The sequence below is a fragment of the Myxococcales bacterium genome (assembly GCA_012517325.1).
GTDB lineage: Bacteria > Lernaellota > Lernaellaia > Lernaellales > Lernaellaceae > JAAYVF01.
Map to the genome: position 1 here is coordinate 1 of JAAYVF010000083.1, position 57,671 is coordinate 57,671.

Sequence of the window (57,671 nt, forward strand, 5' to 3'; positions counted from 1 at the left end):
CGGCGGAACAACCAGCAAACCCCGGCGGCCTGAGAAAAAAGACCCCCAAAAGTCTTTTTTCTCCGCCGCCGTATCCTATTGACAACTGGTGGGGAGTCCCCCCCTATTCTGAATGTCAAGAAAAAAATTGTCATTATAAAGTGTTACAAATGGATACAATCGGTGATTTATTAAAAATTGGAAACCATAGATAAATAAGCGAAAATTATTCGTTCCGGCAAATCCGGCGGAGGATTCGGCGGAAAGGTGAAATCGCGGCTGCTAAGCCGCTCTTACAGTCGCCGGCTAGTCACCGGGGCTTCCGTTGTGGTTACCGGCTGGCGCACGGAAAGACGGCGAGGATTTTTATCGCGGCTGCTAAGCCGCTCTTACATTAGTTAAGTCGCTGGCGCTCCCAGTTTGGGTTCCGGCTGGCGAACGGAAAGACGGCGTAGGGTTTTTATCGCGGCTGCTAAGCCGCTCTTACAGTGGACGCAGTCGGTGATACCGATGTGGGATCCGATGTACCAGATAAGGCCGGGATAAAGCGGGAAATAAAAAAACAAGGGCGCCTCGCGGGAGGCGCCCTTGGACATCGTCAATCGAGTGAATCAGCAGCCGCAGCCGCTGTCGTCGTCATTGTCATCGTCGTCCGAAGCGTCGTCATCAGCCGCGTCGTCGTCCGCCGAATCATCGTCGGTCGAATCGTCGTCGGCCGCGTCGTCATCGGCCGCGTCGTCATCGGCCGCGTCGTCGTCGGTCGCGTCGTCGTCGGTCGCGTCGTCGTCGGCGGCGTCGTCGTCGGTCGAATCGTTGTCGTCGTTGTCGTCGTTATCGTCGTTGTCGTCGTCGTCATCGTCCGAGGTGGTGGTGATGGAGAGCGGGCCGAAGTCGGCGTCGTTGGTGCCCCAGCTTTCGAAGTGCAATTTGTAATAGTAGGTGGTGTCCGGATCGAGCCCTTCGTCGACGTACGTGTACGGGCTCGCGTTGCCGGGCAGATAGCCGTCATTGACCGCCGCGTAGGTGCCGTTTTCCTCGAGCGACCGCATCACCTGCCAGCCGTGCGGCGAATTCTCGGCCACGGAACCCCAAGCGACCGTCACGGCGGTGGGAGCCGTCAACTCGAGTTCGAACTTCCACAGCGTGGTGGACAAAACCTGCGAGGGATCGTCGGCGAAGCCGATCAGGATCTTGATCGCTTCCCAGTTGTCGGTGCAGGCGGGCTCGATGAAGCTGGCGGGCGGATAAAAATCGTAGAAGCCGATGCTGCTGGGCGACATTTCGAAGGTGAAGCTGATGATGCCGTGCTCGCCGTAAGCCCAGTCAAGCGTGTCGCCGTTGGTGATGTACAAATCGGACGACTGCTCCGGCGTGTAGCCGTTTTCAGCCGCCATCGCCTGCGCCATACGCTGGTGCGTTTGATAATCGAGCGTGTTGGCAAGCGCGTCGTAGGTGTAGCCCCACGGATAAAGAATCAGCTCGGCGTAGGTGTGCAGCGAAACCAGCGAGGTGATGTTTTCGTGGTCTTCGACGAAATCGCGGAACGCCTGGGTTTCGAGTTCCGAAAACGCCGCCGTGCCCCGGTAGGTCTCGTCGCATTCGTCGGGCGAGGAACCCGAACCGCCCCACATGTAGCCGTAGTTGCGGTTGAGATCGACGCCCATGCAGCTCGGGTTGGAATTCGGGTTGCGGTTCTTGCGCCAGTAGTCAAAACCCTGCGAACGGTCGTATTCGGCGCCGTCGGGGTTGGCATTGGGTAGCACGAAGATCTCGTGATTGTTCACGTAAACCGTCGTCTGCTCGTCGATGCCGTAACCTTCCACCAACTCCTGTGCGACGTAGAGAGCCACCTCGGGCGTCAGGATTTCGCGGGCGTGGTGGTTGGCCACGACCACCGCGGCGCTTTCCGAAAGCTCGTCGACCAGCGGGTTGTCGCTGATCTTCAGGCACCAGATGTCACGGCCTTCGAGCGTCTGGCCGATGGAATAAAGATTCGTGATTTGGGGTCTTTCCAGCGCCAGCGCCTGCAAGGCGGCGACCTGTTCGCCGTAATCATGGTAGGCTTCGTAACCCGCCGGCATTTCCTTCGGCCCGGGCAGAACGTCGTAGCTGAAGCCGAGCTCGCGCAGCTTCGAAAACAGCCGGGTCGGCACCCAGGCTTCCATGTAGCCGGCCTTGAGGTCGACGTTGTCAATCGCAAAGCCCAATTGGCTGACCACCGTGCGGTCGAACTTGTCCATCGTATAGATGCGCAGGAATTGCCGTTCGGCGCGGAAATCCTCCGCGAAAGCCGGCAAAGCGCCCAATAACAGGATTAGAACGACGAGCGAAATTATTCTGGTCTTCACGTTTTTTCTCCTCGAAAAAAACAACGGCCACAGCGCTTCGACGCACTGCAGCCTCCCCGTGGCGCAAAGTCTACACCCGCTTAATGGAATTGCAATGCCTGCCGCAACAGTGCTTGCGCCGCCTCGTCGGCGGGATGGCGAGCCGTATAATCCTTCAATATTTCAGCCGCTTCGGCGTAATGCGCCACGCTCAGATGAGCGACGGCCAGCGTCAGCAGCAAGCGATCGGGAAACGCCGGATTTTTCCGCTGCGCTGCCAATTCGGCGATCGCGTCCGCCGCATTCCCCAATTCGACGGTCAGCCGGTAATAAAGGTCGGCCGCGCCGACATCGGCGGGGTTCATTTCCAGGTAGCGCAGGATCGCCTCGTAAGCTTCGGATTTGCGGTCCAGTTGGCGGTAGCATAGCGCCAGATTGCGCACGGGGATCTGGAATTTGGCGTCGAGTTTCATCGCCGTGAGGAAATTCGGGATGGCGGCCGCGTAATCGCCTTTTTCCATCCAGCCGATGCCGACGTTGTTCCAGGCGCCGGCCTGGAGCGGATCGCGGGCGGCGGTGCGCGTCCACAAGGTCAGATCGTCGGCGAAAGCGTTGGTGTAGGCGCTGGTCTGCTGGAACAAAATCGCCAGGTAGCAGGCGCCGACGAGGATCGCGACAACCCGGCCGCGCCGCCGAAGCCGCCGCCACAGGTAATCGGCGAGCAGGCCGAGAAAAATCGCGAATCCGCCCAGCGGTAGATAGGCATAGCGTTCCTGAAAGGCCGGGTAGTTGGGTAGGATTTGCGAAAATGGCAGCAGCATCACAAAAAACCAGGCGATGCCGATCGTGGCCCAAGGCCGGCGGCGAAACCAGACCAGGGCGGCCAGCAAAAGCGTCAGCAACGCGCCGAAGCAAAGCCAGCCGGTCAGGCTATTCGCGGTGACGACCGGCGCGCGATGAAAGTAATTCGTCTGCCACGGCAGCAAAAAGAGCTTGAGATAATGCGCGTGGAACGTGCTGACGGTCAGCAGGTTGTCGAGAAATCCTTCCGCCGGCCGCGGAAAACCGCGATCCACGTGCCCCAACACCAGCGCGCGGACCGCCAGGTAACCCGCGACCAGAGCAACCGCCGCGAGCAGCGGCGCCAGCCGTGGCCGGGCGAATAATTCGCGCCAATTCCGGGCGCGGACGGCCTCGAGGCAAATCACCAATGGCAGAAAAACCGCGCCCATTTCCGAGGACAGAACCGAAGCCAGCAGCACCGGCACCCAAAGCCAGTAGGTCCGTGCGTCGCGCCGGCGAAAGTAAAGAAACAACGCCCACAACAAGAGGGCGTCGCCCAACAGGTCGTAGCTCGCGGTGATGCCGGCGACGCGCTCGACGTGGATCGGGTGCGCGGCGAAAACCGTGGCGGCCGCCAGCGCGGCGACGTCCGGGCACTTCAGCGCCCGCAGCAGCAAAAAGAAAAACAGGGCGCAGGCGGCCTGTAGCAGCAAGCCGACGATTTCGTAGCCGAGCGGTCGCGTGCCGAAACCGAGGGTGTCGTAGCTGACGGCGTAAAGCGCCATACGCAGCGGGCGATAAAGCCCGTCCTGCCCCATGCGGAAAAATTGCGGCAGGTTGCCGAGCGAGTGGATCGGTTCGGCTTCGTGAATGAAGCGCTTGTCGTCCCAGAGCAAGAACCCGTTGTGAAGCTTGCCGAGGTAAGGCACGACCGCCCAGAGCAGCACCCAGGCGATCGCCAACGCCACCTGCCGCTTCGTCCAACCGGTCATCGGGGTTTCGCGCTTTCCCGAAAAGAATGAGGGACAGACCACGTTTCCCATTTGGAGAACCGATCCGTCTGTCCCTGTCCGACCAATGTCTACGGCCTGCAAGGCCGATTCAGATCAACAGCCGCAAGAGCCGTTGTCGTCATCGTTGTCGTCGTCGCCCGCGACCCCATGAGAGTCGTCGTCGGCCGCATCGTCGTCGGCCGCATCATCGTCGGCGGCGTCGTCGTCGGCCGCGTCGTCGTCAACGGCTTCCTCGACGGTGATCGCCACGTCATCCACGCCGCTTTCCTGGCCGTCGCTGACGGTCAACCGGATCGTCACCTCGCCGACCGCCGTCGCGACGAACGAGGGCGTCGCGCCGTCCGCGCCGGTCAGGTCCACGGCCGGGCCGGACGCTTGCGCCCACGCGAAGGTGATCGGGTCGCCGTCGGGATCGTAGGATTCGCTGCCGTCGAGCGCCACCGCGTCGCCGACGGTCACCGTCTGGTCGTCGCCCGCCCGCGCGACCGGCGGCACGTTGTCCTGCGTGTAGCGGTAGGCGCTCATGTCCCAACCGGCCTGGTAAGCCAGCTTATCGCCTTGCCAATCGAAGGAAATGAGCGGATGCCCCCAGTCCTGGATCGATTTGTCGATCTGCCAGGTTTCGCCGCGATCGATCGAGTAGAAGATCAGCGAGGTGTAGGCCGGCCCGCGCTGGCCGCCGCCGCCGAAGAAACCGGTCGTGCCCGACGGGTTGAACGACAGCACGGTCAGGCCCCACCACGACAGGTAGCTGAGTTGGTCGAGCGGGATGTGATCGGTGTAATCCACCCAGGTGTCGCCGCCGTCGGTGGTGCGGTAAATGCTGAAGTCGGGGTAGAGGCCTTCCACCGGCGAACCGAGCAGCCAGCCTTCATCCTCGTTCAGCATCTGGATGGTGCTGTAGGCCTCGTCGGTCTGCTTCATCAGCAGTTCCCAGGTCGCGCCGCCGTCGGTGGTGCGGAACACCTTGCCGTTGATGCCCTTCGGCGCCCCTTGTTCGGAATTGCGCCGCCGCGTCTCCATCTGGAAAATCGGATCGTGCAGGAAGCGATAGCTGTTGACGTGGTGTTGGTACATCAGCCGCGCCTGCTCGTCGACCGGCCGGCCTTTCGTTTCGGGTTCGGGTTCGGATTCGCCGACGATGACGTAGCCGAGCTCCGGCGTCAGAAAATCGACGTCGGAATAGGTCAGTTCCGGGGCGGGCATGGCGGCCACGCTTTCCCACGACTGGCCGTGATCGGTGCTGACCAGGATCAAATCCGGGCCGCCGACGGCGTAGACGATGTCGTCATCCACCTTGTCCATGGCGGTGACGGATTTGCCGAAGCCGAACGGCAATTTGGCCTCCTGGAGAGACATCCCGCCGTCCTCGGTGTAATAGATGGCGTTCGAAAACGTGAAGATGCAGGCGAACATGCAGAACGGGAGCTCGAACATCTGCAGGCAGTCGTCGTTGATGGCCATGCCGCCGTAAAGCGCGGTTTGCGCGTCGATCGCTTCCACGGCCATGAAGAAGGACATCATTTTCATGATGTCGCAGGGGTTGGCGCCGAAGGAAACGCTGAGCACCGACGACCAGGAACTGCCGGCGGTGTTGCTGACCCAACCATAATCGATGACGCTTTCGCTGGGTTGCGCCATACCGACGGTATACAGATTGCTTTCATCGGCCAGGCTCAAACCCAGAAAGGCCGCGTTGGAATAGCCCGGCGGTTCCAAGCCGTACAAAAATTCCCAGGATCCGTATTCCGCCAGGGCCGAGCCGGCCGACGCCAGAAGCGCCGACAGCAGTACAATCGCCAACATCGCGCGTTTCATCCGTTCCTCCGAGGTTGTATTCGCCGCAAGTGTCCGCTTGAAAGTCCCTTCGTAATGCAGGACCACGACTTCGTCAAGGTTACGGAATTTTCGAAAAACAGTCATTTTTTCGCTTGGCGAAAGCCGCCCGATCGGCGAATGTTTAAGCTTGTGAAAACAACGGACGGCCGGCGGTCGGGCGAACCGATCGCGCCGAGGTGAACGTGGAGCAAAACCGTCACCCCTCATTGGCCGATGTGCACCGCTCGGTCGCGGTTCCCGGGAATCGCGGGCTCTTGGTGCGCATTCTTTCCATTTCCGGGCCGGCCTTTCTCGTCAGCGTCGGGTACATGGACCCCGGCAACTGGGCCACGGATCTGGCGGCCGGATCGAGTTATGGTTATACGCTGATCTGGGTTTTGCTGATGTCCAACCTGATGGCCGTGCTGTTGCAAAGCCTGGCCTTCCGGTTGGGGATCGTCCGGCGGCTCGACCTCGCCCAACTTTCCCGCGCCCGTTATCCGCGCTGGATTTCGCTCTCGCTATACGCACTGGCGGAAATCGCGATCACCGCCACGGACATGGCGGAAGTGCTCGGGTCGGCCATCGCCCTGCAACTGCTCTTCGGGCTGCCGCTGGTCATCGGCGTTCTGCTGACCGCGGCCGACACGTTCGCGTTGCTGTTTTTGAATCACCTGGGCATCCGTAAAATCGAGGCGCTGACCCTGGGCCTGATCACGATCATCGGCGCGGGTCTCCTGGTGGAACTGTTCCTTTCGCGGCCGGATTGGGTCGGCGTGGCACACGGTTTCGTTCCTTCCCTCCCCGATTCGGCGGCGCTGTTCATCGCGATCGGCATGCTGGGCGCCACGGTGATGCCGCACAATCTGTACCTGCATTCGTCCCTCGTGCAGACCCGGGCGATCGGCGACAGCGACGAGCAGAAACGGCAAGCCATCCGCTACAACACCTTCGATTCGGTGCTGGCCTTGAACACGGCCTTTTTCGTCAACGCCGCGATCCTGGTGGCGGCCGCGGCGACGTTCCACCGGTCGGGCTATTTCGAGGTGGCCGACATCCAAGACGCCCATCGCCTCCTGGCGCCCATTCTGGGCTCGACTTTCGCGCCGATCGCCTTCGCCGTCGCCCTGTTGGCCGCCGGGCAAAGCTCGACGATCACCGGCACCCTCGCCGGCCAGATCGTCATGGAAGGCTACTTGAACCTCCGCATCCCGCCGTGGGTGCGGCGCCTGATCACCCGCTTGGCGGCGATCATTCCGGCCGTGGCGGCGATCCTCTACTTCGGCGACGCCGGCACCGGCCCGCTGCTGATCCTGTCGCAGGTCATTCTTTCCCTGCAGTTGCCGTTCGCGGTGATTCCGATGATCCATTTCGCCGCCGACCGCCGGGCCATGGGAAAGTTCGCGATCGGCCGGGTCGTCAAGGCGCTGGCGTGGGTGATCGCGATCGTGATCGTCGGCTTGAACGTGATGCTGGTCGCCGGCACGGTGCGCGAGTGGTTGGCGGGCGGGGTATTTTTACCGTGGCGCGTCATGCTAATCTTGCTGCTGACCTTTGTCGCGCTCCTGTTGGTCTACGTGACCGTTGAACCCTGGCTGCCGCGTCTGCTCGGCCGGCGCCGCCTGGCCGTCGGCGCGGACATTCACGAGACGGTGATGGGCGAAATCCGTCAAATCGAGGCCCTGACCGAAAGCAAACCCTTCTCGCGGGTGGCGATCGCGCTCGATTTTTCGGGCCAACTGGCCGCGATTCTCGCCGAAACCCTGCGCGTGCTAGGCGAACGGCGGCCGCCGCTGGCGTTGATGCACGTGGTCGAAAGCGCCTCGGCGCGGTTCCTGGGCAAGGACGCGGCGGACATCGAAATGCAAAAGGACGTGGAACGCCTGGAGCAGTACGCGGCGGAGCTGCGCCGGCTCGGCTTCGCGGTTTCGACGATGATCGGCACCGGCAAACCGGTCCCCGAGCTGACGCGGATGATCGCGGAATTCGGCGCCGACCTGGTGGTCGTCGGCGCGCACGGGCACCGCTTCCTGTCGGATCTGTTCTTCGGGTCGACGGTGGATCAATTGCGCCACCGGATCAAGGCGACGGTGTTGGTGGTGGGCAAGCGGTCGTAGGCGCGGCCGGCCGAAAAATTCCGGCTATTCCTTTTTCCCGAACAGGCGTTTGAGCAAGCCCGGCTTTTTTTCCGGCGCAGTGACGGCTTCCTGAACGATCGTCACCTTGCCCGCGCCTTCCGGCATTTCGACCCCCAGATTCTGAATCAGCTTTTTCACTTCATCGGGAAGCTGGACTTCGCCCGCGCCCGACCGGGTCACGGTCGTGGTGAAGGATGTTTTGACGGTCTGCTGGTTGACGACTCCCTTGATGCCGGCGCCCGGGTTGGCGGAAGCGGCGCTTTTTTCGAAAGTCTGCCGGACCTGGGCAAGCAGATCGTTGATTTCGGCATTATCCGGCGCGCCGGCCGCGGCGGTGGATTTGGTTTCCGTGACCTTCACCTTGCGTTGCATCCGCGCCTTGCCGTCCTGCGAATGTTCCTCGATTTCGGTCACTTTTTGGGTGGTCTGATCGTCGGGCAGATCGACGACTTTGCCGCAATACGGACACTTGGCGATTTTGTCGCCCGGCTTGAACTCGCCCAGTTGCATCGGACCGCCGCAGGAAGGGCACTTGAGCAGTTCGGTCATTCGCCTCGCCCCCGTTGCTTTTCTTCTTCCTATCCTATCGTGAAAACCGCCGCCGGACCTAACGGAAATTGCGCGGCGCGCAAAAAACTCCGGCGATCGATGCCTTGCTTTCCCGTTACCGGCTGATTATTTGTTTTAATGGAAAATCGAGAGGGGAAAAATGGCCGAACAAACACCGAAAAGTCTCCGTTCCCATGACCGGCGACACGGCGTGACCGTCGCGCTGGCCTTCTTCATCTGGTTGCTGCCGCTGTTGGCCGCGGCCGATATCGTCGAACCCCAACCGAAGGATTCGAACATGGCGAACACCGTCTACGAATTCACCGCGAAAACCATTGCCGGCGAGGAAAAAAGCCTCGCCGATTACCGGGGCAAGGTCCTGTTAATCGTCAACACCGCCAGCAAATGCGGGTTTACGCCGCAGTACGCCGGGCTCGAAAAACTCTATGAAAAATACAAGGATCGCGGCCTGGTCATTCTAGGGTTTCCCTGCAATCAGTTCCTCAGCCAGGAACCGGGCACGAACGAGGAAATCGCCAAATTCTGCTCGGTGAACTACGGCGTCACCTTTCCGATGTTCGCCAAAATCGACGTCAACGGCGAGGGGGCGCATCCACTGTACAAATTCCTGACCCGGGAACATCCGGGGCTCTTCGGCTCGGAAGCCATCAAGTGGAATTTCACCAAGTTCCTGATCGACCGCCAGGGCAAGCCGATCAAGCGCTACGCCCCCAGCACCAAGCCCGAGGAACTCGAAAAAGACATCGAGGCGCAACTGAACGCGGCGCAGTAACAGAAAAACGCTGCAATATGCTCGGCCGGACGGGTTGCGGTGCCTTATTAAAACGCGGCTTTCATTCTCGCAACCGCGCCAACAACAGCTTCAACGTATCCTCGATCAACGGCACCGCGCCGCCGCCGACGGACATCGAGCGTTCGTACCAGTAATTCGGATCGTTCCAGGCGGCGACCGGCAGCAGATAGCCCAATTCGTCGCAAGCCAGGTTGAGCACCCACGGATGCGGAGCCGCGAGCAACCGCTTGACGGCGAACCCGACCTCCGGCAACGCCTCGCCGGGCACGGTCGCCAAGGCGATCGGGCCCAGCCGACCGACGTTGACCTCGGTCGTCACGGTGCGCCGTTTGGCGTCGATCATCCAACGCGGCAGAATATTGAGCCGGCTCGCCAGGTAAAAGACCTTATTTTCCACCTGCACATCGAAGCTCTGATGGGCCGTCCGGATTTCGTCGACCGCCGTTTCCCGGCCGTTGTCATTCAGCCCCGCGACCACCAGGTCGGCGATCCGTCGCCCGAGCTGGGCGACGAACGGCTGACCGATCACGGGATCGAACGAACCGTCGTCGCGGCTTACCGCCCCGGTGACCATGCCGCCCAGCGCGTTTTGCACCAGCAGGGCGACGCCGCCGAAACGGCTTTCCAGCAGCGAGTTGGTCACACCCGGCCATTCGGCGCTGATCAGCCGGTTGGTATGGCCGAGAAATTCGGGGTGGCAGGCATAGTGATAACACAGCGCGATCGGTTTGCCACCCGGTTCCTCGAACCGCATGATCTGGATTTCGTTGTCCTTCAGCCCTGCCAACCGGACGTTGCGCGTCAGGCCCATCGCGGGCGCGCGAACCGCGGCGGCGATCAGCCGGGCCGGGCGCAAAGCGGCGATCGCCTCGCGAACGGCCGCCGCCGTGCGATCCACCACGTATTCCTGGTATTCCTCATCGAGGCCGCTACGCAGCGGGAGGCCGGCGATCATCGGGCCGAAAAAGCCCAGCGTGTCGGGACTGTCGTGCGTGTGGGTGGAGCAGACCCAAATCCGCCGCGGATCGGCCGCGGGCACGCGGTCGCGAATCCGCTGGACATAGCCGCGCATCAGCCCTACCAGATCCAAGGCCGCGATGACCAGCGGCGCGCTGCCGTCGGAGATCGCCACGACGCGCGCCAGCAACGGATCGCGCACACCGACCGCGCACCGGTTGACGCCGTGCCCGCCCAGGCGCAGGCCCAGGCGCAACGGCGTGATGTCCAGTTTCGCAGCGCCCGCCAGCAATCGGTTCATGAGATTCCCCCCGAACGGGTGATTGGCCAAGTCATCGGAAAAATACTAAAGTGAGCCCGATTCCGTGTAAAGTTTGCAGATGGTTCGACTTGGTTGACAGATCTTCCGGCGCACGGATACAAAAACATCCGGAGGCTTCCGTGGAAATTAAAACTTCTTCGCTGCTCGTTCTCGCCGATCTGGAAAGCGGCGTCCGCGAAATCAAATCCTTACGCCTGGCCGATACCCGATTCGGACCGGTGACGGCCGCGGCGCGTTTCCGCTTCGGCGACGGACAGGCGCCGGCCGGCCGGATCCAGCCGACCACCCTCCTCGAGGAATCGGGCGCCATCCGGCTCAACCTCGGTTGGCACGGACACAACATCACCGATCGGGTCACCATGCAAGTGCGGTGGCAACCGACGGAAGCGCCGGACGAGCCGTCCGGGCTGCTGATCACCGCGCAACTGACCAACGAGTCGGCCGCCCCGATCCAGTTGGATTCGCTGTCTCCGTTGTTGTACGAGGCCGGCCCGGAGGCTGAATTCCGGCTGGGTTATTCGCCGCTGGAGTGGAGCATTCTGCGCAACGGCTGGCAGAGCTGGTCGGCGACGCGCATGTTCCGCGCCACCGAAAAAAACGTGCCGCCGGTCTTCGATTGGCTGGCGGCCATGGAAGAGAACGTCGCCAACCTCAGCCCGAACAAGAAAGGCGTTTTCCTCGGCGAACAAGTGCTGCTCGTGCGCAACGTCAGCGGCGGCCAGAACCTGGTGCTGGGTTTTCTGACGGCCAAGCGCGCGTTCAGCGATTTGCGGCTGGAGATCAAACCCCGTCAGGCCAAGGTGGCGAAGCTCGAAGCCTGCTGCCGGTTCGACGGCATCCGCGTGGCGCCCGGCGAAACGATCGCCGCCGAACCCTTGTGGCTCTGCTACGGCGGGCACAACGAAGATCCGCTGGACGCGTGGGCGGCGCGCAGCGGCCGCGCCATGGAAGCGCGCGTGCCCCGGCGTTCGCCGGTCGGCTGGTGCAGTTGGTACTACTTTTACACCAAGGTTTCCCAGGACACGTTTCTGGCCAACCTCGAAAAGCTGGCGGGCCTGCGCGAGGCGATGCAACTGGACGTGTTTCAACTGGACGACGGCTACCAGACCGCGATCGGCGACTGGCTGGACGTCAACGAAAAATTTCCGGACGGCTTGGCCTACCTGGTCGAACGGATTCGCGCGGCGGGCTTCAGCCCCGGCATCTGGACGGCGCCGTTCCTGGCCCATCCGAAAAGCCGGCTGGCCCGGGAGCATCCGGACTGGCTGCTCCGCAACCGGCGCGGCAAGCCGCTGTACGCGAATTACAACCCGATCTGGGATCCATGGACGAAAATTCGGGCGGTCGACCCGACGCATCCCGAAGTCCAGGAATGGCTGACCGACACCTTTGCGACGTTACGCGGGATGGGCTGGGAATTTTTCAAAATCGATTTTCTGTACGCCGTGTCCCTGCCCGCCGAACGGCACGACCCGAGCCTGACGCGCGCCGGCGCCCTGCGCGCCGGACTGGAAGCGATCCGGCGCGGCGTGGGCCCGGAGCCGGTCATTTTGGGTTGCGGCTGTCCGCTGGGCCCGGCTGTCGGCATCGCCGATCTGATGCGCATCGGCCCCGACGTGACGCCGCGCTGGACCAATCCGATGCGCTGGGTGCTGCGCGATCACAACTGCCTGAGCACGCGGCACGCCGTCCGCAACACCATCCAACGGAATTTCCTACACCGCCGCTGGTGGATCAACGATCCCGACTGCGTGCTGGCGCGCGAAAATAAAAACAAGCTCACGCTGGACGAGGTGCGGACCTTCGCCTCCCTGGCGGCGATTTCCGGCGGCATGTTCCTGCTCAGCGACGACATGACCGAATATCCGGAGGCGCGGCTGCAACTGGTGCGAACCGCCCTCGCCCACCGCACGCAAGGCATGCGCGTGCTCGACCCCGAGCGCGGCGAATTCCCCAGCCAGATGTTCGCCGCCACCGACCGGGGCTACCTGTTCCTGTACATCAATCACGACTCCGCCGAGATCAACCCGATTTTCGACTTGAAAGACGTGCTGCCGATCGAACAGCTCGCGCGGATCAGGCACGTCCGTGAAATCTGGCAGGACCGGCAACTCATTCACCAGGACGGCCTCATGCGTTTGGGACCGATTCCCAAGCACGGCTGCCGGTTCCTGGAAATTTTAACCGCCGAAAACGGAATGGAACCGCATGGCTGATTTCGACGACTATCGCACCCGCAAAGCCGGCCAGGACCACCTGGTGCGCAATATCGTGGTCGTCGCGGTGGTGATGGCCGCCGCGTTCATCGGCGCGCTGCTGCTGGTCTCCGGCGAACAAACCGCGCCGACCGCCGACGAGAATGCCGCCGCGGCCTCGCCGCCGCCGGCGGAGGAATCGCCCACGCCCGCGCCGAGTCCGACGCCCGCCGCGACGCCGGCCGGATCGCACGCTTTTTTCACCGACGGCAATCTGCAGGTCCTGGCTTTCCGGCTCAGCGGCTCGCTGGACGCGTCGCTGAAGGAAGCGCTGCCCGACGAATTGAAAGACCTCGCCACGCCGCTCGCCGGCCGCTTGTCGGAAGCCCTACGCTGGAAACTCGACCCGCGCCGGGAATTGCGCCCGGGCGACGAGGCGAAAATCATCTTCAATCCGCAGGCGCGGACGGAACGCGCGCCGCTTTACGGTTTTCGTTACCGGAGCGGCCGCCTGGGCAAGGAATTGTTCTACGTCTACTTCCCCGACGCCAAGGGCAGCACGTCGTTCTACTTCGACAAGGAAGGCAACAGCATCGCTGAAACCATCCAGCGACCGCCGCTCCGCAACGAGGACATGCAACTGGCCACCGTGCGCAACCTGGCCGACCGGGGCATGTTCTTCCAGACCGAGCCCGGCACCAAGGTGATCATGCCCTTCCCAGCCCGCGTTTTACGCCTCAACTGGGACCAGGAAAAACTGGGGCGTAGCGTGGAAGTGCGTTACATGGACAGCGGCGTCGTCGCCTGGTTCTGCCACCTGGAAGCGATCAGCGACGTCGTGCAGGAAGGCGCGATCATCAGCAGCGACACCGTCTTCGCCTCGACCGGCTCGACCGGCGACACCGCCAATCCCGGCTTGCTGTATCGTACGTTTCGCCAACCGGAAGGTGAAACGGCGCAGCCGATCAACCCGCTCGAGGTGCACGAAAAACAGAAATACCAATTGCCGGCCGCCGACCGCGTGCAATTCCTGGCGCTACGCACCAAGGTCGAACAACTGCTCGAAAAGGTCGCCGTGCCGCCGGCGGCGGCAAGCAAGGATTGACGAATCGGGCGGAATGACCGATCATTTGGTGAAAATTTATCCTGTGACAACAACGTAATTCCCTTGTGGGTGGAAGAGAAGCCAAGTGATGAAATCGCCGCTTTTTCGCTTGAGCCTGTTCGCCATCCTGTTCGCCATCCTGGCGGTCGGCGGCTGCGTCGATCCCGTCTCGGTGGATGAAGCCGGACCCTGCGACAACAATCGGGCGCCGCACGTGCGCAACCTCTCCCTCGTGGTGGATTCCTTCGCCGACGGCGACCTCAGCGGTCTGAACATCATCGAACCCAACGCCACCAACGGCCTCTACTATTTCAGCAAAAAAGACCGCGTCGTGGTCTGGTTCGAATTCAAAGACGCCGATTGCAATCTCGACGGCGGGGAAATCTATTGGGCGATGGACGCCGACAACTTCGTTCCCGTGGAAGACGTCACGCTGGCCGACAGCGATTCGTGCTCCGGTCTGCAGTTCTGGCAATTCCTCCACGAAAACGTCGATCTCGAGCTGCCGCGCGGCTACGGCTACGAGATCCCCGTGACCAAGCTGAGCACGCTGGGCTGCGGCCAGCACACGTTCACCATCGGCATCAAGGACGCTTGCGATCAGGCCAGTCAGGAAGCGCTGACGGCGGGGTTCTTCATTCCTTATTCCGACTGCACCCCGGATTGATCGTCGGGGCGTCCATTCTCACTCATCGGCAACAGCTCGGTTCCGGCTTTTCCCGGCGGACAGGCGGCGAATCCGGTTTGTTGCAGCCGCGCGAAAATCGCCTCGGCGATGCGCCGGTGGCCCAACGCGTTGGGATGGCCGCCGTCCTCGCCGAACAACGCTTCGCCCTTCTCCTGATCGACCTTCAGCGCCGAGAATAGATCCAGCAGCGGAATCTGGTCTTTCGACGCCGCGTAGCGGATGTACAGGTTAGCCAGCGGCTCGTCCTGGAACTGGTGCGGCAGCGTCAGCAGCAAACCGCAGAAACCTTTTTCTTTTCCCAGGCGATCGATCGCCTCGAGGTTGCGGATGAATTCGGGAGAGGGAACACGAAACGGATGTTTGCCCCTCCCGTCGACCTCGGTTCCGATTGCCATGCGGTTGGGAAACAGCCTTTTTTTAATGCCGGCGATCTCGAAATTGAGCCACTGATAGGAACGCAGGCCGTCCAGCGCGGATTGCGCGATCCAGACGAAGCGGTTGACGGCGGCCCGCTCGGCGTCGGTGACGCCGTTGGCGGCCGGCACGAAATCGTTGAAGCCGACGTAGACGACGACCCAATCGGGTTGCCACCGCCACAACTCGCGTTCGAGGTAGCGGCGCACCTGAAAAGACGTGTAACCCGGCACGCCGGCGTTGATGACCTGAACCGGCCGGCCGGGCAGCGCCTGGCGCAACCGGTTTTCCAGCACATTGGCGTAGGTTTCCGCTCCCGCCACCCCGTCGCCGAACGTGCAGGAATCGCCGACCGCGATGACGCGGAATTCGCCCGGCCGCTTTTCCCGCGCCGCCGGATCGTCGCGGAAGCCGTCGCCGTTGATCAGTTGGGTGATCTGGCCGGTCGGTTCGTCGGCGTCGCGGTTGGCGAACGGGCGCAGGCGCCAGAACCGCGCCGGGTCTTTTTCGTAGATCGGATTGATGGCGGAGCGGTTCCACCAGTAATCGCGCCCGAGAAACGACTCGTAAGAAAAGCCGGCCAGGCGCAAGCCGATTTCCGCGAGCATCAGGCCGACCAACAGGGGAACGAACGAATAAAGATAACGGCGGCGGCGCGGGCTCACGTGCCTTCCTTCCGCACCAGATAATCGCCGATCGCCAGCGCGTCGATTCCGGTGGACGCAAAACAGCGCAGCGCGTCGGCGGGCGTGCAGACGATCGGTTCGCCCATCACATTGAAGCTCGTGTTGAGCACCGCCGGCACGCCGGTCAACGCGGCGAATTCCGCGATCAGCCGGTGATAGCGCGGCTGCCGGGCCGCCGCCACCGTTTGGAGGCGGCTCGAGCCGTCGACGTGCACCACCGCGCCCAACCGATCGCGCCATGCCGCGCGAACGGGAAAGGCCAGCAACATATCGGGGCTGGGGCGGCCGCCGGTTTCGAACAGCTCGGCGGCACGCTCCTCCAGGATGCTCGGGCCAAACGGCCGATAGGGTTCGCGGTGTTTGACGCGTGCATTCAGCCGGTCTTTCGTTTCCGCCCGGCGCGGATCGGCCAGGATGCTGCGGTTGCCCAGCGCGCGCGGGCCGCTCTCCAACCGGTCCTGAAACCAGCCGACGATTTGATCCGCCGCCAGCAAAGCGGCCGCGCGCCGTTCGATGTCCGGCGTTTTTTCGTAGCGCAGCCCCGCCGCCTGGAGGGCCGCCTCGATTTCCGCCGCCGAATATTCCGGGCCCAGAAACGGCGCCGGCATGATTTCGCGGCCGGTACCGCCGAAGCCGGCGCGTTCGGCCCACAGCGCCGCGCCGGCGGCAGCTCCGGCGTCGTAGGCGGCGGGCGGGATGTAGAGGTCGTCGAGCAATCCCGAGGCGACGATCCGACCGTTGGCCACGCAGTTGAGCGCGACGCCGCCGGACATCGCCAGCCGGCGGATGCCGTGGCGGCTCGTCATCTCCGCGATCAGTTGCAGCAGAACTTCCTCGGTCACCGCCTGCAGGGCGTGGGCCACGGCGCGGTGCCGGTCGTCGAGCGGTTCATCCGGACGGCGCGGCGGCCCGAACGTCTTTTCCCAGCGCTTGCCGAACCAGCGCCGGCGGGCGCGATGGTAATCGAAATAGTCCATATCGGCGCGCAGGACGCCGTCACCGACGTAACGGATCACGCGCCGCATCGCCGGGACGAAGACCGGCTCGCCGTAAGGCGCCAGCCCCATCACCTTGCCTTCGTCCGAATTCTGGCGGTAACCGAGCCACTCGGTCGCCGTGCACCAGAGCAGCCCCAGGCTATGCGGGTAATAGGTCCAGGCCAGCGGCCGGATCGCCTCGCCTTCGTGGAGGGCGACCAGCGTCGAGGCGATCTCGCCGTTGCCGTCGACCACCAGCACCAGCGAACGGTCGAAGGGCGAATGAAACGCCGCGTGATAGGCGTGCGCCAGATGGTGCGGAGCGAAAAAGAATGGGCCTCGATAACCGTAGCGCGCGGCGAATTCGCGCCGGACGCCGGCCAGTTTGAACAGATTGCCGGCCTGGACCCGGCGGACGTTTTCGAGCGTGTCGGGCAGCCCGGCGACGGTCTGCCCCAGGCGCCGCGCCAGACCGAGCCACGGCCGCCAGTAGAACGCCACGCCGCCGACCTCGCGCATGGTCAGCCCGGCCCGCCGCAGGCACCAGGCAATCGCGCACTCCGGCCAGGCGGTCGTGTGCTTTTCGCGCCGGAAGCGTTCTTCCTCGGCGAATGCCGCCAGCTTGCCGTCGATCAACAGCGCGGCCGCGGTGTCGTGGATGTAAGCGTTGAAACCGAGGATCGCGCGGGACATGGATCAGACCGACCGTTTCAAGCGCACTTCGCTGGTGCCGGCGGGAAATGTCACCCGACAATCGTTGACGTTGATTTCGCGGCCGTCGACCACGGCGGTCGTCGCGGCGAACGGGAAATTCCACTCGATGCGGCGGGGCGCGGCGCGCCAGTCGGCGTCGATCTCCAGCCGCGTTTCCTCGGCGAACCCTTCCAGGCGGTACGAAACGACGCCGAAATGGGTCGGCGCCCGGCGCACCTCGGTGCGGCTGCCCCAAGCGAACCAATCGAGCGGCGCGGCGGGAGTGATGACCAGCGTGTCGTTTTCCTCGAACAGCAACAGGTCGCGCATCAGCAGCAGCCAATCGGCCGCCGCCCACAGATGCATGCCGTCACCCATCACCCCGCCGTGGGTGTGCGGATGAATGGCTTCCGGCCACGTGCCGGCGGAGGTCGCCAGTTCCAACACGCGGCGGATCAACGGCCAGCACACGGCATCGCGGCGAAAGAGCTCGCAGTGGGCGATGTGCATCGAAAGATAGGCGTTGAGGCCGCTGTGGATCATCTGCTGGAAGAAGAGGCCCTGGCAGAAGCAGCGTTCGCGCAGCGCCGCCAGCGTATTGCCCATCCAGGGGTCTTGCGGCTCGAAGAGGCGCAGCGGATAAAGCGCCGCCAGCACGCCGATCGCGGCGCAGTCGAAGCGGCGGTGCGGGCCGGTCGGCATGACCTCCTCGCCGATCCGGTCCATCGCCAGTTGCAGGCTGGCGCGGATGTCGGCAAGGAATTGTTCGGTCTCCCGTTCGAAGCGCACCCATTCGTCGCGCATGCCCAGCATTTCGGCGGCCCAGGCCACGTCGCGCAGCCCGGCGGCGCCCCAGAAGTCGTCCCAGTAGTAATAGTCGTTGGGCCCGAAGTGTTCGGCGGAAAATCCCGGCGGCAGCAGGCCCTTGGTCGGCGGCGACGTTTCGCGGCGGCGCGTTTTGGCGATCCAGTCGGCGCCGCGGACGAGCGATTCGTAAATGCGGATCAGGTACTCGCGATCACCCGTCAGGCGTGCGTGCTCCACCAGCGTCCAGATCGCCTGCCCGGCGCTGTCCCACTCGCCCGGCTGGGACAGGAAGAAACCGTCGGGCTGTTGCTTTTGCGGATAGTCGAGCAATTTGCGCTTGGCGCTTTCGTGCAGGCCCAGCCGATCCAGCGCGGTCACCAGGTAGGCGGCGTCGCGGAACCAGTAATGATGATAGGTCATGATGCCCGGCGTGATGGCGTCGCCATCGTCGACCAACAACAGATGACTTTTGCAGCGCTGAAAAGCCGCCGTCAGATCGCGGTCGGCGAACGTGACCGTCAGGCCTTCCTGCTGCCGGCGGCGCCATTCGGCCCGCGCCTCGTTGCGCCGGTCGGCGTAGTCGTACGAGCGCAGCGCCGCCGCGCGCCGGTTGAAACACGCCTGCGGCCGGGTCGTCGCCGTCGCGGTCCGCGTCTGCGTCTCGCCCGGCGGCAGCTTCAGCGGAAACGCGGCGTAGGCCGTCGCCAAGCCCGCCGCGCATTCCGTCCGCGGCCGGCTCTCGGCGACGCGTAAATGAAAGGCGCAATCGCCCTGGCGGCCGTTCGAGCAATAGACGATCGTCGGCCGCTCCGCGAACTGCAATCCCAGGCAGTGGTTGACGGTGAACGTATCCGGCGCCGTCAGCTCGATTTTTTTCACCAGCGCACAGCCCTCGGGGTTGAACGGCCGGATCGAAAAATACAGCGTCGGCGCGAGATGCCGGTCGGAGGTGTTGGTCACCCGCGCCTGCAGCATCACGACTTCCAACTCGCCGGAACCGCTGGCGAACGTTTCCAACTCCAGTTGCAACGGGCCGAAATCGAACCGGGTCCGCACCAGCGGCAGGTTTTCGACGTGCTGCTGATCGCGCACGGGCCGGCGGCTCGGGAAAAAGGTCTCGTCGTCGAGCCGCAGCCAGGTGTCCAGCGACCAGCCCTCGAACCAGGGCGTGACCAGGCCGCGCGGATCGATCGCCACCTCGCGTTCGGAGCCGGGGACACCGACCGCCGTCCAGTTGCGGTGCGTGACGTTCATCGCGCACCAGCTCATGCGCGGAATGAAACTGACGTCGTTTTCGTCGAACTGCCGCGTCGCCCAATACGGCAACACGTAATCGCGGTTGGGCTGAATCGCCATCTGCGTGTAGATGCCGCGCGTCACCAGCCGCGCCGCCATCGGCAACAGGTCGGTCGGCGCCATCACGTCGGCTTCCGAGCCGATCCGCCCCATCGATTCGATGAAGTCGAGGCTGTCATCCAGGTGAAAGCGCCGCGCCAGGCGACGCACCAGGCGTTCTTTCCAGTTCATCCGCGAATCCCGCTCGGTGTCAGCCGGACGCGAACAGTCCGCGCCCGTGGTTAATTCTTCCCGCCGAATGGCCAGGGTGTTGAAAAGATTATTTTGGTCGGTGAGCGCCGGATTGTCCAGACGGCGAGGCCGATTGATGCTATTCTTCCGCCGGTTGCGGCGGCCGTTGGATGCGCAGGCGGCGGATTTGGCGTTCGTTGGCCGCTTCGATCTTCACCGAGAAGCCGTCCAGTTCGAGGATTTCGCCGGCCTGCGGCACGCGGCCGATGCGGTCGAAAATCCAACCGCCGACGGTGTTGAACGACCCATCCAGTTCCTCGAGGTCGAAGATCTCGTAAAACTCGTTGATGTCGAACCGTCCGGGAACGACCAGCGTGTTTTCGTCCTGGAAATAGATGGTCTTTTCTTCCTTGTCGTACTCGTCGGAGATTTCCCCGACGATCTCCTCAAGGATATCCTCGAGCGTGACCATGCCGCTCGTGCCGCCAAATTCGTCGATCACCAGGGCAAATTTTTCGTGCCGCTGCTGAAATTCCCGCAACAGGTCGTCGAGTTTTTTCGTCTCGGGCACGTTGTAGGTTTTACGGAGGATTTCCTCGATTTTGAACTGCTCCTCGCGGCCCCAATAGCGCAGCAGATCCTTGACATGGACAAAACCGAGCACCTTGTCCAGATCGCCGTCCACCACCGGCAGCCGGCTGTGCCCGGATTCGCGGGTGCAGCGGATGATTTCCGTCAGCGGATCGTCCTTGTCGACGGAGGAGATTTCCGTGCGCGGAACCATGACCTCGCGGACGGTGGTTTTGTCGAGGTAGAGGACCCCCTGCATCATCTCGCTCTCGTCGTGATCGATATGCCCATCCAATTCGAGGTCGGACAACGCTTCCTCGGTGACCTTTTCGGGATCCTCGGGACGGCGGAAGACGGAGATCAATCGACGCAAGCGACTTCGCGGCAGGTCTTCTTTTTCGCTCATTTTCCATCCTCTTGTTCGAGCAGCGGCGCCAGCAGATCGCGCAAGGCTTCTTCCCGTTCCTTCATCCGCGCCGCTTCGTCCGGACTCACGCGCTCGTGATCGTAACCCGAAAGATGAAGGAGGCCATGCAAAATATAGTAACCGGTCAGGTACAAAAGTCCATAACCGGTTTCGCCGCTTTGTCGCGCCGCCTCGTCGACGTTGACGATCAACTGCCCCCATTCGCCGGCTTCGTCGGCCGGAAAGGAGATCACGTTGGTGGGGCGGTCGCGACCCAGGTAATCGCGGTTGTAGCGCCGGCTCGCGCCGTCGCCGACCAGGAGGATTTCGACCCGGTCGCCGGCGCGCTCCAGCCGCGTCCCGGCCGCGGCCACCAACGCCCGCAGCGGCTTAGTGTCCGGGCTCCTCCCGGGGTGCCGCCGGCGGAGCGATATTGACGACCTTGCCCTTGCGGGGCTGTTCGTTTTCGGGGTAAGCGATTCGCCCATGATACCGTCCGGTGAGGATGGTCGCGAAATTTTGTGCGACCCGATGCAGATCCTTGAGGGTCATCTCGCATTCGTCGAGTTGGCCGTCGTTGTAAATGTTGCCGATCAATTCCGAAACCAGCGATTCGATGCGGGCCGGCGTGGGATTTTTCAGGCTGCGGGTCGCGGCCTCCACCACGTCGGCCAGCATGACCAGCGCCGATTCCTTGGTCTGGGGATACGGGCCGCGATAACGGAAATCCTCTTCGTTGATTTTCAGGTTGCCCGCCGCTTCCATCTGCTTGGCCCGGTTGTAGAAGTAGTGGATCCGCGAACGGCCGTGGTGTTCGGCGATGATCTTTTCCACCCGGCGGCCGATGCGATAACGCTTGGCCAGCTCCAACCCTTCGCGCACGTGATTGATCAAAATCAGGCTCGACATGTGCGGCGGCAGTTCGTTGTGCGGATTGTTCTCCCCTTCCATCTGGTTTTCGATGAAGTAGTGCGGTTTGACGATCTTGCCGATGTCGTGATAGAGCCCCGCCACCTTGGCCAGCAACGGGTTGACCGAAATCGACTCCGCCCCCTTTTCGGCGAGCGCCGACACCATCAGGGAGTGGTGATAGGTGCCCGGCGCCTCGACCAGCATCCGGCCCAGCAGCGGATTGTTCAAGTTGGCCAATTCGATCAGCCGCAGGTTGCTGGTGTAGTTGAACAGCGCCTCGAACGGATGCACGACCGCCAGCATGAACGGGCCGCTGAGCAAGCCGCCGATCGCCGCCGCCCCGACGTTGACGAACGTCGCCGTGGAGAGCAGCGAGGCCGGATCGCCGATGACTTGCACGGCGAACATCATCACGGCGTTGATCAGGCTCACCGAAAGACCGGCCTTCACCACCTGGGCGCCGGCCTGCACCTTGCCGATGCGGTGCGCGCCGACGACGCTGCCGGCCAGGACGAACAGCGCGTAGCCGATGGAGCCGTCCATGAACAACCCGGACATCAACGCGACGAAACCCAGCCAGACAATCGCCGCCTCGCTGTAGAGCAGAAAGCGCACCAGCATGCAGACGCCGGCGACCGGGAACAGCACGCGGATCGCCTCTTCCGTCAGCCAGGGATAGGAATCGGCCAACGGTTGCGAAATCGTCTTGGCGAGCCACATGAGCAGCCCGGCCAGGGCGGCGGTGCTGAGAAGAAACGCGTAATCGTTCATGCTGGGCTTGAACTTGCGGATATTGCGCGCTCCAAAGACGAACAGGGCCGAGATGATGATCGCCAACACGATCACCAGCGCCACGAAGATCAGCAGGGTTTCGGCGGCGCCGGCTCCTTGGCGCATCGCCCCGAGCACCAGCATCTGCTCCTCGGTGATCGGCCGCCCCTCGGCCACGATGAGCTGGTTCTTGCGGAAATGGATGATGCTGGGGCCGACCTTGTTGGCCGCTTCCATGCGCAGTTCCTCGGTCGCCGCCAGATTGAAATTCACCGTGGGCGCGATCATCCCGTCGGCGATTTTTAACACCAGCGCCCGCTCCGCCGGGTCCTCGATGTTCTGCTTCGCCCGGCGTTCCACCTGATCCAGAATGACCGGCAGATCGGCGATTTTCTCGATTTCCTTGAAGGTCCGCTCCTTCTTGTTGCCCAATTCCCGCAGGGTGATCGCCTTTTCCGCGCCCTGCGCGGCGATCTGTTCGAGCAGCACCTTGCGATCGACCACGATCAGGCGCGACAACGCGTAGTTGAGCAGATCGCGGATCTCGGCCTCCACCTGCGGCGAGTATTTTTTCTTGAACAAGGCGTCGAAATCCTTACGGTCGAGATCGAGACCGAGTTGCTGCGCCAGCTTGTTCTCCTGCTCCTCGATCGCCGGCTTCGACAGCAGACTCGCCACGCCCATTTCGTTTTCCTTCGCCGCGCCGCCGCTGTCGGTCCAGCCGAAAAACAGCCGCGATTCGGCGAAAGCGTCGGCCAGGCGTTTAACCTGCCGCTGGTCGGCCCGCGCGTCGTGGTCGTACACCGGCAGCACCGCCGAGATGGCGTCCTGGCGCCGCTTTTCGGTACTCGAGGTGTCGATCACGTCGAAATCGCGGTTGGCCTTGATGGTGTGATCGGCGAACATGCCGGCCTGGTAGCGGTCGATCGAAAAGCCGAAATGCGGCGCGATCATAAACGAAAGAAAGAGACTCGCCAGCACGACCATCGCCCAGGGTGTCGTCAGCACCTCATGGCCCAACCGGCTGCGCTTGATCGCTTCCTGGACGCGGCGCAGGCGCGGCCACTGGCGTTTTTTTTCTTCCGGCGGATTGGCGCTCAATCGTTCTCCCGGCGAGATCGTTTCTCGTATTGATCATACGCCACAATAATGCGCTGCACCAAGCGGTGCCGCACCACGTCGGTTTCATCGAAGCGGACGAAGACGATGCCGTCCAGATCGCGCAAAATCGACTGGACGATCACCAGGCCCGAAACCTGGCCGTTGGGCAGGTCGATCTGGGTGTCGTCGCCGGTGATGACCGCCTTGGAGTGGAAGCCCAGGCGGGTGAGAAACATTTTCATCTGCTCGGGCGTGCTGTTCTGCGCCTCGTCGAGGATCACGAAGCTGTCGTTCAGCGTGCGGCCGCGCATGAAGGCCAGCGGCGCGACCTCGATGATCTGCCGGTCGATCAACCGCTGCACCTTTTCGTAGGGCATCATCTCGTGCAGCGCGTCGTAAAGCGGCCGCAAATACGGATTGACCTTTTCGGCGATGTCGCCCGGTAGAAATCCGAGCTTCTCGCCCGCCTCCACCGCCGGCCGCACCAGGATGATCCGATCGACCTCGCCTTTCACCAGATGGCTGACCGCCATCGCCATGGCCAGGTAGGTCTTGCCCGTGCCGGCCGGCCCGACGCCGAAGACGATGTCGTTGTTGCGGATCGCGTCGATGTACATTTTCTGGTGAATCGACTTGGGCGTGATGGCCCGGTTTTTGTTGGAGATGTACACCGTGTCCAGAAAGATATCGCGCAGCCGGATCTTGTCGCCCGAGCGCAGGATCGTCAGCGCGTGTTCCACGTCCGTGGTGTAGACCGGAAAGCCCTCGGCGACCAGGCCGTACAACTCCTCGAACAATTTCTTCACGATGGGAAAGTGTTCCTGCGGACCGCGCATGAAAATCCGGTCGCCGCGCACCGACAGCTTGACCCCCAACGCGGTTTCCACCACGTGCAGGTTCTCGTCGCCGTGGCCGACGATCTGCCGAATCACCTCGGCATCGGGCAGATATATGCAGGGGGTTTCCGCCCCGCCGTTGAATTCCTTCTCGCCCAAAAATCCTACCCCTGGTTGCCGACCACGCTCACGGCGATCTGCCGTCGACGAGGCCGATTGTCAAAGTCGATCAGTAAAATCTGTTGCCAGGTTCCCAGGAACATCTGGCCTTCGTGAATCGGCACGTGCAAATCCGGTCCGATCATCGCCGCGCGCACGTGGCTGTGCCCGTTGTCGTCGCCCCAGCGCCGATTGTGCGCGTATTCGCCGCCTTCCGGGATCATTCGTTCGATCGCCCGCCGCAGATCGTCTAGCACGCCTTCTTCATATTCGATGGTCGTCAGCGCCGCGGTCGAACCCGGGACAAAAACCGTGACACTCCCCTCGGCAATACCGGAATTGGCAATGATCGCGGCCACCTGCCCGGTCAAATCCAACATATCCAGGTTTCCCCTGGTTTCCAGCTCGATCAGATCAAAGCAGGTCATAGTCTCCATAGCACCGCCGATAAAAATGGTTTTGTAGTGTACCACAAGGCTAAATGAAGATGAAATCAGGCTCAACAGCCCGGTGAATATTTATAAAAGCTTTTTTATTCATATAGATAGGCATACAGGCCAGCCGAAGGAAAGGATGATCGGCTCACTTGGAGAAGCGGTAATACGTATCGCCGCGATTGTGTTTGACGGTGAAGGTGTAACCGGAATTGTTGCAATTGCCGAAGACGAACGTCATTTCCGGGTCGTCGGTCAGATTGCGGTCGATCGCCAACAAGGAACTCAAATCGCCGGCATAAGTATTGTGAATCGATTTGTAGATTTCCTGTTCGGTCCGAGCGTTATGCCCCGAGCTGCCCGCCGATGCGTTATAGGCGGAAACCCGCAGGTTGACGTAATTGGGCATGGCAATTAGCGCTAGGATACCGATAATGGCGATGACGATCATCAGTTCAACCAGCGAAAAGCCTTTCATTTTCAACCTCGTCCGAAAGGGTGCTTGGATAATACCTTCAAAAGAGATGCCAATCCCCCTGATATTGTGATTTGTCTTTTATTTCAATTGGTTAGGCATTGGCGAGAGGGCTTTGAGAAAGCAAATACCGGATATTTGTATCCTTTTTTTCATATTAAGTGACAATTGTTGTCACTTTTAGAACGGAATTGGGCCTACCCCGAGTTCATTTCCGTTGTCCCATCGGTCGGCCATTGCCCAGGAAGGCACCGAAGCCTGATGATTCAAGCCTACTTGAGTCTTAGTAAAAATGCCGGCGAAACCTCCGGAATCCGCATCATAGGGCAGCAGGACTTCTTCATCCGTGCCGCCTTCCACGAGGATGGAAACCGTCACCGATCCGCTCTCGACCGGACTGGCGTCGTTCGGCGAATAATCCGTGTTCAACAAACGGTGGCTTCCCGGGATCGGCGCATACCAACCGCGGCAACTGATCCGGAACGAGTCGTCGCCAAGGTCCTCGGCCGCCAGATCGGTAACGGTGAGCTGACTGTTCTCCACGATCTCGAAGGGGGTCGAAACCAGATCGTAATCGACGGGTTGCGAACCGTCCCAATAGGTGCCGGTAACGCGGAAGCGATAGGTTCCGAGCGGGACATCGACCGTCGTTTCCCAACTGAGTCGCCACTGGTGAAGCCGAACCGCCGGATACGGCAGGTCGACATAATTCGGCTGCGGATTGTAATCCTGAATCGTGCGGTAATCCTGATCGGTGAAAATCCGGCCGTTGGCGAGAATGGCCGGCGCGAAATCCTCGTCGTCGTTGCGGCGCTCGACCACCACGCGCGCATCGTCGAGGGAAGTAAAACCGCCCGCCCAATCCACCACGACCGTCGCGAACCGTTCGTATTCCGCCGCGGGTTCGGTCAGAATTTGCGGCGCGCGATCGCTCGCCTCCGGATCGAGCATCGCCTGATTCGGATTGGAATAAATCCACGGCGGCGGGGCGCCGGTCTGGTTGTCCTCGTCCTCGGGGGTGAACAATTGCTCGGCCAATTCGCCCGTGCGTTCGACCAGCCAGTCGCCGAATTTGTAGCCCCATAGGGACGCGCTGGTTTCGTACCCGCCCTGCATCCAGGTTTCCTCGGTTTGCAGGTAGAACTGATAGTCGTTGGAGTAGCCGAAAGCGATCACATGCTTGGGATCCCAGCCTAGGCGATCGGCGGCTTCCTCCACGGCGCGGTCGGCCAGATGGCTGGTCAACTCGCCCGGAAACAGCAAGAGAACGTCGTCGTTGATTTTGATCGCGGCGATCTGGGTGGTCAGCCACGGGTTGAGCAATCCGCGCAGCAAGGCGCCGGCAGCGTAGCAAAGCATGTAGCCGTCGACCATCGAAGTGGACGGATCGTTGCAGTCGACCAGGTTGCCGTATTCCGGCCAACTGCGATCCCCACAGTACATGGCGCCGTATTCGTAATCGTGCCAGACGCCGGTCGCCGGATTGATCCAGCCGAATTCTCCCGGCTGATAGCCGATTTCCTCGCGGCCAAGCGCGATGCGCCGGGCGACCATTTCAAAGCGAACCGTGGCGGTCGGCGTCAGATCGGACCAGAGCACCAGCGCCTTTTCCGCCACCCGGCGGCCGAGGATTTCCAGCACCGCCAAGCCATGATGCTCGTTGCCGGCGTTGTAATTCGGCGCCTGATCGCCGGCGCTGGTCTGCAAGGCGAACACTTCCACCGACTGATCGAATTCGTCCTGCATGACGTATTCGACCCAGCCCAGCGAATCCGACGTGTAATAGGACCCGCTGAACATGGTGCCGTGCATCGCCAACCCGACCAGCACCGCCAGCGGCGAATCGTCCGCCCGGTCGACGCGCAGGACGAAAAGCCGGTTATCCTTGTGCGCCGGCGGATCGTCCTGACAGCGCCGATCGAAGGTGATGCGGTTGTCCGGGTCGAAATCATCCGCCAGGCCGCTCGCCAGCTTGGCGGGAGCCAGGTTCTCCATGCTGGCGACGATCGCGTCGGCCAGGGAAGCCACCAGGCCATCGACGACCGGTTGATAATATTCGTCGAGCCCCGCATCGGCGAAAACCGCGGGCAGTGGCAGAAACCGTGCCGGTCCGCTATGGGTGTGCATCGCGTTGATCCACAGCTTTTCGGTCAGGTTGACGCCGGTGCGGGCGCAAACCTCGTCGATGACCCTGGCGTAGAGCAGATCGGTGATGAAAACGAGCGGCACGCGAACCACGACGAGCCGGTCCTCGCCGTTGTCGAGCGTCAGGGCCTTGACCTGCAACCGGTCGTAACGACCCTGCGCGGCGCCGAGCAAGTGGGCCAGTGGATGGATGAAACCGCGGCGCCCCCCGAACCCGCCCAGGGCCAGGCCGATCGGCGCATAGAGATCGCTGACGGCGACCCCGGCTTGCAACGGCTGTAACGGGCCGCCGCCCGGCGAGGCGCAAATATCGTTATCGTCGTCATCGTCATTGTCGTTATTGTCGTCATCATTATCGTCATCGTCATCATCATCGTCGTCGTCGTCGGGAACCGAGTCGTCGTTGTCGTTATCATCGTCGTTGTCATTGTCGTTGTCGTTGTCGTTATCATCGTTATCGTCGTCATCCGGCTCGGGCCCCGGGTTGGCATCGTCATCCGTCCCCGCGTCATCCCGCGCCGATTCCGACGAGTTGCAAGCGATCGCCAGGCAGGCCAATCCCACCAGAAAAATGATTAAAAACACTCGCTGTTTATTCATTGCCGACCCTTGACGGTGGTCCGTTCCCGACACCGTTCATCTTCGGGATAACCCGATATCTTGTCAAATGAAAGCCGGATGCCGGCCGCTTACCGGCCAGACACGCGAATCAATGCATCCGGCGGCGATGTCGGTTGACAGAATCGGAAGGTGGCCATTATCCTCTTTCGACTGTCGGGAAAGGAAAATTGGGCCGTGGAATGACGCAAGCGAAACAAAAAGCAAAACTCTGGCCGGCGGCGATCTGGCTGCCGGGAATCGTCTTGGCGACTTTTTTTGTCTACCGGGATTTGTTGCAAACGCACTTTTTCTTGGACGATTATCTGCACCTGTTGTTGATTCAAAAATTCAAGCAGCCGCTCGAACCGTTTTATACGGACATCTTCATGGGGGCGTTTTTCCGCCCCGCGGTCACGATCTTCTGGGCGCTGGATTACGCCCTGCACGGCACGAATCCATCCGGCTACTATCTCTCCAACATTTTCTACCTCATGCTCTCGATCGGCTTGCTGTACGCGGTCATGCACAACCTGACCGGTTCGCACACGCTCGCCGGCCTGACGGCCTTCTTTTTCGCGGTGAGCCCGGTGACGGGCGTCGGCGTCGAATGGTTGTCCAACCGCTTCGACCTGATCGGCACGATGTTTTTTCTCGCCTCGACCCTGCTGTTTCTGCGCTTCGTCCGTTTCCGTCGTAAAAGCGACTATGCGCTCTCGCTGTTTGCCGCGGTGGTCGCCTTCTTTTGCAAGGAAATCACCATCACGTTGCCGGTCGTCCTGATCTTTGCGGCGTCCTTCATGTTTCTGTACCGTTATCCGCCGGCCTTCGACGCACGGCTGGTGAAGAAAATCATTTCCTACACAACGCCGTATTTCAGCCTGGCGGCGATTTACATGATCTGGCGCTTCGCGGTCATCAAAAGCCTCGGCGGCTACGTCGGCGAGGCGAAGGATCCGCTGACGATCGGCTACCTGTTCATGATCTGGCAAAAATTCGGCGAGTACGTCTGGCTGATTAAAAATCCCTTTGTCGTGGCTTCGCTGCTGATCATCATGACTTTTTTGCTGGCCAAAGCCGATTTTTACGCGAAGAACAAGGTGTTCTTTCTCGGCCTGCTGATCGCCCTGGTCACCGCGCTGCCGCTGGCGATGATCATCAAATACCGGGCGGTCATGACCTACATGACGCCGCGTTTCTTCTTTTTACCGAACATCGGCGCGACCATCGCGCTCGTCGCGATTTACGATCCGCGCAGCAGCAAATTGCGCCGCGTCCTGGCCGCGATTCTCCTGGTGACCATCGGGCTGGCGCTGGGCGTCAACAATTACATCATCGTGCACAAATGGGCGCGCGATAAAAACAAGACGTTCGCCAAGATGGAACAAATCACCCGGGCGATGGCGGAACAATCCGCGTCGGGATTGCAGTCGGCGATGGTTTACACCTGCCTGCCGGGATTGGACGTCGCCCTGGACACCTCGGTGAAGTTCACGCACCCCGAATACCTGGACCGCTATTTCTTCCTCAATTGCCAGGGGCCCACGCAGACGATCGCCGACAAAACGCTTTATCAGGCCAAGCGGCGGCTGCTCGAGTTTCCGCAATCCTTCGCCAAAAACCCGTGCAGCTACGAGAACGTGATTTACGGGGTCGCCGAGGCCCTGCCGAACATGGTACTGGACCAGATTCGCTCCGACGACGCCGTGCTGGTTTTGGATTTGAACCAGCAAGGCGAAACCGTCTTCATCGATCGCGACAAAGTGGAGCAGATGATTCGGGTTCGCTATGGCGCCGAGTCCGAAACCGACGGAGATCAGCCCAATGCCTGACACAACCTCGAAACGCCTTTACTGCGGCCTCCTGTTCTGCCTGGCGGCCTTCACGTTCTGCCTCGCCCTGACCGGCTGCGCGAAAAGCCCCAATCATCCCAACGTTCTGCTCATCAGCGTCGACACCCTGCGCGCCGACCGGCTTGGCTGTTACGGCAGCAAGGAAGGCCTGACCGGCATGATGGATTTCTGGGCGCAGCGCGGCGTGCGGTTTAGCAACACCTGGGCTCCGGCTCCCTGGACTCTGCCCAGCCATGCCTCCGCCTTCACCGGGTTGTATCCGACCGAGCACCGGGCGATCGACGAAAAAATCAACATCGATAAAAACGCGAAGCTGCTCAGCGAAGCGCTGAAAGACGCCGGATTCCAGACCGGCGCGTTCGTGAGCCACTATTACCTGGGACAGGAATACGGCTTCGGGCGCGGCTTCGACGACTTTTACATCAAACCCGACGCCAAGGCCGATGAAATGGTGAGCCGGACCGCCCGGTGGATCCAAAAACACAAGGAAAAGCCCTTTTTCGCGTTTCTGCACCTGTTCGATCCGCACACGCCTTACCAACCGCCGGTTGATATCGCGAAAAAACATTATCCGGCCGACGTGAACCTCCTCGTCACGGGCACCACCAAGGACATTATGGACGTGGTGCACGAATGGCCGTCGGATACCGCGCAAAAAAAGCTCAAGGCCTTGCAGTCGCTTTACGCGGGCGAAATCGAGTTCGTCGACAAACAACTCGAAGTGCTGTTCAAATCCCTCCAGGACAACAAGCTGGACCGGAACACGATCATTATTCTCTTCGCGGATCATGGCGAGGAGTTCATGGAACACGGCCTGATGGAACACGGCTTTACGCTGTACCAGGAACAGCTCCACGTGCCGTTCATCTGGTACTATCCGGCCGGCCTGCCGGCGGGGCAGACCGTCGAGGAACCCTCCAGCCTGATCGACCTGATGCCGACGTTGCTGGACCTGCTCGGGTTGCCGCCGGTGGACAACATCTCCGGCCGGTCGCTCATGCCCGTGGTGCGCGGACAGGAAAAATCGATCAACCGTTACCTGTTGTCGGAAACGACCCGCCAAGGGCCCGACCGCGTAACCTTGATCCGCGATTTTGAGAAATACCTCTATTCGCCGCCGTTCCGGCTCAACAGCCGTAACTTCGGCGAAATGCTCTTCAATTTGCGAAACGACCCCGGCGAAAAGACTGATCTCCTGCCGACCGACCCGGAAACCGGAGCCAAACTGTCCGGCGAATTGTTCGCCAGCGGCCTTTACGTCCACCGCCGCGCCTGGCATTTGCGGTGGGGCAAGGGCGATAAAGGCCAGCCGCTCAAGGGCGAGCTCCGCACCAATGGGAAATTCATTTATCTCTATAAAAACAACACGATTTACAGCACCGACGACAAGGGCTTGATGACCTCGATGGAATTCCCGTGGGACAAGAAAGACGACAACAAGGTCACGTTCGTCAACAATCCGAACGAGGAAAACGGCATTTCGTTCATGACCGAACCCGAGACCGCGCCGATCACGTTCCAACTGCTGGTCGGCGGCAAGGAAAGTCCGGCGAACATCTGGCTGGGCGGCTCCGGCAAGCACCCCACCAGCGGTCTGTTTACCCTGAACGAAACGGTCGAGCTGACCGGCCAGCCCCAACCGCCCGCCGGCGGTTACCTGATCTGGAGCGATTCCTTGTGGGTGAACGCCAAGCAGGTACTGCGTTCCGAGGTCGGCGATCCGATTAAACTGGCGCCGGAAGTCGTCGAGCATTTGCGCAGTTTGGGCTACATCCAATAACCGGTCGGCAAACGGCATAAATCATGGTTGTTAATCGGCCGATCAAGCGAAGAAGGCCCGGGCGCCCGCTACCGTCGACAGTCCGCCCGTTTACTTGACAAGTAGCGGGCTTCTCGGCAAGATTCAATCACTTCGTCAAGGAAGAAATATACGGCAGCCATCGGCCGCCCAAATAATGAATTTTTCGCGGAGGCTTTATGTCCGGCCATAGCAAGTGGAGCACCATTAAACGGAAGAAAGGCGCCGCCGACGCCAAGCGCGGCAGGCTGTTCTCGAAGCTGAATAAGGAAATTATGCTGGCGGCTCGCGCCGGAGGCGGCGACCCCGAAACCAACATTCGGCTGCGCAACGCCATCGCCACCGCGCGCGCGGCGAACATGCCGAAAGAAAACGTCTCGCGGGCGCTGAAAAAAGGCACCGGCGAACTGGGCGGCGAACAGATCAACGAATACGCCTACGAAGGATACGGTCCCGGCGGCGTGGCCATCATCGTCGAAGCCGTCACCGACAATAAAAACCGCACCACTGCCGAGGTCCGCCACGCCTTCGCAAAATACAACGGGAACCTGGGTGAAAGCGGCTGCGTCGGTTGGATGTTCGACCGCAAGGGCCATTTCGTTTTCCCGCGCGAGGGAATCGAGATGGCGAAATTCGAGGAAGTGGCGATCGAAAACGGCGCCGAGGACATCAAGGAAGAGGACGACACGATCGAGGTGACCTGCGCCGTGTCGGATTTCAACACCTTGCAAGAGGCTTTCATCAAGGCCGGATACCAATCCGAAACCGCGGAATTGGCCCAAATCCCGCAAACGCTTCTCAAACTCGAAGGCAAGCAAGTCGAAACCATGTTGAAACTGATCGACGCGCTGGAAGAGCAGGACGACGTGAACAACGTCTGGTCCAACTTCGATTTCGACGAAGCGGATATGCCTCAGGACTGATGCGCCGGCGCCTGGTCCGTCAGGAGCTCGCCCCATGCGCGTGATCGGGATCGATCCGGGCAGCAGGATCTGCGGATGGGGGATCGTCGAGGAGATCAACGAGCCCCGTCCCCTGCGGCATGTCGATTGCGGCGGCGTCATCATGTCCGGTAGCGCCGCGCTGGCCGAACGCCTGCAGCAAATATACGACCAGTTACGCGAACTGATCCGCCGGTACCAGCCGGAGGAAGCCGCGTTGGAATCGCTCTTTCACCATAAAAACGTTCATAGCGCGCTGGTGCTCGGCCACGCGCGCGGCGTGGCGATTCTGGCCTGCCGGCACGAAAATCTGCCGGTCTACGAATACTCGGCGACGCAGATCAAACAAGCGGTCGTCGGTTACGGCCGCGCCGACAAGAACCAGGTGGCGCAGATGGTGCGAAGCCTGTTACAACTTCCGGAAACCGCGATGGCCGACGCGTCCGACGCGCTGGCCGGCGCCATTTGCCATTTGAACAGCCGGAAAATCAACCGCCTGCTCGAACGGTTGAACCAGGCCGAAACGAGAAAAAAATGATCGCCCGTTTGACCGGCCAATTGGCGGAGAAGGAACTCGACCACGTCATCGTCGACGTCGGCGGCGTCGGCTATTGGGTGAACATCAGCACCCAGGCTTTTTACGCCCTGCCCGAACCGCCGGCCCTGGTCAGCCTGCTCATTCATACGGCCGTGCGGGAAGACGACATTTCGCTTTACGGTTTTTCCTCCGCCATGGAAAAGCGTCTGTTTCTGATGCTGGATTCGGTCAGCAAGGTCGGCCCGCGCGCGGCCATGAACATGCTTTCGAACCTCCAGCCGACCGACATGCTGCAGGCCATCGCAGCCGGCGACACGCGCGCGCTGGCGAAGGTGCACGGCATCGGCAAGAAAACGGCCGAACGGCTGGTCGTCGAACTGGGCGAAAAGGCGACGGCCCTGCTACAGGAAGCGAAACTCGAAACGCCCCCGCCGATGGCGCGATTGCACGGCACGGACCTGGACGCCGTCAGCGCGCTGGTTAACTTGGGATATCGGCCCGCCGATGCCGAACAAGCCGTCGCCGAGGTTCGCCAGACACTCGGCGAGACGGTATCGTTGCCCGAACTGGTCCGCGCGACGTTGAAGCGGATCGCGAAAGGATAAGCGATGGATCGAGGGCCCATCGACCCGCACCGCGAACCGACCGAGCACGAGCTCGAAAAATCCCTGCGCCCGCGCCGGTTGGCCGAATTCATCGGCCAGGCGACCCTCAAGAGCAACTTGCAGATCTATATTCAAGCGGCGCAAGCCCGCGGCGAGGCGCTCGACCATACCCTGTTGTACGGCCCGCCGGGCCTGGGCAAGACCACCCTCGCCCACATCGTCGCCAACGAACTCGAGGTCAACATCCACTGCACCAGCGGCCCCGTGCTCGAAAAACCGGGCGACCTGGCGGCGATCCTGACGAACCTGTCGCGGCGCGACGTGCTGTTCATCGACGAAATCCACCGCCTGCCCAAGCTGGTCGAGGAAAAGCTCTACCCGGCGATGGAGGATTTCGCGATCGACCTGATTCTCGGCCAAGGGCCCTCGGCACGTACCGTGCAGATGCCGCTGGAACCCTTCACGCTGATCGGCGCCACGACGCGCATCGGCCTGATCGCCAATCCGTTGCGCGACCGCTTCGGCATCGTCGACCGGCTGGATTTTTATCTGCCCGAGGACCTGCTGACCATTATTCACCGCAGCGCCCAGATTCTGCGGATCCGGATGGACGACGAGGGCGCCCGCGAAGTGGCCCGCCGCAGCCGCGGCACGCCGCGCGTCGCCAACCGCCTGCTGCGCCGGGTGCGCGATTTCGCCCAGGTCGAGGGCGACGGCGCGATCACCCAGGCGATCGCCCGCCGCGCGCTGGGGCGGTTGGGCGTGGATGACGAGGGCCTCGACAAAATGGACCAGCGGGTGCTGCTGACGATCATCGACCATTTTCAGGGCGGGCCGGTGGGCGTCGAGACGATCGCCGCCAGCCTGTCGGAAGAAAAAGACACGATCGAGGACGTGATCGAACCGTTTCTCATTCAATGCGGCTATTTGAAGCGGACGCCGCGCGGCCGCGTCGCCACGCCCCGCGCCTACGCGCACCTGGGCCGGACCGTTCCCAAGGGCGTCTCGCTTTCGCTATTCGAGGAAGAACCGAACCGATGATCCTACCGTCCCCTTCGTCGTTGAACGACATCCTGGTGGTCTGCTCCGGCAACATCTGCCGCAGCCCCATGGCCGCCGGTTTGTTGCGCGCCGGTCTGCAAAAGGCCGGTGTCCGCGGCAAGTTCGTCCATTCCGCCGGCACCATCGCCACCGCCGGCAATCCGGCCAGTCCGGAAGCGGTGGAGGTGATGGAGGAGCGCGGCCTCGACATTTCCTATCACCGTTCGACCCCGCTTTCGACCGACTTGATCAAGCGCGCCGACCTGATCATCACGATGGAGCAGCGGCACATCACCTACATCACCACGATGGTTCCGGAAGCGACGGGGAAAACCTTCCGTTTGACCGAATGGGCCGGCGAGGCGCAGCGCGACAGTGACGTGCCCGACCCGTATGGCATGGGCGTGGCGTACTACGAGTTGATCTGCTCCCGGATGAAGCGGATGGTCGATACGCTGATCCGCCAATTCAGGGGCCGCGACGCCGATCAAGAAGATGACTGATCCGCCGGCCACCCTGCTGTCTTTCGCCATCGCGCCCGTCGAAACCAGTCGCGACGCCCGGGGCTGGGTCAGCAACCTGTTGGACCATCTGCCGCTGCCGGCCGCCGGCCTGCGCAACATCCATATCGTGCAGTTGCGGCCGGGGTTGATCCGCGGCAACCATCGGCACCATCGGCAAAACGAATGGATCGTCCTGTGCGGCGGCCCCTGCCGCGTCGTCGTTGTCTGGGAAGGAAGGCGCCGGGAAGAAACGATCGTCGGCGATGTCCCGGTGATGCTGACGCTACCCGCCGGGACCCCGCATGCGATAAGATACGAGGGAATCGGCGAGGCGTTTCTCGTCTCTTTCACCGACCAGGAATATTCGTTCGAGCACCCCGACGTGGAACGCGTCGAGTTGCTCGTCTAGCCGGGTGTTGAAAAACACCCGGCGTGCGATCCAGGGATGGATCGCCATTTTCGGCAACTTCCGAAGTTGCCGAAAATGAAGCGAAAGAAAAACCATGCTTTTTGTTGAGCGCGGTTGAAAAAGGCCAGGACGATCTTTTTCAACAGCCTGCTAAGGGAGACAGCATGCGGCTGGAATTTCACGGCGCCATTCAAACGGTGACGGGTTCGGCGTACGTGCTGCAGATCGGCGCGGAACGCTTTTTATTCGATTGCGGCATGTACCAGGGCGCGAGTTGGCTCGAAAAGCGGAACTTCCTGCCCTTCTATTTCGATCCGCGGCAGATCAAGGACGTGATCGTCACCCACGCGCACATCGACCACATCGGCCTGTTGCCGAAACTGGTGCGCGAGGGCTTCGCGGGCAAGATCCACGCCACGTCGGCCACGGTCGACCTGGCGCGCATTCTGCTGCTCGACGCGGCCCACATCGCCGAGGCCGACACCGAGCGGCGCAACCGCAAGTTCGGCCGGGCCGGCCGGCCGCAGGAACAACCGCTTTATACGGCGGCCGACGCGGAAAAGGCGCTGGAACACCTGGTCGCGCACCGCTATCACGAGGAAGTGCCGATCGGCGACGGCTTGCGCGTGGTCTTTCGCGACGCGGGCCACATCCTGGGCAGCGCCTTCATCCAGGCGACGGCCACCGAAAACGGGAACACCAGACGGATTCTGTTCTCGGGCGATATCGGCAACCGCGACCAGGCCATCATCAAAGATCCCGAGGCGCCCGAGCCGGCCGACGTGCTCTTGATCGAATCGACCTACGGTGACCGCCTGCACAAGCCCCGGCCCGACACGATGAAAGAGCTGCACGACATCCTCGCCCAGGCTTACCGCGACGGCGGCAACGTGGTCATACCGGCCTTCGCCGTGGGCCGCACCCAGGAAATCCTGTACCGCCTGCGCGAGCTGGCTGACGAGGGCCGCCTGCCCGCCTTTCGCGTTTTCGTCGATTCGCCGCTGGCGATCAGCGCGACGCGGATCGTGCAGGACAACCCGGATTGCTACGACGACGAAACCATCTACGAAATTTCGGCTTCGGGCCGCGATCCGCTCGCCGTGCCGAATCTGCGCTTCACGCGGCAGACCATCGAATCGCAGGAAATCAACAACGTCAAGGAACCGTGCCTGATCATCAGCGCCAGCGGCATGTGCAACGCCGGCCGCATCCTGCACCACCTCAAGCACAACCTCTGGCGCCGCGAAAATCACATCGTCTTCGTCGGCTACCAGGGCGAAGGTACGCTCGGCCGCCTGCTCGTCGACGGCGCGCCACGCGTGAAAATCATGGGCGAGGAAGTCGCCGTGGCGGCGCACATTCACACGATCGGCGGCTTTTCGGCCCACGCCGACCGCGACGGGCTGCTCGAATGGATGCAGCCGCTCGCCGCCGGCAAGCCGCGCACCTTCATCGTGCACGGCGAGGAAAAAAGCGCCGCCGCGTTCGCCGGCGAGGTCAACCGGCGATACGGCATCCGACCCGTGCTCCCGTTGTGGCACGAAAAGGTGCTGCTCTGACGGCCCGGCCGGCGCCCGGCTACCTGCCCTTCTCGCGCTGGCTGCGCGAACGCTACGGGTTTCCGGTCCGCAAAATATCCCTGAGCGCCGGCTTCGGCTGCCCCAACAAGGACGGAACCATCGGGGGTGACGGCTGCGTCTTCTGCGACGTCAACGAGGCGGGCCCGGACCCGCGTTCAATCGCCGGGCTCTCGGTCGCTGAACAACTCCATCGGCAAATCACGATTTTCCAGGCCCGGCATCCGCAGCCGCACAAATTTCTCGCCTACCTGCAAGCGGGTTCGAACACCTACGCCCCGCCGCCCCGCCTGCGCGAGGTCTACCGCGCGGCGATCTCACACCCGGACGTGGTTTCACTCGCGGTTTCCACGCGTCCGGATTGGCTGCCGGATGAGGCGCTCGACCTGCTACGCGAAACCGGCGGCGGTTTGGATGTCTGGGTCGAACTCGGCGTGCAGTCGGCGCACGACGCCACCCTGATCCGTATCCGGCGGCGGCACGATTTCGCGGCGGTGGAGGATGCGGTGCGGCGCGCCAAGGAACGCGGTTTTCTCGTCTGCGCGCACCTGATCGTCGGGTTGCCGGGTGAAACGAAAGCGGATTTGCTGGCGACGGCGGCGGCGATGAACCGGCTGGGCGTGGACGCGGTCAAGCTTCATCCGCTCAGCGTCACGCGTGGCAGCGCGCTGGAAACGGAGTGGCGCGAAAACCGCTTGCGGCTGCTCGACGAGGACGAATACGTCGAACTGGCGGCGGCGTTTTTGGAAACGCTGTCGCCGCACATCGTCGTTCAACGTCTGACCGGCTCCGGGCGCCCGGAGGTTCATCTCGCGCCCGACTGGACGCGCAACCTCAATCGCGTCAAACGGCGAATCGAAGCCCTGCTTTGCCCCGCTCAATAAAAAAAGGGCGACCCCGTGGGGCCGCCCTTTTTGACGTCTGAAATACTCAGCAGCCGCAGCCGCCGGTGGAATCGTCGTCGTCGTCGCCTTCGGCGCCCTGGTCGTTGTCGTCGTTGTCGTCGTCGTCAACCACGGTGTCGTTGTCGTCATCGTCGCCGGGCTGGCCGGGAACGACCGTCACGGTCACCTGGTCGGTGCTCTGGAATTCGATGTCCGACACTTCCAACTCGAAGGTGTAGGAACCAGCCGTAGTGGGCGTGAAGATCGGCTGTTCGCCGTTCGGATCGTCGAAAGTGACTTCCGCCGGGCCTTCCACCAGGGTCCACTGATAGAGCAGCAGGTCGCCGTCCGGATCGGTCGAGCCCGAGCCGTCGAGCTGGGCTTCCTGGCCTACCATCACCTGGAAGTCATCGCCCGCGTCCGCCGTCGGGCCATCGTTGGTGCCGGTGTAGCGGGCCGCCGAGAGGTTCATACCGACCGCGAAGCCGCGTTCGGGACCGGCGAAATCCAGGGCGATCAACGCATAGCCGTTGGGGTTGCCCGGATAACCGTCGACCACGCTGAACGTGTCGTGGGTCCAGGTGAGGCCGCCGTCGGTGGTGACCATGAACAGGGAGTAATAGCTGAAGCCGGATTTTTCCGCGCACGCCGCGTAACCGAGGCTCGGAGTGATCATCCGCACGTCGTCGATCGCGTACATCGAGGAGCCGCTCGGGCCGTATTCCGGCAGCGTCGCTTTTTCGAAGGTCGCGCCGCCGTCGTGGGTGACCAGGATCATGCTCAAGCCGCCGTTCTCATTCACGGGCTCGTCGGTCATGATCAAACCGATTTTCTCGTTGAGGAACTGTACTTTCAGAATCGAATACACGCCGCCGCCGTCATAGATTTTTTCCCAGGTGTGGCCGCCGTCGACCGTTTTATACAGGTTGCCGAACGCGGCCTTGCCGTCGGTGTGCATCTTGTAGCCGGATTCCTGCAACTCGATCCGCCCGGCGCCGCCGTGCACGTATTGATTGTAATTGACGTTGGCCTGATAGGCCGCCATCAGTTCCTCGTAGGTGTTCGGTTCGCCCTTGACGTTCGCCTTTTCCTCGCTCGGCGCGCCGGTACCGATGAAGCCGGTATCGGTATCGAGCCACCACATGTCGTTCATGATCGAATTCATGCCGGTCTCGGGAGGCGGCAGATCGACCCAGGTGGTGCCGAAATCGTCGCTACGGCGCAGCAAACCGTTCGAGCCGCAAGAGAAAATCGATTCGCCGACGACTTTCACGTCGACGATAGTCTTGGTGATGTTGCCGCTCTCATCGGTCAGCGTGAAGGTGTCGCCGCCGTCGGACACGCTCCAGATGAAGGGCTTCATCTGGAACATGCAGACGAACATGCAGGCCGGGAATTCGTTTTCTTCGATGCACGATTGCGGCACGCCCATGCCGGCGATGACGCCGTGATCGACGTCGTACCAGTCACCGTCGATCATGAAGGTGAACAGGTTCATCATTTCGCACTCGTCGCCGCCGCCGAATTCCGCCGAGTAGATGCACTGGAGCGACGATCCGGCATCGGTGCTGCGCCAGGCGTACTGGGCGCCGTAGGCCGAATTTTGATTGATGCCGATGGTGAAGAAAGTGTTTTCGTCGACCGCGGAAACCGCGAGGAAGCCGGAACTCGGGGCCGCATTGGTGCCCAAGGTCAGTTCCCAAGTTCCCTGGCCCGCCCAAGCAAAACCAGTCAAGGCAAGCAAAAGCATTGCCGCCCATGCTACTTTACGCATTCGTTCGCTCCTTTCCGGCATTTGCCGTCTGATACCCCCTCAAATAACAACCGTTGGACTATAAAAGAAAGGGGGTTACCCGTCAAGTTGAGTCCGGATCGTTGCGTCCCTTTAAACATCAGGGGCCGGGCCGTTTCCGACCCGGCCCCCACCGGGACCCTCCGGCACTACAAGGGCAGGTCACACCTGCCGAAAACGAGTCACGAATTTCGGTTTGATCAGGTACACGATGGTGGGCAGCAGAATCAGGCCGCCCAACATGCTGATGACCATCCAGAACGCCAGCAAGAGGCCCATTTCCGCCTGGAAACGAAGGAAGCTGAACGCCCAGAAGATCATGCCCAGGACCATGGTGGTCGCGGTGAAAAAGACCGCCTTGCCCGCCGTGGTGATCGCGCGGGTCGTGGCGATGCCCCAGTCGCCGCTGATGGCGTATTCCTCCTCCATGCGGCCGATCACGTACAAGCCGTAGTCGACGCCCAGGCCGACGCCCAGCGACACGACCGGCAACGTGTTGACGTCCAGGCCGATACCCAGCGCCCCCATCAGCGCATAGGTCAGGTAGTTGGAAATCGCCGTAGGCAGCAGGAACAGCAGGCCGGCCAGCACGCTGCGGTAGACCAGCATGACCGTCAGGAAGACCATGCCGAAGGCCAGAATCGTCACCTTCGCCTCCGACATGAAAATCGTCTCGTTGATGGCGGCCAGCAAGCCGCCGTAATTGCCGGCCAGCCGGAACCGCGCCACCTCGACCTTGCCGTCGGGCTTTTTCGCCTCCTCGGGAACCAGCGCCATGTCGTCCACTTCTTCCGCGCCGACGATCATCGGGTGGCCGGCGATGTATTCCTTGGCGGCGGCCACGACCTTGCGCAGCGAGTCGCCTTTGTGGTCGAGCATGTTCACCGAGATGTTGGCGTCTTTGAAGTCGTTGGTCACGAAGCGGGCCAGATCGCCCGGCTCGACGCCGGCGAAGAGGATTTCCAGGTACAGCCCCGCCTCGCGCGGATCATCGGGCACCAGTTCCCACTTCGGGTTGTCGCCGTGCATGATGCGCGTGATTTCCGGCAGCAGGTCGGCGATCGAATTGGTGGAGTGAACCTCGGGCAGCTTCTCCAGGTGCCGCTGCAAACCTTCCATGGTGCGCAAAACCTGGGGCGATTTGATGGCGTTTTTCAGTTCGCCTTCCAGAATGACCGACAGCGATTCGGTGTTGCCGAATTTTTCGCCGATCCGTTGGGTATCCTGGTTGTACGGGGAACTGGGCCACAGCATCGGCGAACCGGGATACATGTCGCCGAACACGAGGTTGCGCGCGAAGATGAACCCGATGACGAACAGCACGCCCGTCACGCCCAGGATCGGCCAGCGGGCCTTTCCCTGCACCATCGCGCCGATCCCCGCCAGGAGATGGTCGAGCCAGTTGGCTTTCTTTTCCTTGAGCTTGGGCGCCGGCATGATCGACAGGATGACCGGGTTGAAAATGACGTTCGAAATGACGATCGACATGACCCAGAAACTGCCCATGATCGCCAGGCGTTCCATCAGCGGAATCGGGGTGATGATGACGATGAACAGACTGGCGGCGTCGATCACAAGCGACAGCACGCCGGGTTTGAACAAGCCGACGTAGGTCGCCTCGGCGGCCGCCACGCGATCGCGCCGCGCCTCGTATTCCTCCATGTAGCGCTCGATCAATTGCACCGAGTGCGAAAGTGCTCGCGCGCTGATGACAAATGGCACGACGATCACCAGCGGGTTGAAGTGCCAGTTCAGCAAGCCCAGCAAGCCGAGGCTCAGGACGGCGGAAATCACCATCGTGGCCAGTGGCACCGTGACACCGCGCAAATCGCGGAAATAAAGCGCCAGGATGAAGATGATCGAGAAAACCGTCAGCCCGAAAAGTTTATACAGTTGCGGGAAGCGGCTCTGGATGTAGCCCAGCAGGATCGGGCGGCCAATCATGTGGACCTTGGTGTTGCCGTCCTCGGCTTGTTTGGTGATTTTCTGGACGGCTTCGAACAGCGTGTCGTTCAGGGTGAACGGCAGGCCGACGATCGCCGTTTCCAGGTTTTTCACGTCGTCCGCCGGATTGCGGTCCTCGCTCTTGGCGATGCGCTCGACTATCTGGCGCAGCGTTTCGCCGGGGCTTTCCAACCCGCGGTCGAAGAAGCCCGCCACGATCAGCGCGGCCTTGTCATCCAGGCTGACCATGGTGCCGTGCAACCGGCCGGTCGTATAGACGTCCCGCTTCAAGCGGGCGATTTCCTCGGGCGTCGTCGGAATGTCCGGCCACATCACCGGCTCGGAACGGTGGCGCGCCAAGCCGCCCGCTTCCTCCTGCAGGAAGGTTTTTTTAATCTTCCGTTGCGACAACGAAAGCACCTGGTAGTTGTTGACTGCCGGCAGCAACTCCAGCGCCTTGGTGATGTCCTTGATTTTCGTCAGCGTCGCGGTGTTGAACACGTCGCCGTCTTTCACCTCGAGGGCGATCAGGCAGACGTTGGCGCCGCCGAACGTCGTCTCGTAATCGACGTAGGTTTTGACGAATTCGTGGTTTTTCGGAAACAGTTCGATCGTCGGCGTTTTCAACACCACTCGGGTGGCCAACCAGCCGAAAACGGCGGTCAGCAACAAAATCGCCACCAGCGTGGCGTAACGGTACTTCAGAAAAAATTTACCGGATCGCTCGATCAAATGAAGGTTTTTCATGGTGTGTCATCCATTCAAGGTTTGGTGGAGTAGAGCTGCCATTTCGCGCCGTTGTCCTGGGTGGCCAGCAAAGTCCCCCGGCCCCCGACGACCACGCCGTTGCCGGCCTTGGAAAAGGCCACGGCGCTCAGCCACGAATAGGCATTGACGTTCACCGGCTCCACCTTGTCGCCGACCACCTTGAGTAAAACCCCCTCGGTGCCGGCCAGCCACAAGCCGTCCGGACCGGCGGCGATCTTCAGCAAGTGCGCGCTGACCCCGGTCGGTAGAACTTGCCAGGTGACGCCACCGTCGGTGGTTTTAATGAAGGTTCCCTTGGCGCCGACGCCCCAACCATGCAAGGCGTCCGCGAAATAGAGATCGTAGATCGTGAACTTGGTGCCGGCTTCCACCACTTGCCAGGTGTTTCCGCCATCCTTGGTGACAAACAAATTCGAAAGCGAACTCAACTTGACCGTTTCATCCAACTGCGCTTCCCAAATCGGATACTCGCCGCCGATAAATCCATGCTTGGCGTCGAGGAAAACCACGGTATTGATCGAGGCGTTCGACATCGGCCCGATCACCTCGGCCGACCAGTGCTGGCCGCCGTCGGTCGTCCGGGACAACCGGCCGAAATTGCCGACGATCCAGCCGTTCTGCGGGTCGGTGAACGTGATGTCGAACAGCGCCTCGGGGCAAAGCGGTTCGCGCGGCTTCCAGGTCTGGCCGCCGTCGGTCGAATGCAAAATCATCCCCGACCGGCCGACCACCCAGCCGTTTTTCGCGTCGGAAAAAGCGATGGAATACAACGCCAGATCGCCGATTTCGCACTGCCGCTGCCAGTTCCGGCCGCCGTCGGTCGAATGCATGAGCAGGCCGGGATACCCGACGATCCAGGCATCCTGGTCGCTGGTGAACATGGCGTTGAAAGGCCGATCGCGGAAAACCAACGTCGGACACTCGCCGGGAGCGGCGACCACCAAGGTAGCGCCGATCACGCCGATCAACACCGCGATCAGCGCCGCCGTCCGTGAGATGACACCCAGCTGTTTCATGTTGTTTGCTCCTCCCCCCTGACGTCGTGGGTTGCGCCGAGCCGACGAACCTAAGGCTTTTTTTGCACAACGGAGGCGGCGAGTGATTCGCCGCCTCCCCAAAGGATCCGCGCGCCCGCTTTTCGCGGTTACCGCGCTTGTTTCTGCATATTCGACAAGGTGAACTGCGCGGGTTTCAGCCCGACATTGGTTTTCGATTTGAACCAGGGCATCGCCGTCGCGTGTTCCGCCTGCAGATCGATGATCACCGAAGTGCCGATGTCCGGCGGCGAAGTCTGCGGATTGGGCGATTTGTTCCAGGCGTTGATCTGCACCTTCCAGAGTTGACCCTTCTTGTCGTAAGCCTCTTTGTAAAGGATCAGGTACGATTCGGCGTCGAAGTAGAAGATCATCTTGCTGTACGGATAGTCGCGGAACTTGGGTTTGGCTTCGACGACGTACATCGCCCGAGGTTCGTACTTGCCCTTGAAGTTCCAGTAGGGCGGGGTCTTGAAATCGTAGGTTTGGTTGACGAACTGCCGGCCGATCGGAATTTCGGAGTTCATCGGGGCCAGATAGGTCCCCTTGTTCAGAATGGTCCAGTTCATCCATTCCGGATAGCCCATGAACCCGCGCACGTCCTCGTAGAGCATGTCGGTGTTGTTCCACGCGTCGCCGCGGGTGCCGAACGAGAAGCGGATCGGGCGGCGCTGCGCCGGATTGTAGATGTAGCCGTCCTGGTCCTTGGGTTCGGTATAGCGCCAGTACATCGCGGTGAAGCCTTTCTTGTCGGCGGGCTTCTGGCAGACGGTCATCGAGTAATACTGCTTGTCCTCGGATTGGGCGTCGGGATACGCCGGCAACGGCGCGATGTCGGTGCGGAACATCGCGTGCGCGATGTAATCCCACGTCCATTCCTCGCTCCGCTCGACGCCGCGCTTGCCGCTGATCCAGTAAACGCCGAATTCGTTCATCGCATCGTCGCCGATGTAGGAATAGATGTAGTTGTAGGCGACTTCCAAACCGTTGGCCGGGGCCGGGAACGGCAAGCCGGCGTTGTAATTGGAAAGGCCCTTTTTGCGCGGGTTGTTGCCCACGTCGACCACCTTCACCTGACCCTTGTATTTGTTGGTCGCCGCGATGAAGGTGTTGCTCGGCGCGAAGGGTTCGTAGTTCTTGGTGATCAGCTTCAGGTTGTATTTTTTCACCAGCAAAGCGATGCCGCTGGGCAGCAGTTTTTCGACTTTCGCCACGTTGGCCGCGCTGATGGTTTCGCCCGCGACGAATCCCGGCGGATTTTTATCCGTCGCAAAACCGACGGCGGCGCCCCAATTGGCGCGGGTGATTTCGCCGGCGGCCAGAAGCAGCGAAGCGGTAATCAGGATCGCCGCTCCCGCCACCAGCAGAGCCCAGGTTCTTTTCTTCATCGTAATCCTCCCGAACGGTTCGCGTTGTTAAAATTGATACCGCACCCGCAAGTTGGCCTCGTCGCGATCGCGGAACAGGCCGAGGCCCTCGTACGGGTGTTCACCTTCGATAAAGTTGTACGCCGCCTTGATCCGCCAGTGATCGCCGAAGGCGAAATCGAGCTGCGTGCTGACGAAACCCGAATTGCTGTTTTCGTCGTACACGCCGATGATCGTGGGCGACACCAGACCGCGCGCGTAGCTGGTCAGAATGCCGATCGTGTACATGCTCTGGATTTCATCGACCTTGGTCGTGTCGTATCCGGTGATCGACGTGGCGTACCAGTTCTTGTTCTCTTTCTTGTCGCCGTTGGCCAGTTCCTCGTCGATGTACGGACCATCCGGAATGAGGGTCTGGATGTACTGCATCTGCAGGATGATCGAGCCGGTGGGATTGAGCCAACGAATCTGGTTCGGCCGTTGAATTGTAATGCCGTAGTTGTAGGTATCCTTGCGGATCTTCCAGAAGTCCGCCCGGAATTTGTCGCTGTTTTCCGGCGATTGATACCAACCGCGGGTGTGTTTCGCGCTGTTGCCGATGCCGGGCGACAGGTAGGAATTCACCGGATAGTACCAACCGGGCAAATAAGTGCCTTCAAACCGGAAGATCGTGCTGACCGGTTGCGGGGTGATCAATTCCCACGACAGGCCGTAGTGTTCCTGCATCGGGAAGTACAAATAGATCTCGACCTCGCGATAGCCCTCTTCATTGGGGGTCTGGGTCTGCTCGGCGTATTGCTGGATCGGTGGCGAAAGGTGATGGCCGTGGTAATACATCAGCCCGTACGTGAACGGGCCGATCACGTGTTTCCACCGGGCGCCCCACCGGGTGTCGGACAGTTCGGTTTCCGGCGCCACCAGATGTTTTTTCACCACCTGAAGTCCCGATAGGTATTCGTTTTTCGGGGAAACCGGCAAGCCCCAGGCGCCGACGAAGGTCAGCGGAATGTTGACCGTATTGCGGGGATCGTCGACCATCGGCGCGACCACGCCTTCGATCGAGGCGTTGATCGGCGAAATGTCGAAGATCGTCTTGCCCATCCAGAGTGGCACCCGCTGATCCTCGTAGGATTCCCAGGCGCTCAAGTGCCAAGTCGAGTCGACCGGGTTGATGACGTCCATCAGCCGTGCGTTGGCCGATTCGCCCCAGGCGACCTGTTGGCGACCGATGCGCAGGGTCCACCAGTTGGTCGGGTAGATGTCGACGTACAGTTCGCGGAAGTCGGCTTCTTGATAATAAGCCTCGGCGACCGCCTTTCGCTTTGCATCCTGCGTGTATTGGTTGTAGTTGAAGGATGTATCCGCATACATTTCCGGGAATTGCGCGAAGCGGTCGGCGCGCAGGCTGGCCGAACGAACGCCCCGAAACATGCAAAACAGTGCAACCTGATCGACAGGTTGATAGGTCGCCTCGAGTTGCAACGTGTTGCGAAACATCGAGGGCTCGCCCCACAGGCCGCCGTGCTCGACCGGATAACCGGCCTCATCCACGCGGTTTTGATAAAAAGAGGTAAAAATACCGGCCTGGGATTGGATGAATCCGTTCAAATCGAATTTGCTTTTCGCGTTTTCGTCTTCCGCCGAGGACGGTTCCTCGAAATTCGCGGCCGGCGCTTCCTCGACGGCCGGCGGCTCGACCACCGGCGCCGGCTCGACCGGCGGCGGCGCGGGTTCGGCGGGCGGCGTGGGTTCGGGCGCGGGAGTCGCTTCCGGAACCGGAGTGGCTTCGGTCCCTTGATCTTGCGCCCAGAGCAGCCCTACGCCGCAAAACAGCAGTAGAATGATTCCAACAATCGCCCCTCGCTTGATTGCCATGCTCCTCCCCCATATTGGCTGTGGACGCTCGGTACGCCGCGGGCGACGACCGAAAAAAGAGGGCAAGCCGTCGCTTGCCCTCTCCTCATGGCGTCATTTGATTTGCCTGGCGTTTGCTTGACCCATTACTCGGTGCACCAACTCCCGGTCGGATTGGTGGTGTATTCGCCCTTGTCGTAGTAGATGTTCTGGATCAACACGCTGTCGGCGATGACGATCGGCAGGAAGGACGATTCTTCATGACCGTCGGTATCGGCGGTCAAGGTGACGCCGGTCGTCGTCGGATCGACGTTCACGCCGACAAACACGCCCTTGCCCTTGTTCGGGTTCGCATCGGTGCCTTCACCGTTCTGCGGATCGCCCGGGGTGGTGATGTTGCGGCCGGTGTCCGGCAAGCCCAGGATGCCGCCCGCGTAGAATACCTGGCCGCTGGCCGGGTCGAGCGTCACTTCGGCGCAACCGATCGGCGTTTCGTCGGCCGGATTGCCCCAGTACACCGCGCCGGCCGCATGGCCTTTGAGCGGATCGGGCGTGACGCCGGTCGAACCGGCCATCAAACCGAAAACGGTGTTGGAAATGCACAGGAAGGTTTCGTCGGCGGAGCCGACGAGGAACCCGAATTGAATCGTTACTTTGTAGCTGTCGCGGCTGGTCTTGATGCCGACCGTCGTCTCGGTGTATTCCGCCGGCAATTCCAGCAACACATAGCCGGACGCGTCGCTGACGCCGGTCACCGCCGGGTCGAACGGTTGGCCATTGGCCTGGAACGCTTCAACCGTGGTGCCGGCCAAAGGATTTTCGGACAGGAAGTCTTGCACCGTCCCGCCGATCGAGCCGGGAATCGGCGAGGCGTCGTCATCGTCATCGTCGCCGGAATCGTCGTCCGCGACATCATCGTCGGCGACATCGTCATCAGCCGCGTCATCGTCGGCGGAATCGTCGTCGACGGCGGTGTCGTTGTCGTCGTCATCATCGTCATCGCCGCAGGCCATCATGATCCCCAAGCCGAGCAGCGCAACGATCAACCCCATAATCAACCATTTATTCAACTTCATTATCGGTCCTCCCTAACTGAGTTACGGGACCCTTTACCGGCCGGCCGGAAAGGACCCCTGTTTTTCGACACCCGTTTATTCGGTGCAGAACGCTTGCGTCGGATCGGCCGTGAAGTCGGTCTTCGAGTAATACACGTTGGCGATGCAAACGCTGTCGGGGAACACTTTCGGAATAAAGGAAGTCTGGACGTTGTCGCCGGAATAAGCCGTGATGTCGACTTCGCCGGCCGGGATGTTCATGCCGACCCAGTAACCGTTGAGCGGATTGACGCCCAGGCCGTTGGCCGCGTTCTCCGGGCTGTCGACGTTGCGATCGGGGGTGGGCAGATCGTCCGGACCGAAATAATAGATGCCGCTTTCCGGCGCCGGATCGGTTTCCACCACGGCGCAGCCGACCGGATTTTCATCGGTGGGATCGCCCCAATAGATGCCGCCGGCCGCGAAACCTTTGGTCGGGTCGAGCGTCACGCCCAGAATCAACGCGACCAGATCGGCGGTCGATTCGCCGACCACCAGGAATTCCTCACCCGACGCGCCGACGTTGAAATCGTATTGATAGGTGTCTTTGTAGCCGGCTTTCGTCACCTTCACGCCGACCAGATCCACGCCTTCGGGAATCCCGGTGAAGGTAACATTACCGTCACTCGGCGAGGTCAGTTTCCACTGGTCGCCGAGCGGATCGCCCGACACATTATCAACCAACTCGACCACCGCGTCTTGAACCGCCATCTTGGTTTGGAAATCATGCACGACCGCCGACAGGGTACCGGCGCCGCCGCCGCTATCGTCATCGTCGCCGCCGCCGCTGTCGTTGTCGTCATCGTCATCGCCGCAGCCGAGCATGACCGCAAAGCCTGCCATCAAAATAACTGAGGCCAAAATAGCCAGAAAACCATATAACTTCATTTGTTCCCTCCGGAAATGTCTGTTGATTATCTTTGCACCCAAGGTCACTACATCCTGGAGAGCAGCCTAAAATTACCGGCGATTTTTGTCAAACGAAAAACCCAGCTATTTCAAAAAATTACACGCATTTTACCGCTCAATTAGGGATTGTATTGAATTGGAATATCCGGCTTTGTACTGTACACAATTGAAGTATAAATAAAATAAAAGGCGGCCCGAAAGCCGCCATTATCGAAAATATCCGTAAATTACAATATGTTACAGTTTTGGCTCGTCGTGCTTGCCCGAGGATTTGTCGTCGGCTTTCTTGCCCATCTCTTCCGACTTTTTCTTGCTCTTCTGCGCGTTGTCGATGATCAGCTTGCACTGCTCATCCATTTTTTTCGCCTGATCGAGCATGGCCTTGCCGCGTTCAACCAGGGCATCGCCTTCCGCCGTCATCTCTTTATCGCCCCACATCTTGCCGCGAGTCGAAATCTGCATTCCCTTGGCGATCTGGGCATTGGCCAACTCCATCATGTTGGCGCACTGGGTCCGCATGGCTTCCGCCGCCTTGATCGAGTCGTCGGCGCAGTTGCCCAGCAGCTTGCAGGCGTCTTCCTTGTTCATCTCCTGCTCGGCCAAAGCGATCATCGGCATGAGCACCAGGATCGCGACGGTCAATAACATCAGTTTCTTCACGAGTGCGTCTCCTTTTTCTTTTCCGGCCCGCGCACCGGTCTATTGCGGCAATTTTTTCAGTTCGTCCAACAGCACCTGGATATCGGGCCGCGTGTTGATGTCATGGATATCGATGTACCGGATCACGCCGGTTTTATCAATCACAAAAACAGCGCGCTCACTCACGCCGTTCGTGCGCAAGATCCCATAACGAGCCGCGACCTGGCCGTGCGGCCAGAAATCCGACACCACGTCGAACCAGGGCCGCCCCATCGAGACGGTCCAGGAAAACAAGGTCGGAACGTTATCGACGGTAATGCCGATGATTTCGGTATTCAACTGGTCGAACTGCTTTTTGTATTCGTTGTATTCCGGCCATTGCGCACTGCATTGGGGCGTCCAGGCCGCCGGCACAAAGGACAGCACGACGTTTTTCCGCCCCCGGTAGGCGGACAATTTCACCGTGTTGCCGGGAATGATCGACGGCAACTCGAAGTCGGGCGCCGGGTCGCCGACCTTCACCTTCAACCGCGAATCGCGCGGCGCCATCTGCGGCACCGGAAAGATCATGTCGAGCGGCACGACAACCGGTTTGGGGCCCGCGGCCTCTGCCGGTTTGGCGACTTCCCCGACCGGGCTGGCGATTTTCTTTTCCTTCAAGGCTTCATTGATGTAGTAGCGATAGGTGTCCGCCGATTTCGCCCCTTCGATGCGGGTGTCGTTGATGAAGACCGTCGGCGTGGCTTCGAGATTCAAATCGCGCAAAGCCATCATGAAGTTGGCTTTGAGTTGCGCGCGGTGCTTGCCGCCGGCCAGATTCGCCTGCAGTTCGGCTTCGGGAATCCCCAGTTGTTTGCCCAATTGCAGGAAGTACGGCATGCCCAGGTCGTTTTGATGGCCGAACAACTGGAGGTAGGCCTCCCAGTATTTGCCGTGCTCGGCGGCGGTCAGGGCCAGTTCGGCGGCCGGTTCGGCATACGGATGGGCCGGCGCCGCCAGACTGACCACGGTCATTCTGACCAGATCGCCGTATTGCTTGACCACTTCGTGCAGCACCGGAGCCATTTTGGCGCAATGCGGGCATTGGAAATCGGAAAATTCCACCACCTGCACCGGGGCTTTCTCCGGCCCCATGGAGGGCTGGCCGGTCAGATCGGCGTCGAGCGCCCAGGCCGAACCCGAGAAAGCGAGGAGCAGAAAGCCGAATAGAAGCAACGAATATTTTTCTAATTGAGCCTGGCGATACACGGTCGTCTCCATTTGGTTTGTTGAGCGCGTTTGAATAAATGTAATAGTCATCGTGCTCGCTGTCAAAATCAGTGAGGGGGACGATCTCCGAAGCAACCGGGATCGGGGCGCGAGCCGAAAATGATCGGTGTTCATAAAAGTGCGAAAAAATAAATTCAACTTGTTCCGTCGAGTAATCGATGAATGAAAGGCAAGCTGGAAAGAGTACGCCGCATGATGTCGGCCGAACATCGGATAGACAGCAATTCCAGCACTTGGAACAGTCGCTATTGGAAAAAGCGAGGAATAATCGGAAATGCAAGTTAAAACATCCGGCTCGCTCATCGACCATCTGGGCTCCATCCTGCTCACCGCCGATCCATCCGACATCCCTACCCTGGGAGAAGCCCTGGGCGCGTTGGATCAACTGGAAGCGGATCTCTCCGGCAACCGGCCAATCCAATCGCTGCTCCAAAATTTTCGCGCCTTGTTGAATTCCATCATCCTCGGCGAATCGGCCGCTCCGGCCGAAGATCTGAACCGACTGCTGGAAATTCTCACCGCCATCCAAACCGCCGCCGGGAAAAATCCGCCGGTCGATTCGCCAAAAGCCACCGTCTCTCCATCCACTCCCCAGGAATTTGCCCTGCCGGAATGGGTTGAAGAAAAAACCTTTCTGGATTTTATGAAGAGCCAGAAATTGAACCTCGAGGAAATCGAGGGCCTGATACTTTCCCTGGAGCAGGGCGATGCCGAACCAATCGCCGAGTTCCGCCGCCGCATGCACACTTTAAAAGGCGAAGCCGGCGTCATCGGCCTGGACGACCTGGCGTCGGTCTGCCACGCGGTCGAGGATTTGTTGGCCGAAAGCCCGCTGAGCGCGGAAATCATCGATCGCCTGTTGCAAACCAAGGACTGGATCAGCAAATCGTTCGACAACTACCTCCAATTCCGCCAGCCCGAGCCGCCGGCCGCGACGATTGTCGCCAGGCTGAAAAGCACGCCCCCTGAACCGGAACCGGCTGCGATCATCCCGCCCGCAACGGCGCCGGCCGATTCTTCCGATAACTCGCCGGTTGAACTTACCTTGCCCGAGGACTCGGAAAATCTCGCCATGTTGGGTGAATTTCTCGCCGAAAGCGAGGATGGCCTCTCCCAAGCCGACCAAACCCTGCTGCGGATCGAATCGGACGGTCCCGATCCGGAAAAAATCAATCTGTTGTTCCGCATCTTCCATTCGCTCAAAGGCGTGGCGGGTTTCCTGGGTCTGCACGCGGTGGAGGGTCTGGCGCACAAAACCGAAACCATGCTCAACAAGGTTCGCCAAAGCGAAATCACCTTGGAAAACGAAGTGCTGGATCTGGTTTTTGACGCTACGGCGATGATGCGCGAACTGATGCGCCTCATCAAAGCCTGCCTGCAGGAATGCAAATCCTGCGTCCTGGGCCCCGAGGATTACTCGCTCTTGATCGGGAAACTCGAAACGGTGGCCGAAGGCAGTGCCGCCGCCCCGGCCATCCTTCCCGCCGCCGAACCCGGCTCGCGGATCGGAGAAATCCTCCGGCAGGAGCCCTTCGCGGTGGCTCCCGAAGCCATCGAAGCCGCGTTGGAGCGGCAACAGGAGACGGGCAACAAATTGGGGGAGGAATTGATCGCCGAAGGCGCCGCGACTCCCAAACAGGTCGCGCAAGCCTTGCGCACCCAGAACCAGGCCGAGGCGACCGCCAAGACCGGCAAGCTGCGCGAAACGATCAAGGTGGACATCGAGCGCGTCGAAAACCTGATGGAAATGGTCGGCGAGTTGGTCATCGTCGAATCGATGGTCGTACACGATCCGGACCTGCGCGACCTGCGATCGGAGCGCATCACCAAGCACCTCAGCCAATTAACCAAAATTACCAAGGATTTACAAACCATCACCATGAGCATGCGGATGGTGCCCGTCCGCGACGTGTTTCAGAAAATGGCGCGCCTGGTGCGGGACCTTTCCCGGAAGAACGGCAAAAACGTCGCGCTGGAATTGCGCGGCGAGGCCACTGAAATGGACCGCAGCATGGTGGAAAAGATCAGCGATCCGTTGGTCCATATGATCCGCAACGCCGTGGATCACGGCTTGGAATCCGTGGTCGAGCGCCAGGCCGCCGGCAAGGATCCACAAGGCCGCGTGGTGCTGGCGGCCTACCACGAAGGCGGCAATATCGTCATCGAAATCGGCGATGACGGCCGCGGCCTGAACAAGGAGGCTATCCTGCAAAAAGCGCTCAAGCAGGGATTGGTGCGGGCCGGCGACAATCTCGCCGATCACGATATCTACAATTTGATTTTCCTGCCGGGATTTTCCACCGCGCAGCAGGTGACGGCCATCTCGGGACGCGGTGTCGGCATGGACGTGGTCAAACGCAACCTCGAGGCCATGCGCGGACGCATCAACATCGTTTCCACTCCCGGCCGCGGCACGACGTTCAAAATGATCCTGCCGCTGACCCTGGCGATCATCGACGGCATGCTGATCACCTGCGGCCCGGAGGAATACATCATCCCCACCCTTTCCATCATCGAATCGATTCAACCGTCCCGCGACATGCTCTCGACCCTTTACGGGCGGATGGAATTCATCAATCTGCGCGACTCGATCATGCCGCTGGTGCGGGTCAGCGACCTGTTCCACATCGGCGCGGCGAAAAAAGACCCGACCGAGGCGTTGATCGTGATCGTCGAAAGCATGGATCGCCGCCTCGGCCTGATGATCGACGACGTACTCACCCAGCAACAGGTGGTGATCAAGAACCTGGCCTCCTCGATGGGCGACAGCAAATATTTTTCCGGCGCCGCGATCCTCTCGGACGGCCGCGTCGGATTGATTTTAAATATCGACGAAATCGGCAGAATGGCCGCCGAGAAGCGGCGGGGCGCCTCGCGGGAATACCAAACAACTTGGAATTGAATTCCGCGGGCGTCGGAACCAGTTGCAACCACGATAGGAGGGGGAGCGATGACGCAAGCAGTAACGGCTGCCATGGCCGCCGAATCGGAAACGATCCGCGCCGCCACCGCCCTGGGCAGTTCGCTCGCCGGCAAGTACATGACCTTCAAGCTTGGCGGCGAGGAGTACGGCCTCGAGATCCTCGAGGTGCGGGAAATCATCGGGCTGATGACCATCACCCGGGTTCCCAAAACCACCGCGTACATCCGCGGCATCATCAACCTGCGCGGCAAGGTGATTCCGGTGTTGGACCTGCGGTTGAAGTTCGGCATGGAAAAGGCCGAGGCCACCGACCAGACCGTCATCATCGTCGTGCAGCACGTCGTCGGCGAACAGAACATCACCATGGGCTTTCTGGTCGACGAAGTGCTCGAGGTGCTGGACGTCAAGTCCGAGCAGATCGAACCGCCGCCGGATTTCGGCGACGCTTCGATCAACACCGACTTCATTCTGGGCGTCGGCAAGGCCGACAAACGGGTCATTTTTCTCCTCGACATCGGCCAGGTTCTTTCGGTCGAGGAAACGCATGAAGTGGCGGAAATAAACGCGGGTACGCCGCAATAAATCGGAGGGAACCATGTTTCGGAATATGAAAATCGCCAAACGACTGATGCTGGCTTTCGCGATGATCGTCGTGTTGCTGACGATCATCAGCGTTCTTTCAATTACTCGCTTGAGTGAGGTCAACAAATGCACGGTGATCATCACCGAGGATCGCTACCCGAAAACCACCTGGGCGAACGACGTCATCAAGGGCATCAACGAAGCGGCCCGCGCGCTGCGCAACGCCTTGTTGACCGGCGACCCCAAGGTGATGGAAGAGGAACTGGAACGGCTGGACGCGATCGGTAAAAAAGTGACCGCCGCGATGGATAATCTGGAAAAAACGCTGAAGTCGGCCGATGGCAAAAAACTGTTGGAGGAAATCGCCGCAAGCCGGGAAAAATACTACCAAGCGCGTAAAACCTATCTCCAACACCTGAAAGCCGGAGAAAAGGAAGCCGCGACGACGGTGATTTTCGGCGAGTTGCGCACGGCTCAGAATAAATACATCGAGTCCGCCGAAAAATTGATCAAATTTCAATCCGACGCCATGGACGAATCCGCCAAGGACGCGGCCGCGATTTACGCCTCGGCGCGAACGATTGTGATCGCCTTGAGCGTGATCGCGATCCTGGCCGCCATGGGTCTGGGCTTCTGGTTGTCCGCCAGCATCACCAAGCCGCTCTCGCAATGCGTCGACGCCGCCGGCCGCGTGGCGCAAGGCGACCTGAATTTCTCGCTGGAGACCGACCGGGCCGACGAGACCGGCCAACTCATGCAAAGCATGCAGGAGATGATCGAGCGGATCAAAACGATGGTGGACGAGGTGGACATGCTTTCCGCCGCCGCGGTCCAGGGCAAACTGGCGGTCCGCGCCGACGCCAATAAGCAGGAGGGCGATTTCCGTAAGATCGTCCAGGGCGTCAACGACACGCTCGACGCCGTCATCGGCCCGCTCAACGTCGCCGCGAAGTACGTCGACCGGATTTCCAAGGGCGACATCCCCGCGAAGATCACCGACAGCTACAACGGCGACTTCAACGAAATCAAAAACAACCTCAACCAGTGCATCGAGGCCGTCAACCTGCTGGTCATCGATGCCAATGCCCTCAGCGACGCCGCGATCGAGGGGCGCTTGGATACGCGGGCCGAGGCCGGCAAACACCAAGGCGACTTCCGTAAAATCGTCCAGGGCGTCAACGAAACGTTGGATTCCCTGGTCGGTCACATCGACAACATCCCGTCGCCGGTCATGATCGTCGACCGGGATTTCACCGTGCGATACATGAACAAAGCCGGCGCCGGGGCCGGCGGAATGACCAAACAGCAAGTCGTGGGTACGAAATGCTACGACTTCTTCAAGACCTCCGACTGCCGGACGGCGAAATGCGCTTGCAGCCGCGCGATGTCCGAAAAACGAAACGCCAGCAGCGAAACCGACGCGCATCCCGGCTCACTCAACCTGGATATCGCCTATGTCGGCGCGCCCATCGCCGATCGGCACGGCAATATCGTCGGCGCGCTCGAAATCGTCACCGACCAAACCGCGATCAAACAAGCGGCGCGACTGGCGGCGAAAACCGCCGACTACCAAGCCCAGGAAGTCAAAAAGCTGACCGAGGGACTGAATAAAATGGCGGCGGGCAACCTGGACTTCCACCTGGACGCGGCGGCCGGCGACAGCGATACCGAGGCCGTAAAGCGCAATTTCACGGTCATCTGCGAGGCCGTCAACACGAGCGTGAAGGCCGTGAAGTCGCTGGCCAAGGACGCGCAGGAGCTGGCTCAAGCCGCGATTGAGGGCAAACTGGCTACGCGCGCCGACGCCGACAAGCACCAGGGCGATTTCCGCAAGATCGTCCAGGGCGTCAACGACACCCTCGACGCCGTCATTCAACCGATCAACGAGGCCGCCCAGGCTCTGGAACGGCTGGCGGAACGCGACCTCACCGCGCGCGTCCACGGCAACTACAACGGCGATCTCGCCAAAATCAAGAATTCGGTCAACACCATGGCCGAGGCGCTGCACGAGTCGATTTCGCAAGTGTCGCTGGCCGTGGAACAGATTTCCTCGGCGGCCGGCCAGATCGCCAAGTCGAGCCAGTCCGTCGCGCAAGGCGCTTCCGAACAGGCCAGTTCGGTCGAGGAGACCTCCAGCAGCCTGGAAGAACTGACCAGCATGACGCAGCAAAACACCGACAACACCAAACAGGCCAAGGGCATGGCGGCCGAGGCCAACGGCGCGGCGCAGACCGGCGGCCAGGCAATGAACAAGATGCTCGACGCCATGGGCAAGATCCGCAGTTCTTCCGAAAACACCATGGCCATCATCAAGGACATCAACGATATCGCCTTCCAGACCAACCTGCTGGCGCTCAACGCCGCGGTGGAAGCGGCACGGGCCGGCGAGGCCGGGCGCGGTTTCGCGGTCGTGGCCGAGGAAGTGCGCAACCTGGCGCAGCGGTCCAAGGAAGCGGCGAAGAAGACCGAGGATCTGATCAAGGAATCGGCGAAACTGGCGGCGGGCGGCGAGGTCATCTCGACCGACGTCAACAGTCACCTCAGCCGGATCATGGAAGCGGCCGGCAAGGTCGCCAGCATCATCGAGGAAATCGCCGCGGCCAGCCAGGAGCAGACGGCCGGGTTGGACCAGGTCAACAAGGCGATCTCGCAGATCGACACGGTGACGCAACAAAACGCCGCCAACTCCGAGGAATCGTCCAGCGCCGCCGAGGAACTGTCCGGCCAGGCGCAGGAACTGGCCGCCCTCGTCGGCACGTTCAAAATCAGCGCCACCAGCGAAGCCAAGCGCCCGCTGAAAGCGGCTCCGGTCCTCAAGGCCGCGCCGGCGCCCGCGGCAATGGCCGCCGGCAAGAAAAGGACCAACGGCAACGGGCATGCGTCCAAGGACAACCGTATCGCCTTGCGACCGGAGGATCTGATTCCGCTGGATAATGATCCCGACCTGCGCGAGTTTTGATTCCGCCATGCCAAAGCGGAGGGCGATCGCCGGTCGCCCTCCGCGGTGAAGGAAAATGAAGGAGACGGGAATCGGAATCGACGTGCTCCCGGCGCTTGATCGGCGGTAAAGGAAGCCTCATCGGAAGTAGAACCTTTCCGCCGGATTGATCGGGTCGAATGAACCGCGGCCGGGTTGGAGTCGCCGGCCG

The 57,671-nt window shown here is 61.1% G+C and carries 40 protein-coding genes and 2 pseudogenes; 18 read left to right on the forward strand and 24 right to left on the reverse strand.

The genetic code is table 11. The features are described 5' to 3' along the window. Positions 1-590: 590 nt before the first annotated feature. The 3 genes from GX444_14060 to GX444_14070 all read right to left on the reverse strand — a co-directional run bounded on the left by GX444_14060 (position 591) and on the right by GX444_14070 (position 5,920). Positions 591-2,327 (reverse strand): zinc carboxypeptidase, encoded by a 1,737-nt coding sequence (locus GX444_14060; protein NLH49705.1) that lies wholly within the window; start codon positions 2,325-2,327, stop codon positions 591-593. A gap of 80 nt (positions 2,328-2,407) precedes the next feature. Further along, positions 2,408-4,081, reverse strand: a complete 1,674-nt coding sequence (locus GX444_14065) for a hypothetical protein (protein ID NLH49706.1) — start codon at positions 4,079-4,081, stop codon at positions 2,408-2,410. Between the two features lie 114 nt (positions 4,082-4,195). Beyond that, on the reverse strand, positions 4,196-5,920 hold the full coding sequence (locus GX444_14070; GenBank protein NLH49707.1) for a hypothetical protein: 1,725 nt from the start codon (positions 5,918-5,920) through the stop codon (positions 4,196-4,198). A gap of 203 nt (positions 5,921-6,123) precedes the next feature. Between GX444_14070 and GX444_14075 the strand changes: the two genes are divergently transcribed. Then, positions 6,124-8,037 (forward strand): Nramp family divalent metal transporter, encoded by a 1,914-nt coding sequence (locus GX444_14075; GenBank protein ID NLH49708.1) that lies wholly within the window; start codon positions 6,124-6,126, stop codon positions 8,035-8,037. Between the two features lie 24 nt (positions 8,038-8,061). Here GX444_14075 and GX444_14080 read toward each other — a convergent pair whose 3' ends face one another. Beyond that, complete coding sequence (locus tag GX444_14080; protein NLH49709.1) at positions 8,062-8,607, reverse strand: hypothetical protein; 546 nt, start codon at positions 8,605-8,607, stop codon at positions 8,062-8,064. A gap of 298 nt (positions 8,608-8,905) precedes the next feature. Here GX444_14080 and GX444_14085 point away from each other — a divergent pair, with 298 nt between their 5' ends. Beyond that, positions 8,906-9,400: a glutathione peroxidase gene (locus GX444_14085; GenBank protein NLH49710.1), complete on the forward strand. Its 495-nt coding sequence runs from the start codon at positions 8,906-8,908 to the stop codon at positions 9,398-9,400. A gap of 61 nt (positions 9,401-9,461) precedes the next feature. Here the strand turns inward: GX444_14085 and GX444_14090 are convergent, their stop codons facing one another. After that, a complete protein-coding gene (locus GX444_14090) occupies positions 9,462-10,679 on the reverse strand; it encodes a hypothetical protein (protein ID NLH49711.1) in 1,218 nt (405 codons plus the stop codon). A gap of 140 nt (positions 10,680-10,819) precedes the next feature. Between GX444_14090 and GX444_14095 the strand changes: the two genes are divergently transcribed. From GX444_14095 to GX444_14105, 3 genes are all read left to right on the forward strand, one after another. Next, positions 10,820-12,916 (forward strand): alpha-galactosidase, encoded by a 2,097-nt coding sequence (locus GX444_14095; protein NLH49712.1) that lies wholly within the window; start codon positions 10,820-10,822, stop codon positions 12,914-12,916. Further along, the gene (locus GX444_14100) at positions 12,909-14,000 is read left to right on the forward strand and encodes a M23 family metallopeptidase (GenBank protein NLH49713.1); all 1,092 of its coding nucleotides are present in this window, start codon (positions 12,909-12,911) and stop codon (positions 13,998-14,000) included. Before GX444_14095 ends, GX444_14100 begins: the two co-directional genes overlap by 8 nt. Positions 14,001-14,088: 88 nt before the next feature. Then, a complete protein-coding gene (locus GX444_14105) occupies positions 14,089-14,667 on the forward strand; it encodes a hypothetical protein (GenBank protein NLH49714.1) in 579 nt (192 codons plus the stop codon). Here the strand turns inward: GX444_14105 and GX444_14110 are convergent. From GX444_14110 to GX444_14155, 10 genes are all read right to left on the reverse strand, one after another. Further along, a complete protein-coding gene (locus GX444_14110; GenBank protein NLH49715.1) occupies positions 14,643-15,767 on the reverse strand; it encodes a hypothetical protein in 1,125 nt (374 codons plus the stop codon). The genes GX444_14105 and GX444_14110 overlap by 25 nt on opposite strands. After that, positions 15,764-17,458 carry a hypothetical protein gene (locus GX444_14115; GenBank protein ID NLH49716.1) on the reverse strand — a complete coding sequence of 565 codons (1,695 nt, stop codon included), beginning with the start codon at positions 17,456-17,458 and terminating at the stop codon, positions 15,764-15,766. Before GX444_14115 ends, GX444_14110 begins: the two co-directional genes overlap by 4 nt. A 3-nt stretch (positions 17,459-17,461) precedes the next feature. Further along, positions 17,462-19,792, reverse strand: a complete 2,331-nt coding sequence (locus tag GX444_14120) for a hypothetical protein (GenBank protein ID NLH49717.1) — start codon at positions 19,790-19,792, stop codon at positions 17,462-17,464. 139 nt (positions 19,793-19,931) lie between these two features. Beyond that, positions 19,932-20,768 carry an HlyC/CorC family transporter gene (locus tag GX444_14125; protein ID NLH49718.1) on the reverse strand — a complete coding sequence of 279 codons (837 nt, stop codon included), beginning with the start codon at positions 20,766-20,768 and terminating at the stop codon, positions 19,932-19,934. Then, positions 20,765-21,256, reverse strand: a complete 492-nt coding sequence (ybeY, locus tag GX444_14130; GenBank protein NLH49719.1) for an rRNA maturation RNase YbeY — start codon at positions 21,254-21,256, stop codon at positions 20,765-20,767. Before ybeY ends, GX444_14125 begins: the two co-directional genes overlap by 4 nt. After that, positions 21,159-23,552 (reverse strand): HDIG domain-containing protein, encoded by a 2,394-nt coding sequence (locus tag GX444_14135; protein ID NLH49720.1) that lies wholly within the window; start codon positions 23,550-23,552, stop codon positions 21,159-21,161. Before GX444_14135 ends, ybeY begins: the two co-directional genes overlap by 98 nt. Beyond that, positions 23,549-24,505 (reverse strand): PhoH family protein, encoded by a 957-nt coding sequence (locus GX444_14140; GenBank protein NLH49721.1) that lies wholly within the window; start codon positions 24,503-24,505, stop codon positions 23,549-23,551. The genes GX444_14135 and GX444_14140 overlap by 4 nt, the downstream gene beginning before the upstream one ends. 47 nt (positions 24,506-24,552) lie before the next feature. Further along, on the reverse strand, positions 24,553-24,975 hold the full coding sequence (locus GX444_14145) for a YjbQ family protein (protein NLH49722.1): 423 nt from the start codon (positions 24,973-24,975) through the stop codon (positions 24,553-24,555). A 154-nt stretch (positions 24,976-25,129) separates the two neighbouring features. Continuing rightward, the gene (locus GX444_14150; GenBank protein NLH49723.1) at positions 25,130-25,459 is read right to left on the reverse strand and encodes a prepilin-type N-terminal cleavage/methylation domain-containing protein; all 330 of its coding nucleotides are present in this window, start codon (positions 25,457-25,459) and stop codon (positions 25,130-25,132) included. Positions 25,460-25,636: 177 nt separating this feature from the next. Further along, complete coding sequence (locus tag GX444_14155) at positions 25,637-28,201, reverse strand: hypothetical protein (protein NLH49724.1); 2,565 nt, start codon at positions 28,199-28,201, stop codon at positions 25,637-25,639. A gap of 200 nt (positions 28,202-28,401) precedes the next feature. Here GX444_14155 and GX444_14160 point away from each other — a divergent pair, with 200 nt between their 5' ends. From GX444_14160 to GX444_14205, 10 genes are all read left to right on the forward strand, one after another. Then, positions 28,402-30,030, forward strand: coding sequence for a glycosyltransferase family 39 protein (locus tag GX444_14160; GenBank protein NLH49725.1), 1,629 nt, complete (start codon positions 28,402-28,404; stop codon positions 30,028-30,030). Continuing rightward, a complete protein-coding gene (locus tag GX444_14165) occupies positions 30,023-31,831 on the forward strand; it encodes a sulfatase (protein ID NLH49726.1) in 1,809 nt (602 codons plus the stop codon). Before GX444_14160 ends, GX444_14165 begins: the two co-directional genes overlap by 8 nt. Positions 31,832-32,028: 197 nt before the next feature. Next, complete coding sequence (locus GX444_14170; protein NLH49727.1) at positions 32,029-32,772, forward strand: YebC/PmpR family DNA-binding transcriptional regulator; 744 nt, start codon at positions 32,029-32,031, stop codon at positions 32,770-32,772. Positions 32,773-32,806: 34 nt separating this feature from the next. Next, positions 32,807-33,328, forward strand: coding sequence for a crossover junction endodeoxyribonuclease RuvC (gene ruvC, locus GX444_14175; protein NLH49728.1), 522 nt, complete (start codon positions 32,807-32,809; stop codon positions 33,326-33,328). Further along, entirely contained in the window at positions 33,325-33,933 is a 609-nt protein-coding gene (gene ruvA / locus GX444_14180; GenBank protein NLH49729.1) for a Holliday junction branch migration protein RuvA, read from the forward strand. The genes ruvC and ruvA overlap by 4 nt, the downstream gene beginning before the upstream one ends. A gap of 3 nt (positions 33,934-33,936) precedes the next feature. Continuing rightward, complete coding sequence (gene ruvB, locus GX444_14185) at positions 33,937-34,974, forward strand: Holliday junction branch migration DNA helicase RuvB (GenBank protein NLH49730.1); 1,038 nt, start codon at positions 33,937-33,939, stop codon at positions 34,972-34,974. After that, complete coding sequence (locus GX444_14190) at positions 34,971-35,477, forward strand: low molecular weight protein arginine phosphatase (GenBank protein NLH49731.1); 507 nt, start codon at positions 34,971-34,973, stop codon at positions 35,475-35,477. The genes ruvB and GX444_14190 overlap by 4 nt, the downstream gene beginning before the upstream one ends. Beyond that, the gene (locus GX444_14195; protein NLH49732.1) at positions 35,470-35,886 is read left to right on the forward strand and encodes a hypothetical protein; all 417 of its coding nucleotides are present in this window, start codon (positions 35,470-35,472) and stop codon (positions 35,884-35,886) included. Before GX444_14190 ends, GX444_14195 begins: the two co-directional genes overlap by 8 nt. A gap of 164 nt (positions 35,887-36,050) precedes the next feature. Next, positions 36,051-37,445, forward strand: coding sequence for an MBL fold metallo-hydrolase (locus GX444_14200; protein NLH49733.1), 1,395 nt, complete (start codon positions 36,051-36,053; stop codon positions 37,443-37,445). Beyond that, the gene (locus GX444_14205; GenBank protein NLH49734.1) at positions 37,421-38,347 is read left to right on the forward strand and encodes a TIGR01212 family radical SAM protein; all 927 of its coding nucleotides are present in this window, start codon (positions 37,421-37,423) and stop codon (positions 38,345-38,347) included. Before GX444_14200 ends, GX444_14205 begins: the two co-directional genes overlap by 25 nt. A 46-nt stretch (positions 38,348-38,393) precedes the next feature. Here the strand turns inward: GX444_14205 and GX444_14210 are convergent, their stop codons facing one another. The 9 genes and pseudogenes from GX444_14210 to GX444_14250 all read right to left on the reverse strand — a co-directional run bounded on the left by GX444_14210 (position 38,394) and on the right by GX444_14250 (position 50,996). After that, a complete protein-coding gene (locus tag GX444_14210) occupies positions 38,394-40,121 on the reverse strand; it encodes a hypothetical protein (GenBank protein NLH49735.1) in 1,728 nt (575 codons plus the stop codon). 180 nt (positions 40,122-40,301) lie between these two features. Further along, positions 40,302-42,830 (reverse strand): MMPL family transporter, encoded by a 2,529-nt coding sequence (locus tag GX444_14215; protein ID NLH49736.1) that lies wholly within the window; start codon positions 42,828-42,830, stop codon positions 40,302-40,304. A gap of 14 nt (positions 42,831-42,844) precedes the next feature. Beyond that, positions 42,845-43,867 (reverse strand): hypothetical protein, encoded by a 1,023-nt coding sequence (locus GX444_14220; GenBank protein ID NLH49737.1) that lies wholly within the window; start codon positions 43,865-43,867, stop codon positions 42,845-42,847. A 128-nt stretch (positions 43,868-43,995) separates the two neighbouring features. Next, entirely contained in the window at positions 43,996-45,273 is a 1,278-nt protein-coding gene (locus GX444_14225; GenBank protein NLH49738.1) for a DUF1329 domain-containing protein, read from the reverse strand. Between the two features lie 1,668 nt (positions 45,274-46,941). Next, positions 46,942-47,040, reverse strand: a pseudogene (locus tag GX444_14230) (cell envelope biogenesis protein TolA). A gap of 941 nt (positions 47,041-47,981) precedes the next feature. Then, positions 47,982-48,176 (reverse strand): annotated as a pseudogene (locus tag GX444_14235) (DNA primase). Between the two features lie 81 nt (positions 48,177-48,257). Beyond that, positions 48,258-49,043: a hypothetical protein gene (locus GX444_14240; GenBank protein NLH49739.1), complete on the reverse strand. Its 786-nt coding sequence runs from the start codon at positions 49,041-49,043 to the stop codon at positions 48,258-48,260. 303 nt (positions 49,044-49,346) lie between these two features. Continuing rightward, positions 49,347-49,769, reverse strand: a complete 423-nt coding sequence (locus GX444_14245) for a hypothetical protein (protein ID NLH49740.1) — start codon at positions 49,767-49,769, stop codon at positions 49,347-49,349. Between the two features lie 39 nt (positions 49,770-49,808). Next, the gene (locus GX444_14250; protein ID NLH49741.1) at positions 49,809-50,996 is read right to left on the reverse strand and encodes a redoxin domain-containing protein; all 1,188 of its coding nucleotides are present in this window, start codon (positions 50,994-50,996) and stop codon (positions 49,809-49,811) included. Between the two features lie 295 nt (positions 50,997-51,291). On the opposite strand from GX444_14250, the gene GX444_14255 reads away from it, so the two are divergent. The 3 genes from GX444_14255 (at position 51,292) to GX444_14265 (ending at position 57,481) form a co-directional block, all read left to right on the forward strand. Further along, on the forward strand, positions 51,292-53,919 hold the full coding sequence (locus tag GX444_14255) for a chemotaxis protein CheA (GenBank protein ID NLH49742.1): 2,628 nt from the start codon (positions 51,292-51,294) through the stop codon (positions 53,917-53,919). 72 nt (positions 53,920-53,991) lie between these two features. After that, positions 53,992-54,522 carry a purine-binding chemotaxis protein CheW gene (locus GX444_14260; GenBank protein ID NLH49743.1) on the forward strand — a complete coding sequence of 177 codons (531 nt, stop codon included), beginning with the start codon at positions 53,992-53,994 and terminating at the stop codon, positions 54,520-54,522. Between the two features lie 13 nt (positions 54,523-54,535). Next, positions 54,536-57,481 (forward strand): HAMP domain-containing protein, encoded by a 2,946-nt coding sequence (locus tag GX444_14265; GenBank protein NLH49744.1) that lies wholly within the window; start codon positions 54,536-54,538, stop codon positions 57,479-57,481. The last annotated feature ends 190 nt before the right edge of the window (positions 57,482-57,671 follow it).

Excerpts from the sequence above, each read along its gene's own strand:
- GX444_14100 (NLH49713.1), top strand. The coding sequence starts at position 12,909 with ATGGCTGATTTCGACGACTATCGCACCCGCAAAGCCGGCCAGGACCAC.
- GX444_14170 (NLH49727.1), top strand. The coding sequence starts at position 32,029 with ATGTCCGGCCATAGCAAGTGGAGCACCATTAAACGGAAGAAAGGCGCC.
- GX444_14165 (NLH49726.1), top strand. The coding sequence starts at position 30,023 with ATGCCTGACACAACCTCGAAACGCCTTTACTGCGGCCTCCTGTTCTGC.
- GX444_14215 (NLH49736.1), bottom strand. The coding sequence starts at position 42,830 with ATGAAAAACCTTCATTTGATCGAGCGATCCGGTAAATTTTTTCTGAAG.
- GX444_14220 (NLH49737.1), bottom strand. The coding sequence starts at position 43,867 with ATGAAACAGCTGGGTGTCATCTCACGGACGGCGGCGCTGATCGCGGTG.
- GX444_14070 (NLH49707.1), bottom strand. The coding sequence starts at position 5,920 with ATGAAACGCGCGATGTTGGCGATTGTACTGCTGTCGGCGCTTCTGGCG.
- GX444_14190 (NLH49731.1), top strand. The coding sequence starts at position 34,971 with ATGATCCTACCGTCCCCTTCGTCGTTGAACGACATCCTGGTGGTCTGC.
- ruvB (NLH49730.1), top strand. The coding sequence starts at position 33,937 with ATGGATCGAGGGCCCATCGACCCGCACCGCGAACCGACCGAGCACGAG.
- GX444_14065 (NLH49706.1), bottom strand. The coding sequence starts at position 4,081 with ATGACCGGTTGGACGAAGCGGCAGGTGGCGTTGGCGATCGCCTGGGTG.
- GX444_14265 (NLH49744.1), top strand. The coding sequence starts at position 54,536 with ATGTTTCGGAATATGAAAATCGCCAAACGACTGATGCTGGCTTTCGCG.
- GX444_14240 (NLH49739.1), bottom strand. The coding sequence starts at position 49,043 with ATGGCAGGCTTTGCGGTCATGCTCGGCTGCGGCGATGACGATGACGAC.
- GX444_14090 (NLH49711.1), bottom strand. The coding sequence starts at position 10,679 with ATGAACCGATTGCTGGCGGGCGCTGCGAAACTGGACATCACGCCGTTG.
- GX444_14125 (NLH49718.1), bottom strand. The coding sequence starts at position 20,768 with ATGAGCGAAAAAGAAGACCTGCCGCGAAGTCGCTTGCGTCGATTGATC.
- GX444_14210 (NLH49735.1), bottom strand. The coding sequence starts at position 40,121 with ATGCGTAAAGTAGCATGGGCGGCAATGCTTTTGCTTGCCTTGACTGGT.
- GX444_14145 (NLH49722.1), bottom strand. The coding sequence starts at position 24,975 with ATGACCTGCTTTGATCTGATCGAGCTGGAAACCAGGGGAAACCTGGAT.
- GX444_14085 (NLH49710.1), top strand. The coding sequence starts at position 8,906 with ATGGCGAACACCGTCTACGAATTCACCGCGAAAACCATTGCCGGCGAG.
- GX444_14160 (NLH49725.1), top strand. The coding sequence starts at position 28,402 with ATGACGCAAGCGAAACAAAAAGCAAAACTCTGGCCGGCGGCGATCTGG.
- GX444_14260 (NLH49743.1), top strand. The coding sequence starts at position 53,992 with ATGGCCGCCGAATCGGAAACGATCCGCGCCGCCACCGCCCTGGGCAGT.
- GX444_14105 (NLH49714.1), top strand. The coding sequence starts at position 14,089 with ATGAAATCGCCGCTTTTTCGCTTGAGCCTGTTCGCCATCCTGTTCGCC.
- GX444_14200 (NLH49733.1), top strand. The coding sequence starts at position 36,051 with ATGCGGCTGGAATTTCACGGCGCCATTCAAACGGTGACGGGTTCGGCG.
- GX444_14150 (NLH49723.1), bottom strand. The coding sequence starts at position 25,459 with ATGAAAGGCTTTTCGCTGGTTGAACTGATGATCGTCATCGCCATTATC.
- ruvA (NLH49729.1), top strand. The coding sequence starts at position 33,325 with ATGATCGCCCGTTTGACCGGCCAATTGGCGGAGAAGGAACTCGACCAC.
- GX444_14255 (NLH49742.1), top strand. The coding sequence starts at position 51,292 with ATGCAAGTTAAAACATCCGGCTCGCTCATCGACCATCTGGGCTCCATC.
- GX444_14115 (NLH49716.1), bottom strand. The coding sequence starts at position 17,458 with ATGTCCCGCGCGATCCTCGGTTTCAACGCTTACATCCACGACACCGCG.
- GX444_14155 (NLH49724.1), bottom strand. The coding sequence starts at position 28,201 with ATGAATAAACAGCGAGTGTTTTTAATCATTTTTCTGGTGGGATTGGCC.
- GX444_14120 (NLH49717.1), bottom strand. The coding sequence starts at position 19,792 with ATGAACTGGAAAGAACGCCTGGTGCGTCGCCTGGCGCGGCGCTTTCAC.
- GX444_14225 (NLH49738.1), bottom strand. The coding sequence starts at position 45,273 with ATGAAGAAAAGAACCTGGGCTCTGCTGGTGGCGGGAGCGGCGATCCTG.
- GX444_14080 (NLH49709.1), bottom strand. The coding sequence starts at position 8,607 with ATGACCGAACTGCTCAAGTGCCCTTCCTGCGGCGGTCCGATGCAACTG.
- ruvC (NLH49728.1), top strand. The coding sequence starts at position 32,807 with ATGCGCGTGATCGGGATCGATCCGGGCAGCAGGATCTGCGGATGGGGG.
- ybeY (NLH49719.1), bottom strand. The coding sequence starts at position 21,256 with ATGGGCGAATCGCTTACCCCGAAAACGAACAGCCCCGCAAGGGCAAGG.
- GX444_14195 (NLH49732.1), top strand. The coding sequence starts at position 35,470 with ATGACTGATCCGCCGGCCACCCTGCTGTCTTTCGCCATCGCGCCCGTC.